The following is a 57,671-nucleotide window of genomic DNA, read 5'->3' on the forward strand; positions in this document are numbered from 1 at the left end:
CATTGGCGAATTCATTAATCAGATGTTTTTCAACTCTTCTGGTGCATGACCAAATATAGTATTAATTTAATAAAATTTACTATATGCCTTATAAATGTTAATAAAAACTACAATGAGTTTAAAAAAGAAAATTTCAGATCTTTAGCTTATGCCACAAGAAAAGCAATACTGAAAATAAAAGGTAAGAATTATATGGACTTATATAGAAGTTACGATGACAATAATTTTCCATATATAGAAAAATAATATACTAGTATTCAAGTAATGCTAATAATTACCTAGGCAAAAATTATCAGGGGTAGAAATTCTGTTAAACTATAACCATATCCACTGCTCCCCTGAAGCTGATCCCTTCCACGAATAGTAGACAGAGAGAAAAACGAGTCTCTTTAAAGAAACCGTAGAGATACACGCATGAAAAAGAAAGACCCCAGCATCAACACCGAAAACAACGCCATCGGCTTACACACATCACAGCAGTGACTTCGATTAAAGACTCAAAAAAGCTAATAATTTACTTAAATTATTTTTTACGGTTAGCAACTAATTATACAGGAACTACCCCAAACCCCGTATACTTCCGCTTATACGGAGCATGAAATGCCAACACAATATCTTCCTTGGGCACGCCTAAAGCAACTAACTCATTAGCAATCCCTGTTTCTGTTCCATCATACTGAATCCAAATTTGCTCACCAATAATATCCACATGCAAAATAGAACCATGAAAACGCTCATGCCCCTTCCACCCAACAACCAGTAGCTGATAACGATCATGTTCAGTATCAAACAAAACTTCACGCTTAATCTGCTCATCACTCATAGGTAAACGGGCATACTCCTCAAAAATCTGACGAATATAACGCCTATATTGAGTTATTTTTTCCATAAAGAGACCTCTTCTACTTCAGGATTAAACACCAAAACACTCACTTGATACTGTGATAGAGCCAACTGGACAAAAGGTAGGGAAAAGAAAGTTTTATAAGTATCATCCGCTACAGCCAAATACAAATAACGATCCTGATGATCTGCTTTTAAAGCCAACCGATAATTCAAAAATTGACCTAGCGCTGTATGAAACTCTGAAACCAAAGAACCAGATAAAAAACTTTTGATTTCAACAGCAATCTGCTCTCCATTGCGTTCAGCAGCTAGCAATCGCTCAGCTCCCAAATCAATATAGAGATCAAAACCACCTGCGGCAATCGAAAGTGGGTCATGAGTAATAATCCAGCCATCTTTCTGTAAAGCAACTCTGACTGCATTATGAAAAATATCTCGTGCTGGCATCACTGACCTCTTTTTGATTTCTCACATCACCAACCACTTCGCCAAAGCGATCAAACCCAACATCCCCAAATAAAACGGCCATACCGCCCAAGACACTAAAGCCTCCAAAAAAGTAGTGGGTAATTTACCATCAGCTCGTACTTTATACAGCTCACTGGCCTGCAAAGTTCCCGCATGAAGTGCGTTGATAAATTGGTTATAGGCGGAACGGAACTGCTTCTCTAAGGCTAAATAATAGGCATCTAAAAAACAAAACAATACTGCTGGAATAATGGCTAAAGCCGCCGCGTGAACCATCCCCTTTTCCGCAACTAACACTAAAATCGCAGAAACCAAACCCACCGCCCATTGTTTACAAGCCGCACTATTAGCCGCCATCCGCATGATCAAGCTCTGATACATATCAATATGCTTTAAGACGGCACTAGATTCCGGTGTTAATGACTGATCCATACATAGACTCCATAAAATTCTCCAACCTAAACGACTATTGATAGAGCATCAAGGCTCACTCACTCATCTTAAACGTATTCTGAACCGTAAGTGTTCCAATTTGCTACCCATCTTACCTATCTTCATTCCATTGTAACTAAGCACTACTACCACTCATCGGAAAAAGCGAACAAAAAACGAATAATCACTAAGAAATTTTGATTGGCAAAGTTCGTCATTTGTTCGTATATTTAGTTCGTGTTTGGTTCGGTTTGCAATGAGAAGGACGGAATATGTCAAAGTTAACACGTAGGCAACAGGAGATTTTACAAACTATACGCTCGCTGTTTGAGCTGAATGGCTATGCCCCTACGCTAGATCAAATTGGTATCCAAGCAGGGATCAATACCCGTAGTACCGTTCACCAACATGTGCAAAGTTTAATTAGTTTGGGTTATCTCGATGAAGCTTCTGAGGGTAAACGTGCCTACAGCATTCCTACTCATTGGACTACAGAACCGGAATCTGTGCATAGTAGCCTACAATTATTAGGCAAAATTGCAGCGGGTAAACCGATTGAAGCTTTAGATAAAAACGAGATTAGCCTGAATGAATTATTTTTAGGCCCTAATCGCTATGCCTTAAAAGTCCAAGGCGAATCGATGCGTGATATTGGCGTGATGGATGGCGATTATGTGGTGATTCAACATGCTGAAACTGCTGCCAATAACGATATTGTCGTGGCCTATGTAGAAGGCGATGGCGCGACTTTAAAACGGATTTTTTATCTAACCGATGGGCGTATCGAGCTGCACCCAGAAAATAGCACTATGCAACCGATGGTTTATCCAGCGCATAGCGTACAGGTACAAGGCAAAATGGTCGGCTTATTTCGTAGCTACTAAACCTAAACCACCGAACTTAATTGGATGCCCTGATCCCTAGACCAACCACTAGGGTGATTATAGGCAGCGTATACCGCTGCCTTTTTTTTAAGAATATATTAATAATAGGAGTTACAACATGGCTATTAAAGAGAATTTAAAACCTCCAAGAAATTGGAAAACTGCACTAAATAATTCAAGCAATGATTTAGTAATTAATGACAACACAGATGAAATTAAAAACCAACTGGATCTCAAAGAAGCTTGGGGAGTGATTCGCTGGGTCTTAGTCGCTTGGGCTTTAGGTGTTTGGTTATTATTGGTCATGCTACCTGGTATGGATAAGATTATAAATGCGACCACAGCCATGTTGCATTTGCCTAATATTTTTATCGGCTTAGGATTGATTGCTGCAATTTTTGCTTCCTACAGCATGCGCTCTGATAAGCATTTACTATGGTTTTTAGGCGTTTTGCTACTACTGGCAGGCTGGATGTAAACAAAGGGTGTGAAGAAAGCGGCAACTCTCTCCACACCTTATCCTGTGTCATTTGGGAAGATTCGACAGGAGAATTAATTATGACTGATTCAAAGGTAAAAACCAAATTTGATCGGCCCAGTTATATTGCACGCAGTAAGTCCCTACGAGATTTATTACGTGATTTGCGTAAAGCTGAATTATGGTTACTGATAGCCGCTGTGGCCGCTTTTTTAGCCTCTGCCTTTTTTGTGGTGAAATACTTTGTGGGTGGCGAGATGACGCCCGAAACTTGGACTTCAGAACAGTGGCTCAATGCTTGTTTAGGATTAGGTATTACTGCTGTAATCACAGCAGCTCAAGCCTTTTTATATGCCTCAGGTTATAAAGGTCCTGCTGCTATTATCGCCACCTTTATTGTGGTTTTCTTTGGTTTATTCTCTGAAATCTCACAGTCGATGGAGCGTGAGGATGCCACAGTACGGCATCGCTCTGAGAACTCTGTAGTATTCCAAGCCGCAGTGGGTAGTATCAATACCTTAGCGAGTAGCGCTGCCAGTATTTCTAATGAACAACGTGCTTTAGCTGATACTCGCGCCCAATTAGCTTATTGGCAAGATTTAAAAGCACAGAAAACCGCTCAGCACGAGTCTGTTAAATACTCGCATAAAACCTTGGATAGACGCATTGCCGATTATGAGCGCAAATTAGAATCTTATAATCATCAAGTGGTAATGCAAGATCAAACACGCTCAACTTTATTAAGCAGTGCGATTAATCAAGCAAAGCAACTGGAATATGATGAAGATAAACATTACGCCATGATTCGCTTAATTAAAGCCTTTTTGGGTGTAACCGGAATTTGGGCTTCATTTTTATTCTCAGTGATTATTATTGGGACTTTTGAGTATGCCTTCCATTTTGTAGGTGCTTATGTGGCTGATCATCGCGCCGCTTTGTTATCCTTAGGTCGCGATTCACATGGGAATATTATTAATACACCCGATGGTATTCTTTTAGCAGCACAATTAGCTAGTGGTGGAAATATTCCCAAAGATCATGCCAATCAATTACGTAATGAGTATTTAGATTGGGTTTCGCCTGATCGCAATGAACGCATGTCTGTCACGATGCCTACTGAAAATTCACAAAAATTAGCAGATATAGAAACTGAGGAAAACAAAATTGCGGATATGACTCAAAAGCGCTTCTTTAAGATTATTTATACCGATGTCCGTAATCGTATTTTAAATGGTGAGCTGAAACCAACCATCCGTCCCGTCACGGATGCAGTGGGTGAGATTATCCGTGAAAAGGGCGAGCGGATGGGGATTAAAGCCTCATTAATAGGCAAACCCCAGCGCCAAGAAATCGCCGAGACTATTTTGCGCACACTTGAGCAAGAAACGGTTGTTGAATTGAATGCTGAAGGTGGTGTAGGCAAACCTAAATATGTGTTAGCTCCACGTTATGCTGAAGCGATGCAATTCAATAAAGTCGCAATCTAAGCATCCCACCCGACTATCCGCCAGAACTTATTGCTATTTAGCAGTGTTCTGGCCGGAATTCCACCGAGCTTATCAAATATCAAGCTGCATTCCTTTGCATAATCAGCTATAAACCAAGGATACAGAATAGCTAATAATTGGACTTGTCGCGCTTATGTTGAAGCTTACCCTGCCGATAATGCTCTTAGGGCTAGCATTATCCGGTACTGTTGATGCCGCCCCGCGTTCTTATGGTCCCGTAAAAGATCAAGATACTCTTTGGACGATTGCTGATCGCTTGCGACCTGATAACCGTGCTACCGTGCAGCAAACTATGCTCGCGCTCTATTACAAAAACCCCCAAGCCTTTGCTAGTAATAATATTAACTCTTTAATGAAAGGTGCGGTGCTCAAAGCCCCCAGCTCTGCTGAAGCCCGGCGTTATCAGCGTTTAGCCGCTTTGCGGGAAGCCAGAAAACATAATCATTTTTGGAAGCGCGGCGTGGCTTTGCCTCGTACCGAGCCACCGCCAGTGCCGAAAATCAAAGAACGCTCTGTAATTAAACGCTCTAGACCGATAGGGTCAAAACTAAGGTCTAAAACGAGCGCTTACACAACGACTCCACACAATACCAGCCGCCGCTTGGCTCGCTTACAAGCTCAATTACAAGCTGTTGAAGCCAAAAATCAAGAGCTAACCCATGAACTCAAGTCTTTACAAGCTAAACAAGTACAGGGTAAGCCCAATCCACAATTAGATGCACAAGTCAAAAAATTGAAGCTTGAGCTGCAAGAACTAACTAGCGTGCTTGACCAAAAAGACAATCACATTAAGACACTGCAAGCCTCTTTAAAAAATGCGAGTGAAACTATCAAAGCGCAACATGCAGACAATATGCGCTTGTATGACAAACTAAAAGAAGTCAGCCCATCAAGTGTTCCTAGCTCGCCCAACTCCGAAGGCAAATCAGAATTAAAACTCACCACGGTAGAAGCCTCCACTGCTGCCGTTGCAGGTGCGGCTATCTCTGAGAATAAAGATAATGCAACTAAATCAGTTTGGGCCGATGAACATAGAGATTCGCCTACCGCAGCGACTAAACCCGATAATTCTGCTGAAAAATCAACCAATGAGACTGCTGAGCCTGACAGTAAAATAAGTACTGATACCGCTAAGCCCAGCGAGTCGACGGAAAAAACCACTAAATCTGCAGACCAGATAGCTGAAAGTAAAACCGAAAACGCTACCCAGCCTACTAATACTGCCAGCAAAACAGCCGAAGCTACAGGCAATACAGCTACTGGAACCACTGCTGCTAGTGAGTCACCAGTCATAGCCAGCAACGATTCTGATATTAAAGCACCTAGTCATACTCAGAGTGCTGCTCATTTAGTACCGACCAATGAGGTGAAAACCCCTAGTTCAGTGCCCGTTTCACAAATAATCTCCCAATCTAGTCAGCAAAGTAGCACCGGAACTAGTAATGCCTCCTTACCACTACGTGGTGTTTCACCCTTAGCTTTAGCAGTAGCTTTGATTTCCTTACTGTTTATTCTGGCGATGATCTGGCGTGCTTTTGTTCAGCAGCGGCAAATGCGCCGTTTAGAAGAGGAAGAGACGCAGGTAGCTGAACGTATGCGCCGACGTTTAGAGGGAAATCAGTCCTCATCAGCCAGCACGAGTACTGCTAGTGTTGTTGAGAAAAAAGACCCTGCCCTCGATTCGCCAGAAATAAAATTTTAATAATAGATGACTGAGAAAATTCTCTTACTGCATGGCCTTTGGTTACATCCTTGGGCGATGCGCTGGCTACAGCAACAATTTACTAGCGCTGGATATGCAGTCGTTACGCCTGTCTATCATTCGATTAGCTCGAATTCAGCCACTAATGTCGGCCTCATTTATCAAGCCGTTCAACACTACGCCCTCCCCACGAAGCGTTTGCATATTATCGCGCACAGTTTAGGTGGTATTGTAGCTTTGCAAATGCTGACTAGTTATACCGAATTACCGCCTGGACGCTTAGTGACTTTAGGTACGCCAGCCAAAGGCAGTTTAATCGCACAGCGCTTAGCTAAACATCATTGGTTTCGCCCATTGATGGGACGCAGCTTTGAAGGGGGTTTAGATGGACAAGGTTTACCCGAAACTTTATTACAACATGAGTGGGGCGCACTTGCAGGCAATAAACCGATAGGTGTCGGACGAATTTTAGGTGGTATTGCTGAAATCAATGATGGAGTGGTAGCACTTTCAGAAACTTATCATCCTGCCCAAACGGCGCATCGAGTCCTACCAGTCTCACATAGCAGTATGCTGTTTTCTGCACTTGTAGTAAAAGAATGCTTGCATTTTATTCGTACTGGTCAGTTTTCGCCTGAGCCTTAGATTAGTTATCCGAAAAGCTGTCAAGTATTTTTTGCTGTGGATAAGTCCTGAGCTTGCTCATTGTGGTCAAGCCTTTTTTAAACCACTACATGTGGTGTACTTAGCGAGTATCAAGATTACATGAGATTTTTGGTAGGTTTTTGCTGATAAATGGTAGTTTTAGGGCTTTAAACATCAATTTATCAGAAATTTCGCCAAGCTTATTCCACTTCTTATTAAAAAATTATTGCGCTAAGCAGTGAAGTATTGTGCATAAGCCTGTGGATAAGTCTGTCGATAACTAGTTGGTGGTGCGTTCACAGCCTCTCTAGTTTGTTTTGCCCTGCTTGCTCTTTACTTCTAAAATAAATTGATTAGTAGTCTTCTCTAGAAAATTAGTGATGAATACGGTAAAAGTGCCTCCCATCTTTTTAGCTTAAAGAAAAACCATGAAATATGACGTATACGGTATTGGCAATGCGCTAGTCGATAAAGAATTTGAAGTAACTGATGACTTTTTATCCGCTGAAGGTATCGAAAAAGGCTTGATGACGTTAATTGATGAAGCACGCCATAATCATTTATTAGCCAGTCTGAAACAAAGCTTTGGCTTAAAAAAACGCGCAGGCGGTGGTTCTGCTGCCAATAGTATTGTTGCGGTCAGCCAATTTGGTGGCAAAACTTTTTATGCCTGCAAAGTTGCTAATGATGAATTTGGCGAATTCTATATGCAGGATTTGCATGCTGCAGGTGTGGATACCCGTTTAGATCAAGTACGTTCGAGTTCTGAAGGCAAAACGGGTAAATGTATGGTCATGGTCACCCCAGATGCCGAGCGCACCATGAATACCTATCTGGGTATTACTAGTGATTTTTCTGCCGCTGAACTGCATTATGAGGAATTGAAGCAATCTAAATATTTATATGTGGAAGGTTATTTAGTCACTTCAGATACTTCGCGTGCAGCCGTATTAGAAGCACGTAAAGTAGCTCAAGAGCATGGCGTAAAAATGGCTATGACCTTTTCTGATCCTTCGATGGCTACTTATTTTAAAGCCGGTTTAGCGGAAATGCTCGGCGCAGGTGTAGACGTTTTATTCTGTAATCAAGAAGAAGCTTTTGCTTTTACCGGCCAGCAGACTTTGCAAGCAGCCATTCAATCTCTAAAACCTTTGGCACATAAACTAGTTATCACTTTAGGTAGTGAGGGTGCTTTAGTAGTCAATTCCGATAATGAAGTAAAAATCGCAGCACAGAAGATAAAGCCTTTAGACACCAATGGAGCTGGTGATATGTTTGCCGGGGCATTTTTATACGGACTCACACAAGGGTTGAGCGATGTCCAAGCAGGTACTTTAGCGAGTCGCGCTGCTGCTCAAATTATTCAAGTGTATGGAGCACGTTTAGATAAGCACGTGCATCAGGCAATCTTACAGTCCATTTAAAAGTATGCATCAAACGCTGTATGCTTAATCACTGCAGCGTTTAGTTTTACGCTTCAAATACCCCTATCCAGAAAACTTAAGGTGTTAAGCATTTAAGCATGCTTAGCTTAACCCTAGATAAATATATCCACTTCCTTACAAATATTACTAATTTTATCGGACATACCTTTGCACTTGTCCTCCCTAAGCTCCGCTTTTGGCAATGAATCTAAGATGATGAATCCTAAGAAGAACATTTCGGGATTTTATTGGGGTAAAGGGAAAGACCAAATGTTAACACCCATCCAAAACGGGCAAATCCGCGCTAATCATCTTAGTACGATTGAGCCAATAGAAGCTAATTCATACAACCAGCGCGATTTACGGCGACAAGCTGAGCGCTTTGTCAACTTTGACCTGCCAAAAACGTTATATCAACACATGGCACGTTTAGTGGGTAACTTCCTACAACAGATCGTCGGGCGCGAGGACGGTAATCAACATAAAAGCAGTAAGCCAGAGCAAGCTACACAACGCTTTTATAAACCGATTAGCACTGCAGGGCAACCTCGTGAAGTACGCGGTATTGCAGATCGTATGCCACGCCTCGTCGATCCAGAAAATCCTTTTCCTGATAAGGATCTTATTCTCTTGGGTGAAGCTAAAGACTATCCTTCGGCAGTAATTGCCATCCAATATGATGAGACAGTGAAGCCCGTCTTTTACGAAGGCAATCAAGTGGTTGCACGTCATCTCTATTTAGACAGCACGCGCGGTTCGATTAAAGGTCTACTGATTTTAGCGGATGGCACTCGTATGCCCGTTAACATACGAGTGATTACCGCAGTTTAGGGATTATAATTTCAGGGCAAACCATAAAGTAGCAGGAATAATAATTAGACTACCCAAATTGCCTAACATCACCAGCGAAGCAACACGTTCTGGTTCTTGCTGATATTGCTCAGCGACTAAAACATTGAGCACTGCGGGTGGTAAAGCGGCAAATACTAATAATATTCCTGTTTCCACCGCATCTAAATGTAAAAAGGGCAGCAAAACTAAAGCTGAAATCAAACCAGCGACTGGTCCAGCAATCGCACCAAACACGCCTAATTTCCAGTCATTCCATCTGACGTCTAACAAGCGTACACCTAAAGAAAAAAGTAACAACGGAATAGAAACTTGTCCAAGCAGTTTAAGTGTATTTGCTAAGGGCATCGGTAAAGTAATGTGCAGGGAACTGAGCGTCAAACCGGCAATCGCGGCAATAATCATCGGCATTTTCAGTAGCTGTAAGGGATTGGTTTTATGATCAAGCAGGTACAAACCCAGCGTAAAATGCAGCAGCATCTCGATAATAAATAACACTACAGCCGCTTGTAACAGGTCTTCACCAAAGGCAAATAGAATCAACGGAATCCCCATATTGCCAGAGTTATTGAACATCATCGGCGGCAAAAAGGTTTTCAGATTGATTTTAAATGCTAAAGCAATCGGCAACAGTAATAACCCCGAACCGAGCACTACCGCCAAACCACCTAAAGCTAAGCCCCAATAGCCGCTAAAATCAAAAGGTTTATCCATCAGCGCCCAAAAAACTAAAAAGGGCGCGAAAATCTCCATATTTAGCTTATTCACCACTGACATATCAGGACGCAAGCGCCAACCGTAATAAGCGCCTAGACCAGCACAAGCAAATACTGGAAAAATAATACCGATAATACGTAAGACTGCTTCAAGCATAGAATAGACTTAGCGGACTGCAAGTTGATTACGTTTACGCGCTTGCTCGATATAAGCTTTGGCAAAGCGCTTGCCCAGCTCTAACTGCCCTTGTGCATTGTAATGCACATGATCATACATTTTGCCTAAGCCCTCGGTAGATACCAGTATCGTATTGCCACTCGCCTGCTGGGCTTGGCGTTGGCTGGCTTGTACTTGGGCAACTTTTGAAAAAGCTAAATCTTCCGGATTGATCTGCCCAAGAATAAACAAACTATTCGGTGAATTGAGGTCATTACGTAAAGCTTGAATTAAGCGATTCAAACGCCCGCCATATTGACCTGCTAAATCCGCATTGCGTGCATCACTTTCACCTTGCATCCAAACAATGGCATCAATCTTTTTATCGTGCTCTACAGGTAAGGAGAAGCCTACTTGGCGTAACAAACCTTTATATAAGGCCTGCCCGGGCAACCAGCGCTCAATCGTACTGCCGGTAGCGGCTTGTTTAATAATAATGTGGCGATCGTTGGGGAAAGCACGCGCGACTTCATGAGCAAAACCAATTTCTGGGCCAAAATAGGCAAATTGACCCAAGCCTTTTTCACGGCCTTGATAATAGAATTTTACATTCGTTGGTGTTTGCCGATAACTAGCAGGTAGCTCAGCAATTTTTCCTTTGCCCATCATGTTCGATTGCCCAGCCAGTAAATAAACTCGATCTTCGGCATGGCTCATACTGCTCAGACTAAAGAGTACCACTGCAACCAGCATCCCTGTTAAGCGCATTATTAATTCCTCAATCAAAATGCAAAATTTTACCGTGCCAAGCTTACACCAAAAAAAGGCGACCCGCAGGTCGCCAAGCTAGTAAAGATTGGAATTAATCTTGCTTAATTTGAGGGATCTGTGAGTAGCTTCTCGGCTGTCGGCTCAACCTGCTTAGCTTGAGGTAAAGCATTAGCGGTTAAGGCATACCAATCCAAATGCCGAGTAGCGAGCATTAAGGCCGCTAAAATGGCGAAGATCAGTAAGCTACCCATCAACAGCGCATTATCTTCAGCCTGCAAAATCACATAGAGCACTGCATATAAGCTTAATAAACCACCACCTAATAATAAGCCTAATTTTCGGCTATGTAAGATTGCTCCAAAATATAGAGTTAATAAACCCGTGCTTGCTACAGCCGCTATTACATAAGCCCAAGTAAAATCAAGATGTTCAGATAGAGAAATCAGCAGTAAATAAAATACGGTTAAAGCTAAGCCTACTAAGCAATATTGAATCGGGTGAATACGTAAGTTCTTCAATAATTCAAACATAATCAGTACGGTAAAAGTCAGTAGAATAAATAACACCGCATACTTAATACTGCGTTCAGATTGCTGATACATATCCACTGGCTGCAATAACTCAAAACCGACGGAGCGACTCAGCAAAGCATCGCATTGATTGGCTCGACATTGCTCTAAAACAGCATTCACATTGTAGGAAAAAGAAGAAGCACGCCAATGAGCAGTAAAACCTTGATCATTGATAGAGCGCTCCTCAGGCAGTAATTCACCACTAAATTTAGGATGTGCCCAATCTGCCACTAAGCGCACATCAGAATTTTCCGCCAGCATGGCAAAACTCATCGCACTCATACCGCGTAATTGCAGATCAAAATTAAACTGAAATTGCTGAGCTGGCACAGTACTGAAATCTGGGATTTTTGCATGCATACCGGCGGCGGCATTGGGTAGATTAGTACCCGGACTAAAGGCGAGTTTTTGTTGATTCCAGATTAACTCAGGGGGTGCAGCAATCCCTCGCTGATCACGCACTAATACCGACACATAGGGGCTGTATAATTGCAATTGATCATTTTTGTGCTCATTGATTAAATCGACCAAAGCTTGGGTTTCAAAGTGGCCTGAAACTTGTAAGTTACTATTGTAAATCGGTACTGCATAAATACCCCGATAGCGGATTTCACTGTCTAGTTTACTTTGAATTTCTAATTGCTTAGGCAGCATAATCAAGCGATTCTCAACCGTTTGTGCTTTCACCACCTCCCGCGTCGCTCCGTCTTTTTCAGTGATAGTTTCTTTTAGATTGACGGTGAGGGTATAAGGTATTACCAATACGGGGCCAGCTAGTACTTGTGAACCCGGCCAGCTTTGCTCAATGCTGCTATAAGCTTCAGCACGCCAACTCGCTCGCTCACTTACTAAACCCATTAAAGAAGCCTGTGGAATAAACAGCAAAATAATAAGTATAAAAATAATGAACAGTTTTAAGGCTAAGCGATAGTTTTGCATGATTAAACTCCTTATGCATTGCTAGCTAGACTAAGCAATGACCATGCAAAATTAGGGTGAAAGGATTTGGAATTTATGTGTAAGGGTTTGCAAAACCTGTGCAGTACAAGATCTGTCGTAGTTTTGCAACAGGTAGTTTCTTTTCCAGCAGATTTTCTGTTACTTTTGTAAAGTATCCAACAGGAGGAGGAATAACGATGATAAAGCTACCTGCTAGAACCTTTCTAGCCGTATCTATAACCTTTGCTCTCAGTACCACCGCTCATGCTGCTGGCTTTGCCCTCATTGAAAACTCAGCTTCAGGCATGGGGAATGCTTTTGCAGGGGCTGCTGCCGTTGCTGAAGACGCATCCACCACTTGGTTTAACCCTGCCGGTATGGCGGAATTGGGCGATGGCATTCAAGTTAGCTCAGCGGGCCATATTATTATCCCTAAAGCGAAATTCACCAATAAAGGTTCTTGGGTTAACCCCGCCTTGACTGGTGGAAATTTTGATCAGGCCAAAGCAGCCTTAATTGGGAAAAACGATGATGGCGGCAAAACGGCTTTTGTACCGAATGCCTATGCAGTGAAACGTCTTAACGAAAAAGTGACCGCAGGGATAGGGATTAATGCACCTTTCGGCTTAGAGACTGATTATGACGATGATTGGATTGGGCGTTATAACGCTTTAGATTCAGCGATGCAAACTGTCAATATTAATCCCTCGATTGCTTATGAAGTGAATGAGCAATTGACTTTTGGTGGGGGAATTAATCTGCAATATATTACTGTGGAATTAGGGAGTGCGATTGATTCAGCCGCTGCTTGTCGCAGTATTGCTAGTGCTGCCAATAGCGGCGATTTGTTGCTGAGCTGCTTAAACGCTATGCCCACGTTGTCCAACAAGGCTACCGACAGCAAAGTGGTCATTAGCGGTGACGATGTGTCTTTTGGCTATAACTTAGGTGCGATGTATAAGCCTAATCCTAACACTAAAGTCGGCATCAGTTATCGTAGTGCAGTGAATCATGAATTGGAGGGTAAGGCTGATTATAGCGTTAATGCTGCCTTACAACCGATACTAACTGCAACGGGTGTTACTCGCTTTAATGATGTTGATGTGACTGCTGAGGCGAATCTACCTGATACTTTGTCCTTATCAGTGGCGCATAAAGTGAATGATAAAGTCGAATTACTCGGTGATATTACTCAAACAGGTTGGAGTAGCTTCGAACGTTTACGCGTAGTGGATAAGAAAACTGGCGCGATCGTCACCAATGTGGATGAAAAATGGGAAGATGTGACCCGTTATTCGGTCGGGGCTAATTACCAATATAATGATCGCCTAAAATTACGGGGCGGGATAGCTTTAGATAAGACGCCAATCCCCAACGCTAAACTGCGTACACCACGTACCCCAGACAATGACCGCACTTGGTTAGCGGTGGGTGCAAATTATAAATTGAATAAGAACTCCAGCCTTGATGTTGGCTATGCCCATTTGTTTATGGATGAAACCCCCATTGATAATACGAGCGAAGATAATGGCTATGCGATACGTGGGGTTTACGATGCTAGCGTTGATATTATCAGCGCACAATTCAATATGTCATTTTAAGAGGGCCTAACCATGATTAAACGTAAAAGCTTAGCCTTCTGTTTAGTGGCAGCCTTAGGCCTAGCCAGTTACAGTGCACTAGCTTATGATTTTGATGCCAGCCAAACGGACGCACAAAATAATTACAGTGCGGCACTTTCACCTCTGTTTGATCCTGCAAATGGCATTATTCCTAGTACTAATGATTTACTCTTTCGTGGTAGCACGGATGGTACTTTGAATATTCCCACGACTAATCTGCCTACTACACAATTGCCATTGTACGATGCCATTAACTCCTTAGACGGCTTTGCCTTGACTGCACCGATTACAGCGGCTTTCAGCAATGTGATGGATGCCGCCAGCGTAAAAGTCGGTAGCAGTGTGTATGTATATGAAGTCAAAAAAGATCTGGCGACTGGTGCTGTGACCAGTGTTGAAAAACAACTCACTGCGGCAGATATTTACGCCACTCCTACTGCGGATGGCAAAACTTTAGTGCTAGTACCACTTAAACCCTTAAAAGAAAGTACCAGCTATATGGTCGTTTTGACCAATAGTATTAAAGATAAAGCTGGCAAAGCAGCCGCTAGTTCATCCACTTATCTACTGGCTAAAGCTAGCCAATCTTTAGCCAGCACGCCTTATGCAGCTTTAGAGCCTTTACGTCAACTGATTGGTACTCAGGAAGCAGCAGCGGTAGGAAAAGGGATAGCAAAAGCACGCATTATTCTAAGCTGGACTTTTACTACGCAATCTGTCACGCCCGTGCTACAAGCCGCCATCTCTCAAGCAAAAGCTAGCAAAATGCTGATGTCACCGGCCTTAGGCACTACCAAGACCTTCGCTAGTAGCTTACGTGGTAAAGCGAATGTGCATGTCGGTAGCTTAGATCTACCCTACTATTTGAATGCGAAAGCGCCCTTAACTAGTTATTGGCAAGGTGCTGGCGACAGCAATCTCACCCGCTATAACCCAGCACCAAAGTTAAAGAGTACGCAAACCATTCCAGTTTTAATGAGCGTGCCCAATGCCACATCCTTAGCAGGAGCAACCCCGCCTGCCTCGGGTTGGCCAGTGATCATTTTCCAGCATGGTATTACCCGTAGCCGCTTAGATATGCTAGCCATTGCCGACACTCTAGCGGATGCAGGCTTTGTAGTGGTAGCGATTGACCTGCCATTGCATGGGATTACTGATACCACTAATCCACTGAAAGCCGATCTCAACCCAATTTTCTCAGAGGATGTAGAGCGCACTTTCAATTTGGACTTACGCAATAACAATACAGGAGCTACAGGTGCAGATGGGGGCATTGACAGCTCTGGCTCTTACTTTATCAATTTGAGCAGTTTGCGTACTTCGCGGGATAATATGCGTCAAGGCATGTCTGATTTGACAGTATTACGCAAAAGCTTAGGCAACATGCAAAGTGCTAGTTCTATTCCTTTAGATACTGCGAAAGTTGGCTTTGTAGGCATTTCCTTAGGCTCTATCGTTGGCACGGGTTATTTGAGTCAAGAAGCTAAGTCTACACCTGCTACCCTTGCAGTCCCCGGAGGTGGCATTGCTCGCTTGCTGGATGGTTCTGAGACTTTTGGCCCGCCGATTCAACAAGGCTTAGCGGCTAGTGGTATCGTCAAAGGTACGAGTGCTTATGATACCTTCATGGCCGTTGCACAATGGGTCATTGACCCTGCCGATCCGATTGTTCTAGGCAAGAAAACTGCTGCCAAGCATCCCATTCATATGCTGGAAGTGGTCGGCATAAATGGGGGGGGTAGTGATAAAGTCATTCCTAATCGGGTGGGAGGTGCACCGTTGTCGGGTACTGAACCCTTGATCAGCATCATGGGCTTAAAATCGATTACCCAAACTGGTACACCGGATGGAGTCGTGCGTTTCACGGAAGGTGCGCATGGCTCACTGTTAGATCCAAGTAGTTCCTTAGCGGCAACCACAGAAATGCAAGCCGAAACAGCGGTGTTCCAAGCTAAGCGCGGAACTGTTATTCCGGTATTTAACCCAGTGGTGGTTAAGCAATAGGCCTAGTTATTCTGGTCTTGTTCAGCCCTTTTGCTTGATGTAAAAGGGCTTTTTTCTGCACAAAATACGTGGATGTGTTTTCAAGCTGCATTTGCTATCGTGTAGGGCTGACAGGCTCTTTGGAATAGAAAAATGTCTGAAAATAAGCGCATGATTTCGCCTACTAGCTCGCGTGAAGAAGAGTATGTGGATGAGCATATTCGCCCGCGTCGCCTCAAAGATTATATTGGGCAGCCCGTGGTGCGTGAGCAAATGGAGATTTTCATTGGAGCGGCTCGTGCACGAGGTGATGCACTGGATCACACCTTAATTTTTGGCCCACCCGGCTTAGGCAAAACCACCCTATCGAATATTATTGCGCAAGAAATGGGCGCGAACCTACGCCAAACCTCAGGCCCTGTCTTAGAAAAAGCCGGCGATTTAGCTGCACTACTGACTAATCTAGAGCCGCATGATGTCCTGTTTATTGATGAAATCCACCGCCTTAGCCCGATGGTCGAAGAAATTCTCTATCCCGCGATGGAAGATTTTCAGTTGGATATTATGATCGGCGAAGGTCCAGCAGCCCGTTCGATTAAACTGGATTTACCACCCTTCACTTTAGTCGGTGCGACGACTCGTGCTGGTCTATTAACCTCACCGCTACGCGACCGCTTTGGAATTGTGCAGCGCTTAGAATTCTATAATGTGGATGATCTCGCGTACATCGTGGGGCGTGCAGCCCATATCTTAAACGTGCCGATGGAAGCCGGTGGCGCTTATGAAGTCGCAAAGCGCTCACGCGGTACACCACGAATTGCTAACCGCTTACTCCGGCGCGTGCGCGATTATGCACAAGTCAAAGGTGATGGGCGTGTCACCCCTGAACTTGCAGATAAAGCACTCAATATGCTGAATGTTGATGATCAAGGTTTAGATCATATGGATCGGCGCTTATTACTAGCCATGCTAGAAAAATTTGACGGTGGTCCAGTGGGTGTGGATAGTTTAGCGGCTGCTATTGGCGAAGAACGTGGCACGATTGAAGATGTCTTGGAACCCTATTTGATTCAGCAGGGTTTTTTGATGCGCACCCCCCGTGGACGTGTAGCTACGCGTCATACTTGGCAATATTTTGGCATGTCGATGCCTAGTAATGCTGCCTTGCAAGAACAAGCTTCACTCGATCTATTCAATGATACTGACCACTAAACTAAGGATCGTGCATGCGCTTTAATCCTGTCGATGAAGTTCCTTCCACTTGGGTCGTAGGGAGTTTTTTCTTTGTACTTTATTTTTTGATTGGCTCGATTTACGCCTTCGTACAACAAGTGCAGGAGAATCAAAATCTCTTCACAACCGGCGGCTTCTTCACGATTGAAAGCTTCGTATTTGCCATGACCTACCCAATATTGGCAGGGCTATTGTGGTGGATGAGTTTCAAGCATCGGGAGGAAATTGCCGAACTACTACTCAATGTGCCCGCACCGGCAGAAATTCCCCAGTATCTTTGGCTAGCGGTCGGTATGATTATTTCCTCGATGGGGTTGGCTTATTTAATGTATTACCCCTTGTCTTTTGTTGCGCCCGATTTAGTGCAGAAATGGTTTTTAGAAAGCCCCCCGTTATTATATTGGGATGAGCAAGGCTATTATTGGCTCGGCAATTTTGTGGCAGTAGTGGCAGCCGTGATCTTTGCCCCGATGGTGGAAGAATTTATTTTTCGCGGTTATTTACTCAATCGCTGGACACTTAAACTAGGCCCGCTGCCTGCCATTTTGCTCTCTTCGGGTTTATTCGCTTTTCTGCACGTTGATATGCTGGGGGCTTTTGTGTTTGGCGTGTTCCTCTGCTTGCTATCTATGAAAACACGCTCATTAGTTGGCCCCATCATTGTGCATTTTGCGAACAACCTGATCGCTGTCAGTATCGAATGGATGGATCATCTCTGGTGGAGTGGCTTTGCACCCATGACTATGCAAGATTTTTATGACCAAGCCGCTTGGGGCGTTTTTGGCTTAGTAGTCGGTCTGCCGTGGTTGTGGTGGTATGCACGTAAACATTTTCTGCCCTTAGCACCCTTATTATTGGCGCATCAAAATGGTGGGCAGACGCCAGATTCTCAAGCGATAGGCTAATTTCACTATCGCTTGCTTAGCCTTTGCTACACCGCCTCTACCAGCAAAATAATACCTTCAACACCCACAACCTCGACTTTAGTTCCTGCGGGTAGATCCTTACCACGCACCCGCCAAGTACTATCACCAATTTTTAGGGAGCCACTGCCTTGGATGATGGCTTCGTTGAGGACATAACGCTTACCAATATGACTGAGTAGGCGATTATTTAGCTCTGGCTCCATCGGGGGTGGATCGCGAAAAAACTTAGATTGGCGCCAAGCATAAAGGCTTAAAATAGAAGTTGCGCCAAACAACAAAAGTTGCCAGCCTAAGCTTAACTCAGGAAAAATCCATAGCACTACACCGGTTAGCACAGCACCAAAGCCAAACCACATTAGAACGACACCGGGCGCGAGCATTTCTAAAGTGAGCAGCACTGCGCCTAAAATCAGCCAGTACCAAAATTCAAAACTCATCATGTTTAGGCCTTCTCCCGCATGACTTTCCACAGCTCATTGATACTGCCAATCGACCCCATTAAACCGCTGGTATCTAAAGGCATAAAGATGGTTTTTTGTTGGTTGGAATCCGCAAACTTACCCAAAGCTTCGACATATTTCTGCGCTACGAAATAATTAAGCGCTTGTACATCACCTTTGGAAACCGCCTCTGAAACCATTTGTGTTGCTTTGGCTTCAGCTAAGGCTTCACGCTCACGGGCTTCTGCTCGCAAAAAGGCTGCTGATTTCGCACCTTCAGCTTCAAGAATCTGCGATTGCTTTTTACCCTCTGCTTCCGTGATTTGGGCGCGCTTTTGGCGTTCAGCGGTCATTTGTAGATTCATGGCTCGTACTAACTCGGCAGGCGGCTCAATGTCTTTAATCTCAACCCGTAAAACCTTGACACCCCAAGCACTAGTGGCTTCATCCACAATGGTTAACACCCGTGCACCGATTTCATCGCGCTTACTCAGCAAATGATCCAGCTCCATCGAACCACAGACAGAACGTAAATTGGTCATAGTAAGATTCAAAATAGCATTTTCTAAATGAGCCACTTCATAAGTAGCTTTGGCCGGATCGAAAACTTGGTAGAACACCACACCATCAATACTCACGTTCGCATTATCGGCAGTGATCACTTGTTGCGGCAAAATATCTAAGACTTGCTCCATCATATTAACCTTGCGACCAATCCGGTAAACAAAGGGAACAATCACCCCCAAACCGGGTTGCAGGGTATACACATAACGACCAAAGCGCTCCACGGTATAGGCAAAGCCTTGTGGAACCGTCTTCACCCCCATGAAAAATAAAGTGACCACCAACACCATGATGGCAATAGCAAAGTATAAGAACATGATTCTCTCCTTAGTTTATTGGTTTTTATATGGCAAACTTATTTCTAGAGTATACCATTGCAAAGCCAATAAACGATTAACCTTGTTAGGCACTGTGGAGATGTGCTTACAGTTCATCGGAAAAACTTTGTGGCCAGCCTAAAAACAGAAAAGCTTCTGCTATAACTGTGGCTTGCTAGTAATGGATCGGGGTATATGGGCAAACATAAGCTGTCGACGGATAATTTCTTGGTACTACCAACCGCTGTTATGCATGAACAACTCGCTTGTTTAGCAAGTTACGGCGCCGTTCTATTTTGGCTACATACTCTAGCGGCTTTATTTTTGTGTCTATTAATTTGGGCACATCCGCCTTTTAGCGCGGGTTTACTCATAGCTTGGCTACTGATTATTAGCTTATTGACGGCCAGTTGTTGGTGGACTAGTAGCCATTTCCATATTGATAAAATTTCAGAAGATAATTTATTAACTCGCACACAACGTTATGTATTGCTCAGCACGCTCTTGCATGCCTTATGGGGTGCATCCGGGATTTTACTATTTGCAAATCAAATAGAGGTCTCAGCAGTACACAGTGCTTTATTGCTCTTAATTAGTTTGGGCGCTTTACCTATGCTATTGCTATCGTGGCCTATTGCCTCAATACAAATCGCTGCTGTCTTGCTCCCAATGGCTTTAATGCTGCTTTGGCCAAGTGAGCCTATTTTTCGCTTATTGAGCTTAGTACTCATCGCGGCAGCCATTGTGACTATGCTCGCGAGTCGACCTTTAGCGCAACTAATGAGTAATTTTCAACTTGCTCAGCGCAAACTGCTAGAGCAAATGAATACCGATGTGCTTACCCAATTAGCCAACCGCCGCCAATTTGAACAATTATTTAAATTAGAATGGCGCCGTTCGGCTCGTACTCGTGAACCTTTAGCACTGTTGATGTTAGGCATTGATCAAGCGATTCATGTCAATACTAACGAACAATGTTTGATTGCTTTAGCGGACTATTTAAAGGGAGCCGTACAACGAGCTGGTGATTTAGTCGCACGTTATGATGATCAGCGCTTTATTGTACTTTTACCCACTACTGATCCTGAAGAAGCCGCACAACTCGCTGAAAAATTCCGTAGCGAAATTGAACGCAAGCAACTAACTTGCGCCCAGTTAGCTGGATTAAAAGTCAGCATCGGTGCAGCCAGCTGCCAACCGCAAGTAACACGTGAACAAGCACAGATTGAGCAGGATCAACACGATGTCACTTATCCTGCTCACCTATTAGCTGCGGCAGAACAAGCCCTGTATAAGGCTCAACATGGTGGTGGTAATCAAGTTATTCTTGAAAATGTCTAAGAGACATCACTCTGTTTTAAACTTGGCTAATCATGCAACACTCTTAGTTGCAAACCGAACGCCTGCTGATAAAAATTTAAACTTGCAGCTGCCTCATTCGCCTATATTGAAAATACAAATGACGTGTCTTAAAAAGCAAAAGGCCCTGTAAACTATTAATTTACAAGGCTTTAAAGGTGGTGGGTCGTATGCGATTCGAACGCATGACCACCTGATTAAAAGTCAGATGCTCTACCGGCTGAGCTAACGACCCGTCGAGGCGTGCATTCTACACAATCAGAGATAGGTTTCAAGCATTTTTTTACCTGAACGCCTAATTAACTTAAATTTTCCTCCAAATGCTTAATTTATCCGTCTAGAACCTAAACATCTAACACCGACTCGTTCTGCAGGCAATGAATAGTTTTTGCCACTTGTACATCTTTAGGCATTTCCTGCATGGTCACCCAAGCTTGCTTCAAATGCCCTAGGGTAGCCTCTTGTAAGCTCTGTAAAGCTGCTGAAGTACGCTCAACATCAAAGAACGCAAATGGTTCATCCAAGAAAATAAACTGGCTCTCCATGTCATTACTTTCGACGAGCGAATTCCCTAAAGCCATCCGCATCGCTAGGCTGATTTGCCGTTGAGTCCCCGAAGAAATTTCATCGAAATCGAGATAATCACCTTTCTCATCTGACAACACCCGTAGCGCAAAATCATTATTGATTTCTAAACTGTTATAGTGACTATGAGTGAAATCCGATAGCAAACCTTGGCAACGTTGCTGCACGATTTGATTAAAGCGGACAATCGAGAACTGCGAAGACTGACGAAGCAACTCCGAAGCTTTAGTCTTCACTTTAAGCTCTTGTTGATAAGCTGTCATTTGTGCCGTTTGCTCCGTATCTTCACGATTCAACGACATTAATTGATCAACCAAACTACGCTCTTTACTCACATCCTCATCAAGGCTAGCCATACACTGCCCGAAAAAGCGTCCACGCTGTTTTAAGTCCTCACTAATCGCATTGCTGGTGTAACGCACTTGATCTGGTAAGACCGCATACTCTCGAACTTGTTTAGGCAGATCGGCGGATAAGGATAAATCGTTAGATAATTTACCCACTTTAGGTGCTTGTGAAAAAAGATGCTGCTCCTGCAGATAGCTTGTAGACCTAGTACCTAGCATGGTGTCGATTGCAGTATTAGCTTGTTCCCAGCCAGTTTGTAAAGTATGGCTAAACTGATTAGCCTGCTCAAGCAGCGGTTGCAAACGATAACGCTCCACATACCAACCTCTGAAGAGGACAAAGCTAGTAACAATTGCTATACCCACTCCAATCCATAGCAGTAAGCGCGCAAAAAAAGCCTCGCGAGTAAAATCAGGCCGACTAACCCCATCTAGCCATTGGGGAAATAAAGTCAAAACAGCCCAAGCTGCTAATACCAGCAGCAGGCCAATAATCCCCAACAGGCTCCAATGTCCTAGCCAGCGACTTTTACGTTGATAGCGTTGATAAGAACCGTGCCCTTCTAAATACAACTCGCTGCCCGTTGGGATTGCACTGACTAAGGCTTGGCCTTGCTTTTGCTGATCCTCTAAAGTTTCCCGAACTTCTAATAAATCTGGTAAACGTTGGGCATCTACGCTAATCGCTGCTTGAGCCGCTTGGGTGGTTTTATGGTCAGCTTCGAGCTTATCCAAAGCCTCTTGAGCACTCTGCAACTCTTGCTGTAGCTCCTCGTCAAGCTGCGCATAGGCTTTAATACCCGCCATTTTTTGTAAATTGGTAATATCAGGTTCGCGCTCAGTCCCTAGCTGCTTGCTCCAATAAAAAGTACGACTAAACGTTGAGTAGTTAAATCCGACTAAGCGCGTTAAGAATTGCTCTACTGCCGCAGAGGTAGAAGCAAGCACTTGTTCTTGAGCATCTAATAAAGAAGCCTGCTGATTTCCAGTTTTATTGACACTGCGCTTTAAATGATAAGTTTCGCTGGCATGGACAAAGCTCACTGTGACGCTAGCTTGCTCAGCGCCCCAATGAATTAATTTATTAGTACGATCAGTTGTTAAATTATCAGTCCGTCCAAATAAGCCGAAACTTAAAGCTTCACCAAGACTACTTTTCCCAGACTCATTCCCACCCGTAATTAGAATCAAACCCAGTTGGGGTAACTCTTTTAAATGCAGTCGTTTGTATTTACGGAAGTTCTCCGCAAGCAGTTCCGTAATAATCATCCCTGATCTCCTATAGCAGCCTGCTCTAAACGCTCAATCACTAATTTCGCTGCTGCTCGATAAAGATGGGCATCAAAATTTTCTTGATTAGCTGCCATCGTAAGATTTTGCTGACAAAACTCAGCAAAGCGGCGAGCAGCCGTACTTTTTAGCTGTGTAGTATTAAGCCATTCGGCCTGTACGGGTTCAGATGACACTCTTTACCTCCGTTCTAAGATAGGTTTGTTTAACTATAATGTAAAACCACAAAAAAAGGTGGACTCCTCCCTGTTACTTACTGTGTCAGTACCTTAAATGACAGCTCATCGCTTAGATAAGTCGCTTCAGCAGTGAGAAACGTTTAAAACAGGACAGCTTTGCCTAAATCACTAAGATACCAGCGCTTCCATGGACAAAAGGACGTGTCATGATGGCTAGAATCTTAATTCTTGATCTTAATCCCAAGCTCACTTACCCAGACTTATCCATTGCTTATTTAGTCACACCCTTACGTGCTGCGGGTTTGCAAGTGGTCGTCGAAACCTTTGTAGCTGAAGAAAAGAAGCAAAACCCTAGTCAAACTAACTTGAATTTGACCAATATCCCAAAATATTTAGAGAGTACTCAGCCTGCCCTAATTTTGATTCCCAGTTATTTAAATCATTATGTAGCTATTCAAAAACTAGCCCATTGTGTGGCTGATTTAGGACTACCGTTGATTTTAGGGGGAGGTTGTTTAACAACATGTAGTACTGAAGATTTGCCTTTATGGTTAAGTTTAAAAGGGGTCACCGCCGTTTTTGTGGGTGAAGCCGATTGGGTCATTGCTGAGTTAGTAGCCACCGTCCTAGGTAAACAAGATTTATCCGTATGGCCGGGAGTTTGTCAACGAGGGCTAGAGATGGAAACGCTCAGTGCACCACCTTTACAAGAATTAGAATTACTGCCCCTACCTGATCTATCGGATTTTGCTTGGCAACTGCATCGTTCCGCTTTAATTCCTATCCTTACAAGTCGTACCACTCGATTAGAAAATAAACAAAATATTTACAGTAGCCGTCCGGTACAAGCAGTCTTAAGCGAATTATATATTCAGGCAAAACGTTACCCATGCAAAGAGTTTATCTTTTTGGATCCCAGTCTTAATGCCAACTTAGCAATGTGGTATGGCTTAATCGATAATATTCAAGCAGTTGTACCGGGTTGCCGTTGGTTAGCCACGATTTTTTTAGATGGTAAAAATGACTTAGGCCTTGATTTGAATACTTTTGTTGCAGCCCGTACGGCTGGCTTAAGACACTTAAATATCAGCTTAGATGCGACGCAAACACTTAAACAAGGTAAGCTACTTAATACCGCGATGGAGCGCAATCGTGAGCTAGTTGCCTATGCTTATCAAGCGGGTTTAAGTGTACGCTGCTTGGTGCAGAATCATACGCTATTCAATAGTCTTGCGGATCTACCCAACACGAATGATTTTCTACTGCAAAAACTAGTAGAAACTACGCAAGCTAGGCAAACTGCTAGCAGCGCAGCTAAACAAACTAGTTCAGACAAACCAACTACTGCACCTCACCATCAACCAAAACAAACTCCAACACTAAGAACTGATCAGACCGTCATTAAATCGGGTGGTATCAAATCAGACAGCCTAAAAACCAAAGTCAGTTTTTGGCAGCGACTCAAAAAAACCTTAGTTTCCCAGAAATCGCATAAAACATCTGAAGCAAATCAGCTAGTTTAGGGCAAGTTTTATAAATCATTTTAATTAATCAGTCACCGTTCAGGCAAAGACTGCGAGGATGCGTATGGAGCGGCGGGCAGCTCGTCGGGTAAATTTAAGCAGCTTTGTGAATGATTTTATATTTGGATGGCAAATCCTAATAATAAAAACAACGAACGGCAACGACTAATGAAAAAACAAAATCTATTTGCACTGGCTGCAATTGCAGGTATGGGGCTGTCTGCTTGTAGTCAAAATCCCCAAGCGATTCCTGAAGCGGATGCATTAGTAAGTACGCCTGTGGTACGTCCACCGTATGCGCAACAAGCTGTACGTGTTCCTAAATCTCAGCAATTAGGCTATCAGCGTCCTATTCCACATGCTTACCCAAAACCTAATATGAATTACCATAATCCCCCAAACAGTTATGGTATTCCTTCGATTCCACCACACATGGTTAGCAATAACCAAATGCCACGTTTATCTAGAGTGGAATTGCGCGCCATCGGTGATCAGATTTTCAATAACGAAGGCGGTGGAAATCTGAATAATCTCGTGCATTGGAATGATGGCGAAGACTTTGCTTCTATGGGAATTGGTCACTTTACTTGGTATCCAGCCGGTCGCCGCCAAAGCTTTGGCAATACCTTCCCCGGTTTACTGGACTATATGGCACAAAATGGGGTGCAATTACCGGGTTGGTTGCAACAGGCACGTGTACAAGGCGCACCTTGGTCAACTCGTGAAGAACTGATGGCACAGAAAAACTCACCCCAAGTTCAGCAACTACAAAATCTGCTCTACAACACCCGTGAACTACAAGCACAATATATTGTAGATCGTACCCGTACAGCGATGCCTAAGTTGGTGAAAGCCTCTCATCAACAATCCATAGTGGCGCACAATTTGAATGCCGTTGCAAATACACCGGGTGGTTGGTATGCACTGATTGATTATGTGAATTTCAAGGGTGAGGGCTTAGGAAACGGTGGTTATCGTGGCCAAAACTGGGGTTTACGCCAAGTATTGGAAGAAATGCGTCCCACTGCACAAGGCCAACAGGCACTACATGAGTTTGCTGATGCTGCGATGCGCGTCTTACAACGCCGCGTACAAAACTCCGACCCATCGCGTAATGAAGCCCGTTGGTTGCGTGGCTGGCAAAATCGAGTCGATACTTATCGTAATCCAATTGTGTAAGGCTTCAATACATAGCTAGCAGTAGTAGGCTGTTAGCTATGATCCAAGGTATGCCGAACTTGGCGTTGTTTGCGTGTATCTGTACCTGCTTGTTGTACGGCTCGTTGGCGCAAACCGGGCACAAAGGGAATCTCACCTTTTTGCCCACTACGCGCATAGTCCGCTAATAATTGCTCAGTAAAAGTTTCGCTTAGCTCCAAGTCACTTAATGCAATATCATGCACTAACTTAAATAAGCGCGGCAAAGCAATTTGATGAGTTTGTCCAGAGCGTTGCTGTAACTGCTCACTCACCACCCAAAAGCGTGCAAACGGGGTTTCACCTAGCAGCAAATCCAAACTATGCTCAAACCGCCCTGAATTCCCAATGAGATCCCAATAGCGCGCAAACCGATTCATTTGCTGCATCGTGAACGGATCAATACGATCAGTCGCTAAAATGTTATAAGGTGGGTAGGGATTAAAAATTAAGCCGAAGGCTTCGGTATGGCGAATAATAGGCGCACCTCTCAGACGCTTGAGAATACCTACTTGAATCTCGTGCGGATGTAGTGCGACTAACTGATCAAAGCCTTGCGCGAAACTCACTAGATCCTCACCCGGCAGCCCAAAAATTAAATCCGTGTGTAAATGTGCAGCACTATGCTGACGCAGCCAACGCAGGTTTTCAATCGATTTGTCATTATCTTGTTTACGACTAATTAAAGCTTGTACTTCAGGATTGAAAGTTTGGATGCCAATCTCAAACTGTAAACTACCTGCAGGAAAACGCTGAATACACTCTTTTAAAACATCTGGCAAATGATCAGGCACTAGTTCAAAGTGGAGGAAAGTATCAGCATCCAGCCGCTCAAGAAAAAACTCTAAAATGAGTTGGGTAGTAGCTATTTTTAAATTAAAAGTACGATCAACAAATTTAAAATGACGCAAACCACGCTGCCACAATTGCTCCATTTCAGTTAAAAATTTATTTAATTCAAAAGGATAAGCGGTTTTATCCAAAGCTGACAAACAAAATTCACATTTAAAAGGACAACCCCGCGAAGCTTCTACATACACGAAACGTTGTTTGATATCCGTATCGGTGTAGTGCTCATAAGGTAAATTTAATTGGGCTAAGGCTAGCAGTGGGCTTTGAATAAATTTTTCTTTTGGAGTTTGCCCAGTTAAAAGCTGAATACATAACTCGCGCAAACTTTGCTCAGCAGTACCGCTGACCACATAATCCGCTTGTTGGCTGATAGTTTGCCCTTCAGCTTCATAGCTCACTTCTGGACCACCTATTATAATAATTAATTGAGGCTGCAGCATTTTTAGCAGGCTTACAACTGCGGTAGTTTCCGTGACATTCCAAATATACACGCCGAAACCGACAATTTTAGGCTTTTTGGCCAGAATTTGCTCAACTATGTCCAAAGGGCGCATTGAGATCGTAAATTCTACTAACTCACTCTGAACTTGCAAAACGCCCAAATTCGCAAATAAATATCTTAGCCCTAGGGATGCATGGGTATAGCGTGCATTAAGCGTAGAAAGCAAAATTTCGGGCATATAGGTTAATAATGAAAGAAGCGAAGCGCAGTCTAGCACAAAATGTGCAATGAATCTGATTTTCAGCCTGTTGTAAAGAGATTAGATGTAGTTTTAATGCGACATTTATAGGAACATTTAGTTCGATCAATCTATTTTTTAGATGACTTATTTTTTGATTAATCATAGTTTCATTATTTTGTCAAGAGAGGTTGCAAGCCTTATTTTAACTGGCTTCAGAGTTTTTTTATTAATATATAAAAAAAATAAATAAACATAAAAATCATCTATTTATCACCTAGACTACCATCCAAAAAATGGCGGCTAAGCCTATTCATCCTTAGGGAAGCACGTGTTACAGTTCGCCCCGATTCATAGTTAATCCTCAAGGTTAGTTATGAATTTCTTTTATAAACAAACTGTTAGGTTATTGTTATATGACTTTGTTTAACCATTTTCTAGCCTTACTAGTAATGGCGCTTGTTTGCTCAAGTCCAGTGCTAGCAGCCGGAAAGAAGGAGAAGACAATCAGTCTTCGCGTAACTGCAACTGCTTATAACTCTCTACCGAGTCAAACGGACGCAAGTCCAGACCTCGCTGCTTGGGGTGATCGTTTACGCCCAGGTATGAAAGCCATCGCTGTATCTCGTGACCTGCTTTATAAATATGGATTAAAACGCAAAGCTAAGGTACGGATCAGTGGGTTTGATGGTGAATTCCTAGTGCTCGATAAAATGCATGAGCGGTGGGAAAAAAAGATTGATATTTACATGGGGAAGGATCACCGCAAGGCACGGCGCTTTGGGCGCAAAAATGTGACGATTAAGTGGTAATTCGTTAGTTCCAAGGATGGACACAAGCCCGCTTTATGCGGGCTTTTTCTTATCGACTCACACTAAAGTTTGTTCGCTTACAACGACTGACTATTAAGAAAACTAATTAACTTAGACCAAATCTATTCATTCCAAGACCAGTGGTGCACTGCTTATTAGTCAATTAGTAAGCTTCAAGAGTTAGAGAAACATAACACCACTTATCACCCTAAACCCACCATTAACTATCTTTACTGATTATTTCAACTTATCAAATAAATATTATTTGAATATAAATTCAAATAACTAATTGATCAGTAATGATCTAAAGAAGTCCAAAATGAACAATAAATATGCTTTATCAGTGGGTTTAGCAATTGCCTTAGCAACTTGTACGAACTCTATTCATGCAGCTTATAGCTTAGATACTGAACTGCGTTCTCTAATTAAGCAGAATGGCCTAAGCGGAGACCCTAGCAAAGGGCGTACTATCCCTACTATTAGTAGCCCGAAAGCCCAGTTAGGCATGCGTTTATTCTTTAATAAAGCATTGGGTGGCAATAAAGATACGGCCTGTGTCACTTGTCATCATCCTTTATTGGGTGGTGGTGACGATTTGGCTCTCTCAATTGGCGTGGGGGCAGTCAATCCTGATTTATTAGGCCCTGGACGTTTACAGGTATTAGGGCATCCAAATGTTCCACGCAATGCACCTACCACCTTTAATATGTCTTTATGGGACGTCTCTGTTTTCTGGGATGGACGCATTGAAAGTCTAACGAAACAAACGGGTATGAATGGGAGCATAGGAGGTATCCGAACTCCAAGTACGCCTTTAGGTATAGCTGATCTACAAGCAGGTACTAATTTAGTCGCTGCTCAAGCCAAATTTCCAGTCACCTCCCATGATGAAATGCGTGGTGATTTAGCAGCTAATAGGGAAAATCCTTATGTATGGACACATTTAGCGGGCCGCTTAGGTGGTTTTGGTGAAGGTATTGGTGAATTACCTCAACCTGAATATTGGCTAAGTCTATTTAGAAAAGTGTACGGTACGCCAACTAGCTCACCCGAGCAGGTGATAACGACCCAAAATATTTTCGATGCTATTGGTGAATATGAGCGCTCACAAACCTTCACCCACAATCCTTGGCAAACTTATATCCAAGGGAATAACCAAGCCTTAAGTGAAAGTGCTAAACGAGGAGCAGTGCTATTTTACAAGCCCTATCAACAAGGCGGTGGTAACTGTGTTGCTTGTCATAAAGGAGACAAACTTACCGACGAGAAGTTCTATAATTTAGCTATGCCACAGTTGGGCAAAGGTGGGCGTGGTGGAGCAGATAATACTCACGACTACGGACGTGGTAATGAAACGCAACTATATACTGATCGCTTCACATTCCGTACACCTTCCTTACTAAATGTGGAAGGGACTAAACCTTATTCACATGCAGGTGCCTACTATACTCTAGAAGCGGTGATCCAACACCATTTAGACCCCTCTTGGGCAGTCGCTAATTATCAGCTTAACCGAGTAAAAAATGAAAATCCGGGCATTCAAACCGAAAATGCACAGAAGAATACCTTTGAAGCCCTGAATAAATTACGTGAAGATCAACAAAAAGGCATAACCCCGCTACGGCCTGCACGTTTAAGCAAAACTGCTATCGAGGATTTAGCAAACTTTTTACGCTCTTTAACAGATCCCTGCATTAAAAGTGCAGCCTGCTTAGCACCTTGGATGCCGCCCTCGAATGAAGACCCTAATGGCTTACAGCTTGAAGCACAATTTAAATTTTAGGTAAAAGCTATACTAATCAAGAATTTTCAAATCGCTTAGATTACAGGCATCTAAATTTAGATGCCTTTTTTCTTAGTGAGCTTCATCCCAATTAGCACCTACACCCATTTCTACTAATAAAGGCACCGATAAACTCACTGCATGGGTCATAAGCTCAGCGATTTTTGGTTGCACCAAACTTAACTCCCCCTCAGGGACTTCAAACACTAACTCATCATGCACCTGCAGGATCATTTTGGTCTGCACTTGGCTAGCGCTTAACCAATGATCCACGGCAATCATCGCTTTTTTAATAATATCAGCAGCACTACCCTGCATAGGTGCATTGATGGCAGTGCGCTCAGCATATTGGCGAGTTGCAGCATTACGCGATTTAATATCCGGTAAGAACAAGTGCCGTCCAAATAAGGTTTCGACATAGCCTTGAGCACGTGCTTGCTCACGGGTAGTTTCCATATAGGCTTTTACACCCGGATAGCGGGCAAAATATAAATCGACATAGGCTTGAGCTTCACGCCGATCCACATTTAATTGCCGTGCCAAACCAAACGCCGACATCCCATAAATCAGACCAAAATTGATGGCTTTGGCTGCACGGCGCTGTTCAGTAGTGACCGTTTCTAAACTCATGCCAAACACTTCAGCCGCTGTCGCACGATGCACATCCAAACCGTGCGCAAAGGCATCCAGTAAACTCTGATCACCCGATAAATGCGCCATAATGCGTAATTCAATTTGTGAATAATCCGCTGCTAGCAATTTACAACCGGACTCTGCGATAAAGGCTTGGCGAATCCGCCGTCCGGCGGCAGTACGAATCGGAATATTTTGTAAGTTCGGCTCAGTGGATGAAAGCCGCCCTGTTGCGGCAACCGCTTGATGATAGGAGGTATGTACCCGTCCTGTGCGGGCATTAATCTGTTCAGGTAAACGATCTGTATAAGTTGATTTGAGTTTACTTAAACCGCGATGCTCCAAAATTAACGCGGGTAATTGATGACCTAAATCCGCCAATTCCTCTAATACATCTTCAGCAGTTGAGGGTTGCCCTTTCGGTGTTTTACGCAAAATCGGTAAACCCAGCTTTTCAAAGAAAATTTCTTGAATTTGTTTGGGCGAAGCTAGATTGAACTCTCGTCCAGCAACTTTATAAGACTCCTCCACCAATGCTTGCATACGTTGCTCAAGCTCAAGGCTTTGCTTATTCAGCATCAGAGCATCGACTTTCACCCCATTGCGTTCCATCGTAGACAAGATGGGAACTAGAGGAATTTCGACTTGTTCATACAACTCGCGTTGCCCATCTAAGGCTTGTAGTTGTGGCCAAAAATACTGATGTAAGCGCAAGGTATAATCTGCATCTTCTGCGGCATACGGAGTCGCTTGCTCCAGAGCAACTTGATTAAAAGTGAGCTGACTTTTGCCTTTACCTGCAATATCCTCGAAGTGAATCGTCGTATGCTGTAAATGCTGTTCACAGAGGGTATCAAAATCATGGCGGCTCGCGGTTGAATCCAGCACATAGGATTCCAACATCGTGTCCTGCTTAATCCCATTTAAAGTAATGCCATGATTGAGTAACACATTACGATCATATTTAAGATTTTGCCCAATCTTACCCACGCTTGGGTTTTCTAATAAAGGTTTGAGTTGAGCTAAGGTGGCTTCGCGATTTAACTGTACCGGTGCACCTAAATAATCATGCGCTAAGGGTAAATAAGCCGCCTCACCCGCTTGCAGAGCAAAGGATACACCCACAATCTGTGCATCCATATAACTCAAACTTGTGGTTTCGGTATCAAAGGCAAACTCACCGGACGCTTGCAGACGAGTCAGCCATTGCTCTAGCTCAGCTTGGGTGAGAATGGTCTGATACTGCGTAGTGCTAGGATTCTGAACAGAGGGTAAATTTAAGGGTAAAGAAGAGGGCACTGAACTTGGATTGACCGCACTAGTGTTAGTCAACTTAGACTTCGGTAACTCTAATTTATCTAAAGCATTCAAGCGCGAGCGGAATTCGTAACGGGTATAGAACTCGCGTAAAGTTTCTATATCAGGCGAACTAAACGCTAAGTCTTCTGGATTGATTTTTAAGGGCACGTTGCATTTAATTGTGACCAACTCATAGGACAAAGGCAAATGTACCAAAGCCGACCGTAGATTCTCGCCCACCTTGCCTTTAAAGACTTCAGCATGCTGGATAATCTGTGCGAGCGAGTCATATTCTTGTAACCATTTAACCGCCGTTTTTGGCCCAACTTTATCCACACCCGGCACATTGTCCACAGCGTCCCCCATCAGCGCTAAATAATCACGAATACGCTCAGGAAGTACACCAAATTTTGCCACCACGCCTGCTGGATCAAGATAGGTGTTGCTCATGGTATTGATGAGATGTACACGCTCATCCACCAGTTGTGCCATATCTTTATCGCTGGTGGAGATCACCACACGCCCCTCATACGCCTTAGCCAGCGTGCCAATCACATCATCGGCCTCAACCCCTTCAACAATGATTAGGGGATAACCTAAGGCCTTCACCATGTCTAAGAGTGGTTGAATTTGCTGACGTAAGTCCTCTGGCATCGGTGGGCGGTTGGCTTTATAAGCAGGGTAGAGTTCATCACGAAAGGTTTTACCCGAAGCATCGAAGACCACTGCCATATGCTCAGGTTCATAATCTTTGCGAAGCTTATCCAGCATATTTAAGACCCCATGCATAGCACCGGTTGCTTCACCTTTGGAGTTAGTTAAAGATGGTAAAGCGTGAAAAGCGCGAAATAGATAGGATGACCCATCGACTAGAATGAGGGGCTTGCTAGGGGAACTCATGGTTTAGGCTCGTGAAAACTTAAGAGCCTTAAGGTTAGCGTGCTTTCAGAATGGGAGCGAGGAGAATTAAGCAGCACTAAAAACAAAGCCCCTAATAAGGGGCTTTGCGAAGTATAATTAGAAGTCCTGCTTATAAGTCAGCCATAATATTGGCGCGACCGACAATCAAAGGATCAATAGATTGAATATTACGCAGATCCTTACCATTGTAGTGAACTTTATGCAGAACATAACGCATAGCATTTAAACGGGCGCGTTTTTTGCAGTCCGACTTCACGACTGTCCACGGTGCTTCTGCAGTATCAGTGTGGAAGAACATGGCTTCTTTAGCAGTGGTATAAGAGTCCCATTTATCCAAAGAAGCTAAGTCGATTGGACTGAGTTTCCATTGTTTTAATGGGTGTAGCTTGCGCTCTTCAAAACGTCGGCGTTGCTCCGCACGACTCACCGAGAACCAGAACTTAATTAAATGAATCCCACTACTCGCTAAATGGCGTTCAAACTCTGGGACTTGACGTAAAAAATCATCGTATTCTCGATCAGAACAAAAACCCATCACTCGTTCAACCCCAGCACGGTTGTACCAAGAGCGGTCAAACAACACAATTTCACCCGCTGTTGGCAAATGCTGGATATAACGTTGAAAATACCATTGACCACGTTCTGCTTCAGTCGGCTTTTCCAAAGCAACGACACGTGCACCCCGTGGGTTGATATGTTCCATAAAACGCTTGATCGTCCCCCCTTTACCCGCCGCATCACGTCCTTCAAACAGGATGACGATGCGTTGACCCGTCTCTCTCACCCACATTTGCAGCTTTAATAATTCAACCTGCAAACGGAATTTTTCTTTTTCATAATTCTTCCGTGACATACGGTTTTTATAGGGATAAACCGCAGAACGCCAGTTATCGACTAACTCATCATCCTTATTCACCACCGCTTTTGGAGCATGCGTTTGCCAACGAACCAGCGCCGCCTCTAAAGCTTCTTTATCATCCGGTGAAGCCCCTTCCAGCATCACTTGTAAACGCTTGAGCATCTCTTCTGCATCCGCAGGACTCGCTCGCTTAGCCTCATCTAAAATTTCAGTCGCCGCGATAATCTGCGCATTTTGTGCAGCAGTTACTGCTTCCACTGCATTGAGAGCCTCAACTCCTGTTTCTGTTTCGTTTATTGAATGTTCTTCTTTCGTATCCATATGAACTCCAGCTTGCCTTAATCTGTCATAAGACAAGCGTATGTTATTTGTCAATTGAGTTGCGTTGATGAATGTCAAAGGACTTCGAGTGCTATAATGAAATCCTTACGCACTTATTATTATAGTGGAGACTAAACGATGAGTTTAAAATTCGGATCATTTGTTGCGCTAGCTGTGGTGACTTTACTAGTAGCAACTAATGCTAATGCCGCCAATGCAAAAACTGGGCAACGCTTCGGGGATTGGGGTGTTAAATGTGAAACCATTCCTGATAAATCCCAAGTCTGTTATGTCCAGCAAGTGCTATCTGAAAAAGGTAGCAAACAACCTTTAATGATTACCGTGTTAGGTTATGGCAAAGGTAAACCTTTCCCGACAGCAATTTTTGAATTGCCCAAAGGGGTGGATATGAAACAAGGCGTACAATTAAAGGTTGACAAAAACCAAGCTGTCGCTTTCCAAGGCAAGTGCGATCAACAAGGTTGTCGCGCTGGCTTTACTTTAGATAATGCTATGATGCAACAGATTGCTAAGGGTCAGCGTGCTTTACTGGCTTATCGCCCAGGTCCTAATAAAGAACCCGTAATTTTACCAATTTCCTTAAAAGGTTTAGCTCCCGGCTTAAAAGCCGTTAAATAAATTAAAGTGTAGAGAAACAGGCTTGCATATACCCCAATTCTTTAACCATCATTGGGGTATATAGGTAAAAGTTTATTTACCGATACAGAATGAACTAAAGATTTCGCCTAATAAATCATCAGAAGTAAACCTACCAGTGATTTGCCCTAAAGCATCTTGTGCTAAACGCAACTCTTCAGCCATTAACTCACCTGCATTAAAAACGAGTAATTGCTGCTCAGCGCGCTCCACAGCGGCTTGCGTAATCTCCAAAGCTTGCAAATGACGTCGCCTTGCTATAAAAGTATCTTCGCGCTCACCCTGATACCCCATTCGCGCTTTCAGCTCCGCTTTGAGTACATCTAAACCCAAACCTTGCTTAGCCGAAATATATAGATGTTGTCCTTGCTTACCAACCGCTTTGCCTGTTAGATCCACTTTATTATGCACCGTCAATACCGGAATACTGGACGGGAGTTTAGTGAGGATGGACATATGCTCGGCACTTTCTATCTGAGTATCATCGACTAGCATTAGAATTAAATCAGCTTGCTCAACTTCACGCCAAGCCCGCTCGATACCAATTTTTTCAACCGGATCATTACTCTCACGTAATCCTGCAGTATCTACAATATGTAAAGGCATGCCCTCTAAATTAATCCGCTCACGCAAAATATCACGAGTCGTACCTGCTATATCGGTGACAATCGCCGTTTCTTGCCCAGCGAGCGCATTCAATAAGCTTGACTTACCTGCATTCGGCCGCCCGACAATCACTAGATGCATACCGTCGCGTAATAAACTACCTTGTTGCGCCTTTTGAAAAATTTCAGTTAATTGCTGTTTGATCATTGCAAGACGCAGAGTGACAACTGAGTCTGCTAAAAAATCTATTTCTTCATCAGGAAAATCTAAGGCAGCTTCCACATAAACACGCAATTCGATTAAGGCTGTGAGTAAGTCATTCACAGCCTTGGAAAACTCACCTTGCAAAGAACGCAAAGCAGAACGAGCCGCTTGCTCAGAACTAGAATCGATTAAATCGGCAATCGCTTCGGCTTGGGCTAAATCTAATTTGTTATTTAAAAAAGCACGCTCAGAAAACTCTCCGGGACGGGCTAAACGCGCACCCAATTCTAAGCAGCGCTTCAGCACCATATCCAGCACCACTACCCCACCATGCCCTTGCAGTTCTAAAACCTCTTCGCCGGTAAAGGAATGGGGCGCAGGAAAAAACAGAGCTAAGCCATCATCTAAAACACTACCATCTTGAGCACGGAATGAACGGTGGCTAGCAATACGAGAAGGAGGGACTTGGCCAAGCAATTGCTCAGCCAAGGATCTTAGATTTGAACCAGAGAGACGAATAATACCGATACCCCCTCGTCCGGGTGGAGTTGCTATGGCAGCAATGGTATCGGTATTCATCAGTTACCTAAGCGTGACCTACAATCTTTTTATTAATAAACCATTGTTGAGCAATGGATAAGACGTTGTTCACTACCCAGTACAATACTAAACCTGCTGGGAACCAAAGAAACATGAAAGTAAAGATCAGGGGTAAGAATTGGAAAATCTTCTGCTGCACTGGATCCATTTGGGGTGGATTTAATTTCTGTTGTAGGAACATACTAGCCCCCATTAACAGTGGCAACACAAAATAGGGATCCATGATGGATAAATCTTTGTACCACAGAATCCACGGGGCTTGGCGTAACTCAACGCTTTCTAATAGCACCCAATACAAACCCATGAATACTGGAATTTGAATTAGAATTGGCAAGCAACCACCTAAAGGATTAATCTTTTCCTTCTTATACAGCTCCATCATGGCTTTTTGTTTAGCTTGCGGATCGCCTGAAAAGCGTTCATTAATCTCTTTCATCTTCGGTGAAACCGCTTTCATCTTTGCCATCGATTTATAGCTGGCTGCCGAAGGCCAGAAGAATAGAAGTTTAATAAATAGAGTCAACAAAATAATAGTCCAGCCCCAGTTACCCACAAAGGAGTGAATCGCTTGCATTACCCAGAAAATAGGTTTGGAAACAAAGGCAAAAATCCCATAGTCAACCGTTAAATCTAAGCCTTTAGCAATTTTTTCTAAATCATCTTGAAGTTTAGGGCCGATCCAAATCTGGCTTGTAAACGTATCAGTAGCACCAGGCGCAATTTCCTTAACTGGACTCCTTACTCCTAAAATATAGTTCGGTGTACCGTTTTGTTGCAGCTCCATACTGTAGTAAGTGTTCTGGTGATCTTGAGGGGGAATCCAAGCACTAATAAAATAGTGCTCCAACATACTTACCCAACCACCAGTAGCAGTCGCTGTCATTGGCTCCTTCATATCCTTGAAGTTCAGCTTTTTATATTTGTCATCCGCATAATAGGCGCCACCCACAAAGGCCTGCACGCCACTGGTGAGAATATTATTATTCACATGACTAGGACCATGCTTGAGCTGACGGTATTCTGAACCTATCCAAGCTTGACTAGAGTTATTCTTAACCTCTTCTTCTAAGGTAATATTGAAGTTACCTTTCTTCAAACGATACCGCTTGGTAACAATCACACCATTCGAGCCTTGCCATACTAAAGGCACTATCACCTCAGCTTGATCAGCACCTAAGACATATTCAGTCTTGTCAACGCTAAAATCAGCCAAGTGATTCGGTGCTAAGGCATCTGCAGCCTGATCATCAAGCGTTTTATGCTGCAAACCCGACTGGGCGACATAACTACGCCCGTTTAAATCAAGGATGCGTACTGGTTTATCTTTTTCTTCCAAGCTAATCGGATAAGTTAACAAATCCGCTGCGACAATATCGCCCCCCTTAGTACTAATCTGTAGATCTAGCACATCAGTTTTAACACGCACAATTTGCCCAGCTCCTGTCGTGATACCACCACTACCATTAGGAATAGCAGGTACAGCCTGAGAGGCACTGGTCGTAGCCGTTTGGTTAGGCACTGAGCTAACTTCCGGATTGGTTTGTGTCGTTGGGGTAGGTAAAGGCTTAGGAGCGTGATCTTGTTGCCAGCTAGTCCATAACAAAAACCCTAAAAAAATTAGGGTCAGGTATAGGAACGGGCGTTGGGAATCCATCATGATTCGGTCCAATTATTGGGGAGTTAAAGCTTTAAAGGGTCATTTTTGCTTGGGGAGTCGTTTTTAAACTAGGGTATAATCTCCCTAACTGCTCCCATAAGACTACAAGCTGCTGCAGTATAGCAGCGTTGTTAAGTTGTGCCACCTCAGACTGCGTGATGATCACAATATCTAATCTAGGTAGCTGCATTCGATGCAGACGAAAACTGTCTCGTACTAAACGCTTAATACGATTACGATCAACAGCATGTTTTAAAGAGCGTTTTGATAAAGCAAACCCTAACCGAGGCTCATTACTAGAGCTTTCGCGCACACGGGCAAATAAGCCTTGAACCTGAACTCGCCGATGCAAACCACGCTCAAAAACACGCTGGAACTCACTAGGCCGAGTCAGACGACAGGTGCGCGGATAGGTAGCCACGCTAATTCTAAAATTATGGAATTAGGTTTTTACGACCTTTTGCCCGACGTGCACTCAGCACTTTACGTCCATCAGCAGTGCTCATACGAGCGCGGAAACCTTGTTTACGTGCGTGACGTAAATTGCTAGGCTGGAAGGTTCTTTTCATTGCAATACACCAACAAAAATTGAATTAAACGCAGTTTTGCTGGGGTTAAATGCAAAATAACGCCTTAGCCCAGCCGCTAAAAGGTCAGGCAAATTACTTGATAAGCCTAGTTTTGTCAAGTGAAGAGCTTATCCACAAACAAAGTTCTTAGCTTGTGGATAACTTCCGGCAGGCACTATAATAACCTAATCCATCTTAATTATATTTTCCTGTTCACCACCACGGGACGCTAGTTTATGCTTTGGCAACAATGCCTAACTCAACTTGAACATGAATTTCCCAGCCAAGAGATCAATACTTGGTTGAGGAGCTTACATGCAGTTGAGAAGCCGAAAGCCTTATACCTGCTGGCGCCGAATCCCATTGTCTTACAACATATCCATGAAGTTTTTTTACCCCATATAGTTCGGCATGTACGCAATTTATCAGGGGATCATAGTTTTGATGTAATGTTGCAAATCGGCTCGCGCAGTGCGCCTAAGCCCTTGCCTAAAGCAGCACCTACCCCCGTAGTGGTGACGCCCCCCTCCGTAGTACCAGTTATAGTAGCGCCGCCCGCAACAGCGAATAGCGCTAACTCTATAGATTTTAGCATAATAACTCCTGCGCCTGTTTCAGAGCGTTTTGTCAATGCTTTAAATAGCAAAATGACCTTTGAAAATTTCGTGGAAGGTAAGTCTAATCAATTAGCCCGAGCTGCTGCTTTACAAGTCGGGGAGAATCCAGGGATCTCTTATAATCCTCTATTCCTCTATGGTGGAGTTGGTTTGGGGAAAACGCATTTAATGCATGCGATCGGAAATTGTATCTTAAAGGCAAATCCAGAAGCTCATGTTTTATATGTTTATGCTGAGCGTTTTGTAAACGATATGGTGAATGCTCTACGCACCTCTCGTATTGAAGAGTTCAAACAGCATTATCGGAGCGTTGATGCTTTACTCATTGATGATATTCAATTCTTTGCAAATAAAGATCGCTCTATGGAAGAGTTTTTCCATACCTTTAATGCTTTATTAGAGGGGCAAAAGCAGATTATTTTGACCAGTGATCGTTACCCACGAGATGTAGATGGTTTAGATGATCGTCTACGCTCACGTTTTAACTGGGGCTTAACTATGCAAATTGAGCCTCCTGATTTAGAAACGCGGGTAGCGATTTTGCGCAAAAAGGCTGAAGATCATGAACTATATTTACCCAAAGATATTGCTTTCTTTATTGCCAAGCACTTCCGTTCTAATATTCGTGATTTAGAAGGTGCTCTACAACGTGTGATTGCGAGTATGCGCTTACGTTGTATTCATGAAATTAATATGGACTTTGTGCATGATGTTTTGCGTGATCAACTAGCTAGCCAAGACAAAATGGTTTCGATTAGCAATATTAAGAAGCTCGTTGCTAAGCACTATAATGTACGTGCTACTGAAATGGACTCCAAGCGCCGCACGCGCTCTGTAGCACGTCCACGTCAAGTAGCAATGGCTTTGGCGAAAGAACTTACTAGCCACAGTTTGCCCGAAATTGGCACAGAATTTGGTGGGCGTGACCATACAACGGTATTACATGCTTGTCGGAAAATAGCTGAATTACGCGAATCTGATCCTCGCATGGAAGAGGACTATCGGATTCTAGTACGGAGTCTAACAAGTTAGGGATAAGTATAGGGATAGTTATGGGGAAAAGCTGTGGATAACTTAGAGTGTCAAAAACATCCACATTTTATCCACAGCTTGCTATGTAGCTCATCCACCTAGTTTTCAATCAGCTATAAGCTTTGAAATCAAATAGATAGAGCAGTTATACACAGATTTTGTTAGCTTTATTATTATAGTTAAGATATATATCTAAATGAAATTAATACAGACTCGTGAAACTTTACTCGAAGCCCTACAGGCAACTCTCGGTGCTATTGAGAAACGCAATACTTCAGCTATCTTAGAAAACGTACTACTGACCATTGCTAACAGTCGCAGTTATTGGCGTGGTACAGATCTTGAACTAGAGATTGCAACTTCAAGCTTCCTAGTAGATGCGACCGAAGGCTCTATTACTCTACCTGCACGCAAACTCGCTGATATTTGCAAGTCTTTACCTGCTGAAAGCTTAATCACGATTGAAGTGCTAGATAATCAGCGTGCTTTAGTGAGTTGTGGACGCAGTCGTTTTGAATTAACGACTTTACCTGCTGAGGATTTTCCTAGTCTTGAAGATATTGGTGAGAGTTATCAGTTAATGCTACCTGAAGCAAATTTAAAAGTCTTGCTTGATAGTACAGCCTTTGCAATGGCGAATCAGGATGTGCGTTATTATTTGAATGGCCTGTTGCTAGAGTTATCCCCAACTTATTTGCGTACAGTCTCAACCGATGGGCATCGTCTATCTTTGTATACTTATCCACAGGAATTAGACATTGTGGATAGTTCAGTGCAGTTTATTTTACCACGGAAGGGAGTTATTGAGTTAACTCGACTATTACGCAGTGATGCTAAAAACCTAGTGAGTCTGCAAATTAGCCAAAACCATTTAAGGGCACAGCTTGATAACTTGCAATTCACCACCAAATTAGTCGATGGGCGCTACCCAGATTATCAGGCTGCTGTACCGGCTAAAGGTCGGATTAGTATTGAAGTCGATCGTAAAGCATTTAAAGATATGCTGACACGAGTTGCGATTCTTTCTAATGAGAAGTTCCGAGGCGTGCGTCTAAACTTAAAACCTAATGTATTAACGGTTCAATCGAATAATCCCGAGCAAGAAACAGCTCAAGATGAATTAGATATTTATTACCAAGGTGAGGAGTTTAATATTGGCTTTAATGTCAATTATCTTTTAGATGCGATTAATCATATCAATAATGATACTATTGTCTTGCAATTGAATTCACCTGAAAGTAGCGCTCTGGTGACTGACCCTCAGGACGAAGCGATTCGCAATGTCATTATGCCTATCCGGTTGTAGGTAAGGCTTTTGTCTGTTTGGTTGCAACATATTGCTATTCAACATTGCCGGTTAATTCAGCAGGCTGCTGTCAATCTATCGCCGACAGTTAATTTTTTGACAGGGGCGAATGGTTCTGGGAAATCTAGCTTTCTAGAAGCTTTGTGTGTTTTGTCGCGTGGGCGTTCGTTTCGCACCCATCGAATAACTGATTTAATTAATCAGCAGGCCGAGACTATTACAGTGACAGGCAGGTTGCTTGACGATGTACTAGAAACTAGCTATCGCTTAGGTATTGCTAAGCAACGTAATGGGCAAACACGGATTCGCATTAATCATGTGGATGTTAGCCAACAGGCAGAGTTGAGCAGCCATTTACCTCTCACGCTGATCCATCCTGATAGTCTTGATCTAATTGCAGGATCACCCGTACAGCGCCGTAGTTTGCTGGACTGGTTAGCGTTTTATCGTGAAGCTGAGTTTCAGTTAGAGTGGAAAAATTACCAGCGTATTCTTAAGCAACGTAATGCTTGTCTGCGTGATTTGAAACAGCGCTATGCTTTGACTGATTGGACTAAACAACTGATTCAAGCTCAGCCTAAACTTTATCAGTTTAGATTGAGGGCGACGGAAGCTTTAATTGCAGCGCTGAATTCCGTAAGCTTACTGTATCAATCAATCGGTCAAATCCAGATAAAACTACACACCGGTTTTCCAGCTCAAGTGGATCCCACTAATCTCCAAGTTCTTCAGGGCTTTTACCAAGCGCGTCAAGAACAAGAACTGCGTTATGGCATGAGCTTGTATGGTGCTCACCGAGGCGACTTGCTGATTACAATCAATGGCGAGCCGGCTATGCGTCGAGCCTCACGTGGGCAACTGAAATTATTAGGCATTGCCCTATTACTGGCACAGAGTGAGGCTATCAGCACAAACGAAGCAAAACGTGGTATCATAGCGATTGATGATCTAGCTGCTGAACTGGATGTGGATAATCAATATCTACTGGCTCAAGTCTTACAAAAAACTCAGAAACAATTGATTATCACTGGTACACGTCAACCTTTACCCGAATTTCTACCTACAGATGCTCACTTGTTTCACGTGGAACAAGGTCAAATTCATCTGCTGAATACTTAGGATTAGTCATGAGCGAGAACCAATACGATTCCTCGAATATTAAAGTACTACGTGGCTTGGAAGCGGTACGTAAACGGCCTGGCATGTATATTGGTGACACGGATGATGGTACTGGTTTGCATCATATGGTGTTCGAGGTGGTGGATAACTCCATCGATGAAGCTCTAGCCGGACATTGCAAAGAAATTAAAGTAGAAATCTTTAGTGATGGTTCAGTAAAAGTCTCTGATGATGGTCGCGGAATTCCAGTAGATATCCATCCTGAAGAAGGTCGCTCTGCGGCTGAGGTGATCATGACCATCCTACATGCAGGTGGTAAATTTGATGATAATTCATACAAAGTGTCTGGCGGGCTTCATGGCGTCGGGGTATCGGTCGTTAATGCTTTGTCAGAGCAACTTGAATTAACTATTCGTCGCAACGGTAAATTGCATCAACAGATTTACAAACTGGGGGATCCTGTTGCACCTTTAGCAGTGATTGGTGATACTGAAGGTACTGGGACTTCAGTGCGTTTTTGGCCAAGCCATACCATTTTTACGCAAACTGAATTTCACTACGACATCCTAGCTAAGCGCTTACGTGAGCTTTCCTTCTTGAATTCTGGCGTGCGAATTCGTTTACTAGATCGCCGTGGTGAAGGTCGAGAAGAGATTTTTGCTTATGAGGGTGGAATTCAAGCCTTTGTGGCACATTTAAATAAAAACAAAACCCCTATTAATCCAAGTATTATTTATTTTTCTACTGAACAAGATGGGATTGGAGTTGAAGTTGCTTTGCAATGGAATGATTCCTATCAGGAAAATGTTTACTGCTTTACCAATAATATTCCTCAACGTGATGGCGGCACGCATCTTTCTGGTTTCCGCGCAGCCCTAACACGTACCTTGAATAACTATATCGAAACTGAAGGCTTATCAAAAAAAGAAAAAATTAGCCCCACCGGTGATGATGCGCGTGAAGGTTTAACGGCGGTACTTTCTGTAAAGGTACCTGATCCTAAGTTCTCTTCACAAACTAAGGATAAATTAGTCTCCTCGGAAGTAAAAAGCGTAGTCGAAGCGGTGATGAACGAACGCTTGGGTGCCTTTCTATTAGAGAGTCCTCAAGAAGCTAAACTTATTACGGGTAAAATGATTGAAGCCGCCCGTGCACGGGAAGCAGCGCGTAAAGCACGTGAAATGACTCGACGCAAAGGTGCTCTAGATATTGCTGGTTTGCCGGGCAAACTAGCGGACTGCCAAGAGAAAGATCCAGCATTATCAGAATTATTCTTAGTTGAAGGGGATTCTGCAGGTGGCTCTGCCAAGCAAGGTCGAGATCGCCGGACTCAAGCGATTCTTCCGTTAAAGGGCAAAATCCTTAATGTGGAAAAAGCCCGCTTTGATAAGATGCTTGCTTCCCAAGAAGTAGGAACTCTAATCACCGCTTTAGGCTGCGGCATTGGCCGTGAAGATTATAATCCTGATAAATTGCGTTATCATCGCGTCATTATCATGACGGATGCGGATGTTGATGGTTCACATATTCGTACTTTGCTTCTCACCTTCTTCTATCGGCAAATGCCGGAGTTGGTAGAGCGCGGACATATTTATATTGCTCAGCCGCCGCTTTACAAAGTGAAGCGGGGTAAGCAAGAGCAATATGTCAAAGATGAAAATGAAATGGAAAATCATCTCATTCAACTGGCTTTAGATGGAGCACAGTTACATCTGTCAGCCGATACGCCAGCTATCAGTGGCGAGGCCTTAGACTCTTTATTAAAGCAATATAATTCAGCTAGACAAATTATTGGGCGTTTAGCCCGCCGCTATGATCAGGATGTGTTAACTAGTCTGTTGTTTGAGCCGATGTTGGCTTCTAGTGATGAGTTAGTCGCTGACCAATATTTTACTTGGTTTAAAAATGCTATCGACCGCTTAAACACGATGATGAATGGCGAGCGTTTATATAAAGTTGCTTTCTGTAAAGAGGATGATAAGCAATGGTCGATTGAGGTGAGTCGCCGGCAGCATGGTTTAGATCACGCGTTAGTCTTGGATCAAGGCCTATTCGCCACCCCTGAATTAAAGCTACTCATGCGTGTTAATCAAGAACTGGATGGTTTATTAGCTGTTGGTGCCTATATTCAACGTGGTGAGCGCAAACTGGAGGTTCAGCGCTTTGATGCGGTTGCTAATTGGCTAATGCGTGAGGCGAATCGTGGTTTAACTATTAGCCGCTATAAAGGTTTGGGGGAAATGAACCCTGACCAGCTTTGGGAAACCACGATGAATCCTGCTGCCCGACGTCTGATGCAGGTCAAGATTGAAGATGTTATTGGTGCGGATCAAATTTTTACAACACTGATGGGTGATCAAGTAGAACCGCGCCGTGAGTTCATTGAGACGAATGCCCTAGCCGTGGAAAACTTAGATATTTAAGTTCCACGTGAAACATTGAATTGTTTAGCACAAGTAAACCGATAGGTATAGGTATGCATAATCCATTATTACAAACAGACGGGCTACCACAATTTAGTGCGATTCAAGCTGAACATGTAGAGCCAGCTTTGGAGCAAGTGCTTAAAGATAATCGGGAATGGTTAGCAAGTCGCCTTGCAGCACCTATGCAGGCCTCTTGGGATAATTTGATTTACCCTTTAGATGAGGCAGGTGATCGTTTAGAGCGTGTATGGTCGCCTGTGAGTCACTTAAATGCAGTGGCGAATACTGAGTCTTTACGTATAGCTTATAATGCCTGCTTGCCTAAATTAAGTGACTATCACACCGATATGGGGCAGAACCAAGCCTTATATGAGGCCGTTAAAGCGGTAGCGGATGCTGAGCCAAACTTGGAGTTGAGCCAAAAACATGCCTTAGCTAGAAGCTTACTCTCCTTTCGTTTAAGTGGTGTCGCTTTACCTGAGGATAAAAAGCAACGTTATCGTGAAATAAGTCAGCAGCTTTCCAGCTTAAGCTCAAAATTTTCTGACAATATTTTGGATGCAACCAATGCTTGGTTTAAGCAGGTTTCTGATTTAGCGCTGCTAAAAGGAATTCCTGAATCAGGGCTAGATATGGCTCAGCAAGCAGCACAGCAGCGTCACCTAGACGGTTGGGTCTTTACCTTAGATTTTCCGAGCTATTATTCTGTTGTAGCCTATGCGGACAATCGAGAGCTGAGAGCAGAGCTTTATCGTGCTTACACGACGCGCGCTTCGGATTTAGGTACTAATTCTGCTTGGGATAATACCCAAACGATGCGTGATATCTTAAGACTGCGCCAAGAAGAAGCCGAGTTATTGGGTTTTGCGAATTATGCAGAAGTGTCTTTAGCGATGAAAATGGCCGACACTACCCAAGAAGTCGTCGATTTCCTAGAGGACTTAGCTAAGCGTTGTAAACCGTTTGCAGAACTGGAGTTTGCTGAACTAAAGGTTTTTGCACAAGAGCAGCTAGGCATTAATGATGTACAGGCTTGGGATGTAACCTATATCAGTGAAAAAATGAAGGAAGCACGCTTTGACTTCACGGATGAGGATTTAAAACCTTATTTCCCAGTGAATAAGGTGATTCAGGGACTATTTGGTCTAGTAGAGCGTTTATATAGTGTGCGCATTCAGCAATCGACTGCAGTAGATGTTTGGCATCCTGATGTAACTTTCTATCAAGTTTATGAGCTGGATGGGAGTTTACGTGCAGAGTTCTATTTAGATCTTTATGCTCGCCAACATAAACGCGGTGGAGCATGGATGAGTGATTATTGTGGTCGGTTTAAACGCAAAGATGGCGTACAAATTCCGGTCGCTTTTATGACCTGCAATGGGACTCCCCCAGTAGGTGATAAGCCAGCGCTCTTTACCCATGATGAGGTGGTGACCTTATTTCATGAGTTTGGCCATGGTTTGCACCACATGCTCACTAAGGTTGATTATCCGGATATTGCAGGGATCAATGGTGTGGAGTGGGATGCTGTCGAGCTACCTAGCCAGTTTATGGAAAATTGGTGCTGGGAGCCTGAAGTGCTCAATATGATTTCTGGGCATTGGCAAACTGATGCACCGCTACCCAAAGACTTATTCAATAAAATGCAAACTGCACGCCACTTCCAAACTGCTATGGCGATGGTACGGCAGTTAGAATTTGCCTTATTTGATATGCGCTTACACATGGATCCACAAGCAGCCGAACCTAGGCGTTTGGAGCAAATACAATCAGAAGTACGAAAACAAGTAGCTGTGGTTCAGCCCCCTGTTTTTAATCGGATGGCTCATAGTTTCTCGCATATTTTTTCAGGTGGTTATGCAGCAGGTTATTACAGCTATAAATGGGCAGAAGTACTTTCAGCAGATGCCTATGCACGTTTTGAAGAAGAAGGTTTGTTTGCTGCTGAGGTGGGGCAAGCTTTCTTAGAGGAGATTTTACAAACAGGTGGTTCACGTCCGGCGATGGAGTCTTTCATCGCTTTTCGTGGGCGCAAGCCACACATTGATGCGCTGCTACGGCATAGTGGTTTGGTGCAAGCGGCTTGAAGTCTTTTGCTCTGTTCTTAGTTATTTTTCTCTTAGGTGTGTGCGGGTATCTTGCTTTACAAGGCAGGTTACCTTCTCAAGCAAACCTATCAACTCCGATTTATCTCGTCTCTCCCGAAACTTGCTTACTGAATAAAGGTATCTGTACTGCAGGCAAAGCGCCGTTTCAACTCAGTTTAGAGCTAACTCCACAACCAGTACCTTTAATGAAGCCAGTACAGGTGAGGATGCAGCTACAGGGCTTAAATAATCTGGCAAGTGCTAATCTTAAAATTGAAGGCGAAAATATGTATATGGGCTTTCAAACTGTGCAGCTAGCCAAGCTAAATGAAAGTGACTGGCAAGGAAACTTTAGCCTGCCCATTTGTAGCACATCTGAAATGCACTGGCGTGTAACTGCTAATTTAACTGCGCCACAGCAAGCTTATCAAGCCAGCTTTAAGTTGGTCACTCAGCGCTAATTCAGCTTAATCTGAATCCTACCTGAGCCGTTTTCAAGGCTTAAACCATCAAGCCTATAAACCTGATTCCCCATCGGTTTTTGGTAGCTATTTGCCTGAAAATTCGCTTAGATAAGCTATACCAACAAACCCCACACAACTAATGATTACAAAAATAATGGCCGCAGGCGGGTTTTGCCATGCTCTCAATTTAACTAAATTTTCTAGAGTTATTTTCTATGTGGGTGTAAGTTGCAGCACATTAGCTAGTTATGCTGCAATGGATTTAATTATCTTTGATGCAGGATCTACTTCAACTAAGGTAGTTGTTTCTACGCTTACCTCTTCATTAAATAAAAAAAACTTGCTCTTAAAAGCTCACATTCCAGCAGGTATGGAGTTAACTACACAAGCTATTGAGTGGCGGATTCATGACCGCAAAGGCGTACCGGTACGGCAACTACAAGGGCAAGAGCAAGTTGTGCAACTAGATCAAGGTGACTATCAAGTACAGCTTAGTATTGGTCAATTCACTGCCACTAAACTATTAACAGTGAAAGCAGATACACGGACTAAATCTTATTTTAAGGCCAATATTGGACGTCTAGTCATTACGGCCAATCACTTAGCAGATTGGTCGATCACCAATGTAAGTTATCCCGATATTAGTTTTAACTTTAAAGCAAGTCAGCAAGTAGATACTTGGGTTCCAAATGGATTTTATGAGATTACTCTTACGCAGAGTGGTGTGAAGCGTCGTCAAGTAGTGAACGTGCTAGCAGGCGAAATCAATGTACTAAATATGGATATTCCCTTAGTAGAAGTTAACCTAATCGCTGTGGAGAACAAGCAACCTTTATTTAGGCCAGTGGAATGGTTAGTCTTTCGCCTAGAGAGAGGTGAGCGCCATTATGTAGGTAGCTATCACCAGCACTCACAAGGTATTACTATACCTGTTGGTTACTATGAAGTGGTAGCAACCCATGCTTCAAGGGTGCGCAGCCGACAATTTTGGGTAAAAGAAAATACAAGTAATCGAGTTGTTTTGGCAATGGATTAAAGAGAAAACAGCAGCTTTAGGAAGCTGCTGTGCGTTGAGCTAATTTGACGTAGTAAGCAGAAGAATAAGTAAAAAAGGCTCGCTCTTTATCAGTAATGGGTCTGAACTGTTTGACGGGGCTACCTGCGTATAAATAACCACTTTCAAGTTGCTTGCCAGGTGGTACTAGGCTACCAGCGGCAATAATAGTTTCATCGGGCACAACAGCCCCATCCATCACAATCGCACCCATCCCGATCAGACAACGATTGCCAATCGTACAGGCATGCAGAATGGCTTTATGCCCAACAATCACATCATCACCAATAGTTAAAGCAAGGCCTTCGGGTGTGGTAAATGGTCCACCATGAGTGACATGCAAGATGGAACCATCCTGAATATTGGTGCGCTCACCAATGTTAATCGGGTTAATATCCGCCCGAATCACTACCATCGGCCAAACAGAGCAGCCTGCACCTAAACTTGCACGGCCACTAACATAAGCTGATTCATCGATCCAAGCTGTGGGATCAATTTGGGGGTAATGGCCTTCAAAGGCTTTAATCGTCATTTTAGCAAGCCTTTTCTTCACCCGGAGGTAGCTGCAAGTAAAAGCCATTTTCTTGAATATTGCGTTTTACTTCACTGGCTTCCGCTAAGACCATTTTGCGTTCAGACGAAAGCTCAAATTCAAATGAGAACTCAGCCTCTCCAAACAACTTTAATAAGGAAACAGGTACTTGGGAAAAATCGTCACGTTGCGGTAGGAATAGATAAGTCTGCTGTTTACGCCGACTCCGGTAAACATAACATTGCATTAGGCTGTCCTTTTATTCGCGGGTCATTACTTCGCTAGAGATTATATCTGCAAAGCTAACCTTATGCTCTACCAAGCCACCATTTACTCGCCGCTCGATGCGTAAAGCATCGGCTTCAGAACCCAATAATTTACCTTCATATTGCCGACGATCTTTTTGTGTAAGGCGAACATATTGTCCCTGATAATCTATTAACTCCCTAGGTTCTACCGATTTGTAAGACATGCTAAATAAAGCCGTTTTAGGTAATTCTTTGCCAGTAGGTAAAGGAGCCGCTGGTTTGCTTGGGTCGTTGTTAGCGGTATAGCTAGTAGTCGTTGCTTGAGGATTAACGTTAGGTAATTTAACAGTGACCGTTTCTTGGTGAAAAGGTAGCTCGCCAGTAGCAACAGGCTCAGCTACTTGTTTAGAAGGAAGTTGAATACCAGCTTGTTTCGCATATTGATAAACTTGGTTGTCAGCTCCAGCAAACCAAGTCGTAATAGCAAGTAATAAACCAATAAAACCTGCCATGACCCAACCGTAGACTTGATGCCACACACTAGGTAAGACTAGGATATTGGCGATAGGCATAACCGCGACAACACCGGTCAAAAAGTGGTGTGCAAAGCCGGCAATAATTACCCTTAACCAGCTTATTAAAAATAACAATAGCCCTATTGCGAACGCAATAATTAATAGATACTCCACAGCAAATCCTCTGAGTACTTTTAATCTTCTAAGTAAGTATAACCGATTAAACCTGCTTCAATTTCGCGCAGCAGCATTTTCTGACGATCGGTATTATCGACGGCAGACGCTAATTTCTTACGGCATTGTGCTAATAAATCTTTCGGTTCAAAATGGATTGAACGTAAGAGTTCATCAATCGTATCGCCGCGTTCTGGCTCACTGATTTGATAGCTACCATCAGGAAACAGTTCCACATTGATGGAATCAGTATCACCGAATAAATTGTGCAAATCGCCCAAGATTTCTTGGTAAGCTCCCACCATAAAGATGCCAAGTAAGTAGGTGTCTTCTGGTTTCAGAGCATGCAGAGGTAAAGTGGTTTCTAGGCGTCCATTTTCGACATAACGCTCAATGGTGCCATCTGAGTCACAGGTTAAATCTTGCAAAGTGACGCGGCGCGTTGGTGCTTCATTCAGACAATGCAAAGGCATAATTGGAAAGATTTGATCAATCGCCCAAGCATCTGGCATGGATTGGAAAAGTGAGAAGTTACAGAAGTATTTATCCGCTAAACGCTCACGTAGATTGGCTTGAATTTCGCTTTCAAGTGAATTAAAAATTTCAGGGTTGGCAATCAATTTTTGACTAATCGCCCGATGCAAGCTTTCGGCTTGGGCACGTTGTTGTAGGTTAATTGCCCCATGTGCATACAAACCATGAGCCTCTCCTAGCCAATAAGCTGCATCATGATAAATCTCAGAAGGTGGTAAGGTATTTAAGTTTTGGAGTAAACGATATAGATTATGCAGAATGGTAGGGTCTGCTTCTTGTGGCTTTTGAATAACTGGGACTGGCTCAGGTTGTTCTGGATCAGTATCAATTACATTTGTAATCAGCACAGCATGATGGGCTGTCATACCACGTCCGGATTCGGTAATAAAATCAGGCATGGGCACATTATAATCTTCACAGGCATCTAGAACACTGCGTACTACCGTGTTTGCGTATTCCTGTAAGGTATAATTGATGGAGCATTCACTACGCGAGCGTGAGCCTTCGTAATCGACACCCAAACCACCACCTACATCGACAACACGAATATTCGCACCGAGTTGGTGTAACTCTGCAAAATAGCGGCTCGCCTCACGCATGCCGCGTTGAATATCTTGAATATTTGCAATCTGTGAACCCATATGAAAATGCAAGAGTTGTAAGCAATCGAGTTTACCAGCTTGCTTGAGGGTATCGAGCATATGCAGTGCTTGTGCTGCGGATAGTCCAAATTTGGATTTCTCCCCACCTGTGTTTTGCCATTTACCTTTGCCTAATGAATACAAGCGTACCCGAATCCCTAGCAAGGGTTCGATTTGTAGCTTTTCGGCTTCTTCTAGAGTCTCTACAAGTTCAGAAGGTTTTTCGACCACAATATAAATCTTATGCCCCATTTGCCGACCGATCAGGGCAAGGCGTAAATATTCGCGATCTTTGTAACCATTACAGACAATGGTACAGCCTTCTGGTGCTGAGCCAAGTACGGCCATGAGCTCAGGTTTACTACCAGCCTCTAAACCCACTTGCTGTTTGCCTCCAGCTAGAATCTGCTGTACAACGCTGCGCTGTTGATTGACCTTGATGGGGTAAATAGCAGTATAGCGGCTAGAGCGGCCTGATTCGGCAATCGCTTTATTGAAGGCAATTTGTAGGCGTTGTACGCGATCATGTAAAACATTCACAAAGCGTACTAATAGGGGAAAGCGCATCCCATTTTCTTGGTTAACACGCTGAGCGAATGCATACAAATCCACTTGTTGCTGACTGTGCGGCAAGCACATGGCCACATGACCTTGGTCATTAATATCAAAATAACCATTGCCCCAATTACGAATTCGATAAAGCTGGCGGGCAGAATCCAGATTCCAAGTGCTGTCTGTACGCATATTAATCCTGCTAAGTTTGAAATTATTTGCTGCAATTTGCGCAGAATACTCGCAAAGCCTCTTAGAGGCTATCTTCGTTATTTGCTCTAAGGTTTCCAAAGCAAAACTTGTTACCAAGCCCCCGGTATTTTTGCAGAAAAACATCTTGTGCTAAGCATCAAAATGCTTATGATGCTGGCTTATCCTGTGCAACAGACGCACAAACCTCACCTCCTCTGCTGCTTTTCAGGGCCAAGCTAACGGATAGGACGATACTTATGGGCAAACCCTTCGATGTTGAAACCACCGATCAATTTGATCCTCTAGAACTACAAACTAATCTCAATAAAGCTTTTGGACTTTGGCAGCAGTTTTTACTGCGCGCTACGGGGGCTGCTCTAAAAGCTAAACCACGCATTTCTGCGGGGGATATGGCTTTCCAAAATTCAGCGCTGCGTTGGGCCGCTAATTTAGTCTGGCATCCTTTTGCGATTGCGCAAGCCAATTACCAGTTTTTGCAAGATCAGTCACAGCTCGGACAAAGAATGGGTATGCGTATGCTGGGTTTTTCCGGTGTAAGTATTAGTGATGAAACAAGTGTGAAAGATCGTCGCTTCAAAGATCCTGCTTGGCGTGAAAATCCAGTCGGCGAAACTTTAATGCAGTCTTATTTGAATCTGGCTGATTATTGCAAAAGTTTAATTAATCTCACGGAGGGATTGCCAGAGCACGAAGCTAAAAAAGCCGTGTTTTTTTTAAATAGCTTAGTTGATGCACTCTCACCTAATAATTATGCCGCTACCAATCCACAAGTATGGAAGATGGTATATGACACCCAAGGTGCTAATTTAGTGAAGGGTATGGAAAATCTGTTAAATGATTTCCAAGACGGCGAATTACGGATCCGTATGACGGATATGAAAGCCTTTGAGTTAGGCAAAGATATTGCCACTACTCCCGGTAAAGTAGTGTTCCGCAATGATTTGATGGAGTTGATTCAATACAGTCCTAGTACCGAGAAAGTCCGTAAACGCCCACTCTTAGTGGTTCCACCATGGATCAACAAGTTTTATATTCTCGACCTGCGTGAGCAAAACTCCTTTGTAAAATGGGCAGTTGATCAGGGTCATACCGTGTTTATTATTTCTTGGGCAAATCCGGGTTCGGCACAACGCAATTTAAGTTTTGATGATTATTTGAAATCTGGCACCTTAGCCGCTCTAGATGCGATTGAAGCTGCGACTGGCGAACGTGAAGTGAATGTAGCAGGTTATTGCTTAGGTGGAACTTTAACAGGGGCAACTTTAGCTTGGTTGACAGCGAATAATGATGATCGTGTCAAAAGTGCTACTTTCTTTACGACCTTACTAGATTTCTCTGAGCCGGGTGAGATTGGTGTGTTCCTCGATGAGCCACAAGTCACGGCTTTAGAACAGCGCATGGAGGAAAATGGTGGTTATTTAGACGGTAAGAATATGGGCTCTGCCTTCAATATGTTGCGGGCTAATGATCTGATTTGGTCTTTTTTTGTGAATCTGTATTTATTGGGTAAAGACCCGATGCCCTTTGATTTATTATTCTGGAACTCGGATAGTACTCGCATGCCAGCGGCGATGCATAGCTTCTATCTACGTAATATGTACCTGGAAAATAAACTTTGCCAACCCAATGGGATTAAGCTGCTCAACACGCCCTTGGATTTAACAAAGGTGAAAGCGCCAGTATATTTTGTGTCTGCTTATGATGATCATATTGCGCCTTGGCGGAGTACTTATGATGGTGCTCAGCTTTTTGCTGGCCCAGTACGCTTTGTCTTGGGTCAATCGGGGCATATTGCGGGAATTATTAATCCAGCTTCAACCGATAAATACGGCCATTGGGTGAACGAACAACTGCCAGCCTCTTCTGAAGAGTGGTTCAAAGAAGCGCTGCTAGTGAAAAAATCTTGGTGGCATGATTGGGATCAGTGGATCTCACAATATGCGGGTGGGGAGAACGAGGCGCGTATCCCCGGCTCTGGCAAGTTGGCTATCCTTAGTGATGCCCCCGGCAATTATGTGCGTGTTAAGGCTAGCTAAGATGGGTGACACTACTGATCGTCGTTTAGTCTATAGCTGTACCTTACCCGTGCGTTGGGGGGATATGGATGCTTTTGGGCATGTGAATAATGCTATGTATCTGCGCTATCTTGAGGAAGCGCGGGTACAAATGCTGGTTGCGATGCTGGGTAATCAAATCACTGAGGGGGATTTTGCCACTGTAGTCATCAATGTAGGTTGCACTTTCCTCAAACCCATTACTTATCCAGATAGTGTGCGTATTGACTGCTATGCGGGTGAAATGGGGCGCTCTAGTTTTATGACTTGGTATGAGGTCTTTGCTTTATCTGAGCCAGAGCAAATAGCCAGTGAAGGTTATGCCAAAGTGGTATGGATGGATCGGCGAAGTGGTAAATCAGCGCCCCTGCCTGAACATATTGTTAAAGCAGTGATTGGCTAAACTAAATCTAGCGCTTAAGCCAGCTTATTTACTGGTTTAAGCGCAACCCCTCTTCTTTTGAGAGGCTTGACCCTCAGAACTAATTAGTGATCATATTCCTCTTTTAACCTAAGTCTCTGGGGTTGTATGGATATTCACGCGCAGCATCATTATCTCCAACAGCAAATTGATGCCTTGGCGACAGTCCTACCGATTCAAGCCCCCTTACCTGATTTTGTGCATTTTAATCCGCTTATGCACTATGAACAGTTACCCTTTGCGACTGCGCTTAAACAGGTCTATCAGCGTACCGGTGCACTAGGTTATCTGAGCCAAAACGAATATAAGCGCTTTTATGAACAAGGGCGGATTACGGATGATGATCTACAAGCTGTTCTGAGTACCGAGACAGATTTAAGCGCTAATAAAGGGTTAGTAGCGGGCTGGACAACACGCGAGCTTAGTCAACTGATGCTTCTACACCCGATTAAGAAACTGAGTTATCGCCAAGTGCGCTGGAAGATTGAAGAGGAGCAAGCCCTCGAACAATTCCAAACAGAGGTGTCACAACAAAGCCAGCAACGCTTATTAAAGTCTGCTGGTTTAGACGTAAGTCAAACGCACCAAGCGTTAAACGATTTATGGCAAGCCACCTTAGATATTTTAGACGTGCACGAGGATTTTACCCATCCTGAAGCGGTTACTTATTTAAGTGTGAGTAACTTAAGTCATCTTTGGCAGGAAATTAAGGAAATCGCCCATCTGGATGAAGCGGACATGGAGCAGCAGGTACAGCATGCAGGGCATGAACGCTTGCAGCGTTTAATTAATCAAGTAGGGTCAGTGACTACCTTGCGCGGGTTTTTAAAAAGCCTGACCGGTGAGGACGTATTGCATGAGCTTTGCCCTTTATTGTTTCGCCAATTAGGGCAATGGTTAGACCTAGAATTATCAGGCTTGACGGAGAAACCGCAGAGCTTTTTGAGCTATTGGAAGCAATTAGCATTAAATGATCATTTTCCCGGATTTAGTGAGCTAGATCCTTGGCATGATTACATTATTTCTTTAGACGATAATCCTCTAGTGATCATTCGTACAGAGCTGATGCGTATTGGTATAGCACGCGAAAATTGGGGCGCTTATTTACGCAGCTTAGCCTTAGAAATTCCGGGTTGGTCAGGGATGGTGAATTGGCGAGCACAGCATCCTAATTATGGAGAGCAAACTAATTCCATCGTGATGGCTGATTATTTAGCGGTACGCTTAGTTCTAGAGCATCTGCATTGCCGTAAGGTTACGCGTGAGCATTGGAATATTGAAGCCTCTTTGCCAGAGTTGCGTGGTTACTTTAATCACAATCTGTCTGAATTATTAGTGCGTTTCTATGCATGGCAAGCTCGCCTCCCTGAACATCTACAAATGCTCGCTTCAGGGGTCTTGAATGGGATTGGGGATGAAGTATCAAGTACCGAATGGCATCAACTCGCGCATATGATTATGACTTGGAAGTTGGCAGCAGGTACTACCCTACCGGTACGCATGGACATGTACCAAGTCGTATGGCGCATGTTTGTATTGTCTCAATATTTAGGTCTTAGCGCCCAGCAACTGTCACAAGTAACGCGCGAACAAATTGGGCATGTAGGCCTGTTAATGCAAGCCCTAGATGATCCAACTCGGCGTGGTCATTTGTGGTTACGGGCTTATGAGCGGCATTATCGCTTGCAAGTTTTTAATGCTTTGATGAGTCCGCTCCAACTCAATTTACCGAAAAAAACTCTAGCACACATCCTATTTTGTATGGATGATCGTGAAGAAGCCATGCGTCGTCATCTAGAGGAAATTGAGCCACGTTTTGTCACGGTGGGAGTCGCTGGTGTATTTGGCCTGCCAAATAATTGGCGAAGTTTCAATAATCCAAAAACACTTAAATTAGCACAGCCAGTAGTAACAGCAGTGCATGAGTTTCGGGAAGTGCCTGATGTAAATGAAGCATCAGCTGCGATTGAAAACTATCGCAAAAAAATGAGTTGGTTAGCGTGGATAAAATTATTTAAAAGTCATGCGTTGCGTCAAGATGGCTTGAAAACTTTTTTTAGCTTGCCGCTGATGAGTAGTTTTGCACTCAGCGAATTGATAGGGCGTAACTTAGCCGCAGGGCGCTATCAACAATTCACTCAAAAGCTGAGCCAGCAAGTGTTAAAACCGGTTCAGTTGCGTGTGCAATATACAGCCCCTGAATCTAAAGCAATCAATCCTGCTTCGATGCAACTCGGCTTGAGTTTGGCAGAAAAGATTGAAAAGATTGCTGCTTTTATTAAAGCAGCTGGCTTTACACAAGATTTTTCGCGCTTAGTTTGTTTGTTGGCACATCGCGCGCAGCATCTAAATAATCCCCACTTGTTAGCCTATGGATGTGGTGCTTGTAGTGGACGTTTTGGCGGGCCTAACGCACGAGCGTTCGTCGGCAGTATTAATGATCCAGAAGTAAGAACTGCTTTAGCTCTTAGGCATCAAATACATATTCCACCCGAATGCTGGTTTGTCGCGGCTGAGCATGATACTACCAGTGATGAAATTAGTTGGTTTGACACCGATTTAATTCCTGCTAGCCATCAAGCTGAATTTGCTTATCTGCAAGCACAACTTACTAAAGCCTCACAAGCCTTTGCCCATGAACGTTGTCGTAAGTTTGCAACCGCCCCTTTAACCCTCACCCCAGCGCAAGCATTCCAGCATGTGCAAGCTCGTGCTGCCTCCCCTGACCAAGCACGGGCAGAGCTGGGTCATCAAGGTTGTGCAGTTGCGTTTATTGCTAAGCGTAGTATGAGCCAACAACGTTTTTGGGATCGACGCTCCTTCTTGATCTCTTATGATTATGCTCAAGATCCAGAGGGGCATTTATTAGAGGGGCAATTGCTAGGGAATGGTGTAGTCGGAGTCGGTATCGCGCTCGATTACTATTTTTCGCGGATTCAAAATGGCTATTTGGGTTCAGGGAGTAAGGTACTGCATAATTTGGTCGGGGGCTTTGGGGTCATGGAGGGTACTGCCAGTGATTTACGTACCGGCCTCGCCCAGCAGATGACTGAATTGCATGAGCCCATGCGCTTATTAGTGGTGGTGGAAGCTCTGGTGGAAACAGTCAGCGCTATTTATCAGCGCCAAGCTTATTTAAGGCAGCTCTTGGACAATGAATGGTTGCAGTTGGCGGTAAAAGACCCTAAAACTAATCTACTCTATGAATTTATTCCCCATAAAGGTCTGATAAAATGGGAGGATATTCCTCTGCCTTTACCAGTGACGCACAGT

48 protein-coding genes and 1 tRNA gene (1 of these 49 running past the window's edge) are annotated in these 57,671 nt (G+C 43.6%); 27 read left to right on the forward strand and 22 right to left on the reverse strand.

The window, feature by feature from the left end:
• Positions 1 to 547 precede the first annotated feature (547 nt).
• From Q0307_RS16005 to Q0307_RS16015, 3 genes are read right to left on the reverse strand one after another with little or no spacing between them, the layout of a single operon-like run.
• A complete protein-coding gene (locus tag Q0307_RS16005; protein WP_298661917.1) occupies positions 548 to 889 on the reverse strand; it encodes a XisI protein in 342 nt (113 codons plus the stop codon).
• The gene (locus Q0307_RS16010) at positions 877 to 1,293 is read right to left on the reverse strand and encodes a XisH family protein (RefSeq protein ID WP_298661918.1); all 417 of its coding nucleotides are present in this window, start codon (positions 1,291 to 1,293) and stop codon (positions 877 to 879) included. Before Q0307_RS16010 ends, Q0307_RS16005 begins: the two co-directional genes overlap by 13 nt.
• Before the next feature lie 21 nt (positions 1,294 to 1,314).
• Entirely contained in the window at positions 1,315 to 1,746 is a 432-nt protein-coding gene (locus tag Q0307_RS16015; protein ID WP_298661921.1) for a hypothetical protein, read from the reverse strand.
• A gap of 272 nt (positions 1,747 to 2,018) precedes the next feature.
• Here Q0307_RS16015 and lexA point away from each other — a divergent pair, with 272 nt between their 5' ends.
• The 7 genes from lexA to Q0307_RS16050 all read left to right on the forward strand — a co-directional run bounded on the left by lexA (position 2,019) and on the right by Q0307_RS16050 (position 9,218).
• A complete protein-coding gene (gene lexA, locus Q0307_RS16020) occupies positions 2,019 to 2,630 on the forward strand; it encodes a transcriptional repressor LexA (protein WP_298661923.1) in 612 nt (203 codons plus the stop codon).
• Between the two features lie 118 nt (positions 2,631 to 2,748).
• Entirely contained in the window at positions 2,749 to 3,108 is a 360-nt protein-coding gene (locus Q0307_RS16025) for a hypothetical protein (RefSeq protein ID WP_298661924.1), read from the forward strand.
• An 80-nt stretch (positions 3,109 to 3,188) separates the two neighbouring features.
• A complete protein-coding gene (locus Q0307_RS16030) occupies positions 3,189 to 4,595 on the forward strand; it encodes a hypothetical protein (protein ID WP_298661925.1) in 1,407 nt (468 codons plus the stop codon).
• 154 nt (positions 4,596 to 4,749) lie between these two features.
• Positions 4,750 to 6,318, forward strand: a complete 1,569-nt coding sequence (locus Q0307_RS16035) for a FimV/HubP family polar landmark protein (RefSeq protein WP_298661927.1) — start codon at positions 4,750 to 4,752, stop codon at positions 6,316 to 6,318.
• Between the two features lie 6 nt (positions 6,319 to 6,324).
• Positions 6,325 to 6,963 carry an alpha/beta hydrolase gene (locus Q0307_RS16040; RefSeq protein ID WP_298661929.1) on the forward strand — a complete coding sequence of 213 codons (639 nt, stop codon included), beginning with the start codon at positions 6,325 to 6,327 and terminating at the stop codon, positions 6,961 to 6,963.
• Between the two features lie 428 nt (positions 6,964 to 7,391).
• The gene (locus Q0307_RS16045) at positions 7,392 to 8,387 is read left to right on the forward strand and encodes an adenosine kinase (protein WP_298661931.1); all 996 of its coding nucleotides are present in this window, start codon (positions 7,392 to 7,394) and stop codon (positions 8,385 to 8,387) included.
• A 270-nt stretch (positions 8,388 to 8,657) separates the two neighbouring features.
• A complete protein-coding gene (locus tag Q0307_RS16050; RefSeq protein ID WP_298661933.1) occupies positions 8,658 to 9,218 on the forward strand; it encodes a hypothetical protein in 561 nt (186 codons plus the stop codon).
• Positions 9,219 to 9,221: 3 nt separating this feature from the next.
• Here the strand turns inward: Q0307_RS16050 and Q0307_RS16055 are convergent, their stop codons facing one another.
• The 3 genes from Q0307_RS16055 to creD all read right to left on the reverse strand — a co-directional run bounded on the left by Q0307_RS16055 (position 9,222) and on the right by creD (position 12,391).
• The gene (locus Q0307_RS16055) at positions 9,222 to 10,109 is read right to left on the reverse strand and encodes an AEC family transporter (protein ID WP_298661935.1); all 888 of its coding nucleotides are present in this window, start codon (positions 10,107 to 10,109) and stop codon (positions 9,222 to 9,224) included.
• Between the two features lie 9 nt (positions 10,110 to 10,118).
• The gene (locus tag Q0307_RS16060) at positions 10,119 to 10,877 is read right to left on the reverse strand and encodes a sialate O-acetylesterase (protein WP_298661936.1); all 759 of its coding nucleotides are present in this window, start codon (positions 10,875 to 10,877) and stop codon (positions 10,119 to 10,121) included.
• 104 nt (positions 10,878 to 10,981) lie between these two features.
• Positions 10,982 to 12,391, reverse strand: coding sequence for a cell envelope integrity protein CreD (creD, locus tag Q0307_RS16065; RefSeq protein WP_298661938.1), 1,410 nt, complete (start codon positions 12,389 to 12,391; stop codon positions 10,982 to 10,984).
• Positions 12,392 to 12,588: 197 nt separating this feature from the next.
• On the opposite strand from creD, the gene Q0307_RS16070 reads away from it, so the two are divergent.
• From Q0307_RS16070 to Q0307_RS16085, 4 genes are all read left to right on the forward strand, one after another.
• A complete protein-coding gene (locus Q0307_RS16070; protein ID WP_298661939.1) occupies positions 12,589 to 13,992 on the forward strand; it encodes an OmpP1/FadL family transporter in 1,404 nt (467 codons plus the stop codon).
• A gap of 12 nt (positions 13,993 to 14,004) precedes the next feature.
• Entirely contained in the window at positions 14,005 to 16,017 is a 2,013-nt protein-coding gene (locus tag Q0307_RS16075) for an Ig-like domain-containing protein (protein ID WP_298661940.1), read from the forward strand.
• A gap of 132 nt (positions 16,018 to 16,149) precedes the next feature.
• On the forward strand, positions 16,150 to 17,208 hold the full coding sequence (gene ruvB, locus Q0307_RS16080; RefSeq protein ID WP_298661942.1) for a Holliday junction branch migration DNA helicase RuvB: 1,059 nt from the start codon (positions 16,150 to 16,152) through the stop codon (positions 17,206 to 17,208).
• A gap of 14 nt (positions 17,209 to 17,222) precedes the next feature.
• Positions 17,223 to 18,134: a CPBP family intramembrane glutamic endopeptidase gene (locus Q0307_RS16085; protein ID WP_298661944.1), complete on the forward strand. Its 912-nt coding sequence runs from the start codon at positions 17,223 to 17,225 to the stop codon at positions 18,132 to 18,134.
• 26 nt (positions 18,135 to 18,160) lie between these two features.
• Here Q0307_RS16085 and Q0307_RS16090 read toward each other — a convergent pair whose 3' ends face one another.
• A complete protein-coding gene (locus tag Q0307_RS16090; RefSeq protein WP_298661946.1) occupies positions 18,161 to 18,595 on the reverse strand; it encodes an NfeD family protein in 435 nt (144 codons plus the stop codon).
• Positions 18,596 to 18,597: 2 nt separating this feature from the next.
• Positions 18,598 to 19,476, reverse strand: coding sequence for an SPFH domain-containing protein (locus Q0307_RS16095; protein WP_298661948.1), 879 nt, complete (start codon positions 19,474 to 19,476; stop codon positions 18,598 to 18,600).
• 195 nt (positions 19,477 to 19,671) lie between these two features.
• On the opposite strand from Q0307_RS16095, the gene Q0307_RS16100 reads away from it, so the two are divergent.
• Positions 19,672 to 20,817 carry a GGDEF domain-containing protein gene (locus Q0307_RS16100; protein WP_298661949.1) on the forward strand — a complete coding sequence of 382 codons (1,146 nt, stop codon included), beginning with the start codon at positions 19,672 to 19,674 and terminating at the stop codon, positions 20,815 to 20,817.
• Between the two features lie 177 nt (positions 20,818 to 20,994).
• Here Q0307_RS16100 and Q0307_RS16105 read toward each other — a convergent pair.
• From Q0307_RS16105 to Q0307_RS16115, 3 genes are all read right to left on the reverse strand, one after another.
• A tRNA-Lys gene (locus tag Q0307_RS16105) sits at positions 20,995 to 21,070 on the reverse strand.
• A 109-nt stretch (positions 21,071 to 21,179) separates the two neighbouring features.
• Entirely contained in the window at positions 21,180 to 23,036 is a 1,857-nt protein-coding gene (locus Q0307_RS16110; RefSeq protein WP_298661951.1) for an AAA family ATPase, read from the reverse strand.
• Positions 23,033 to 23,233, reverse strand: a complete 201-nt coding sequence (locus Q0307_RS16115) for a hypothetical protein (protein WP_298661952.1) — start codon at positions 23,231 to 23,233, stop codon at positions 23,033 to 23,035. Before Q0307_RS16115 ends, Q0307_RS16110 begins: the two co-directional genes overlap by 4 nt.
• Positions 23,234 to 23,442: 209 nt before the next feature.
• Between Q0307_RS16115 and Q0307_RS16120 the strand changes: the two genes are divergently transcribed.
• Together Q0307_RS16120 and Q0307_RS16125 are read left to right on the forward strand one after the other, a co-directional pair.
• Positions 23,443 to 24,759, forward strand: coding sequence for a hypothetical protein (locus Q0307_RS16120; protein WP_298661954.1), 1,317 nt, complete (start codon positions 23,443 to 23,445; stop codon positions 24,757 to 24,759).
• Positions 24,760 to 24,927: 168 nt separating this feature from the next.
• Positions 24,928 to 25,938: a hypothetical protein gene (locus tag Q0307_RS16125; RefSeq protein WP_298661955.1), complete on the forward strand. Its 1,011-nt coding sequence runs from the start codon at positions 24,928 to 24,930 to the stop codon at positions 25,936 to 25,938.
• Between the two features lie 32 nt (positions 25,939 to 25,970).
• On the opposite strand, the gene Q0307_RS16130 is transcribed toward Q0307_RS16125, so the two are convergent.
• Positions 25,971 to 27,488 carry a DUF4080 domain-containing protein gene (locus Q0307_RS16130; RefSeq protein ID WP_298661958.1) on the reverse strand — a complete coding sequence of 506 codons (1,518 nt, stop codon included), beginning with the start codon at positions 27,486 to 27,488 and terminating at the stop codon, positions 25,971 to 25,973.
• A 416-nt stretch (positions 27,489 to 27,904) separates the two neighbouring features.
• Between Q0307_RS16130 and Q0307_RS16135 the strand changes: the two genes are divergently transcribed.
• The gene (locus Q0307_RS16135; RefSeq protein WP_298661960.1) at positions 27,905 to 28,300 is read left to right on the forward strand and encodes a hypothetical protein; all 396 of its coding nucleotides are present in this window, start codon (positions 27,905 to 27,907) and stop codon (positions 28,298 to 28,300) included.
• Between the two features lie 319 nt (positions 28,301 to 28,619).
• Entirely contained in the window at positions 28,620 to 30,083 is a 1,464-nt protein-coding gene (locus Q0307_RS16140; RefSeq protein ID WP_298661962.1) for a cytochrome c peroxidase, read from the forward strand.
• Positions 30,084 to 30,155: 72 nt separating this feature from the next.
• Here the strand turns inward: Q0307_RS16140 and polA are convergent, their stop codons facing one another.
• Both polA and ppk2 read right to left on the reverse strand, forming a co-directional pair.
• On the reverse strand, positions 30,156 to 32,915 hold the full coding sequence (polA, locus tag Q0307_RS16145) for a DNA polymerase I (protein ID WP_298661963.1): 2,760 nt from the start codon (positions 32,913 to 32,915) through the stop codon (positions 30,156 to 30,158).
• A gap of 130 nt (positions 32,916 to 33,045) precedes the next feature.
• On the reverse strand, positions 33,046 to 33,789 hold the full coding sequence (gene ppk2 / locus Q0307_RS16150; protein ID WP_298662080.1) for a polyphosphate kinase 2: 744 nt from the start codon (positions 33,787 to 33,789) through the stop codon (positions 33,046 to 33,048).
• A 465-nt stretch (positions 33,790 to 34,254) separates the two neighbouring features.
• Here ppk2 and Q0307_RS16155 point away from each other — a divergent pair, with 465 nt between their 5' ends.
• Complete coding sequence (locus Q0307_RS16155; protein WP_298661965.1) at positions 34,255 to 34,755, forward strand: invasion associated locus B family protein; 501 nt, start codon at positions 34,255 to 34,257, stop codon at positions 34,753 to 34,755.
• Positions 34,756 to 34,827: 72 nt separating this feature from the next.
• Here the strand turns inward: Q0307_RS16155 and mnmE are convergent, their stop codons facing one another.
• The 4 genes from mnmE to rpmH are packed head-to-tail and all read right to left on the reverse strand — an operon-like array spanning position 34,828 to position 38,409.
• Positions 34,828 to 36,162, reverse strand: a complete 1,335-nt coding sequence (gene mnmE / locus Q0307_RS16160) for a tRNA uridine-5-carboxymethylaminomethyl(34) synthesis GTPase MnmE (protein ID WP_298661966.1) — start codon at positions 36,160 to 36,162, stop codon at positions 34,828 to 34,830.
• A 7-nt stretch (positions 36,163 to 36,169) separates the two neighbouring features.
• Positions 36,170 to 37,840 carry a membrane protein insertase YidC gene (yidC, locus tag Q0307_RS16165; RefSeq protein WP_298661969.1) on the reverse strand — a complete coding sequence of 557 codons (1,671 nt, stop codon included), beginning with the start codon at positions 37,838 to 37,840 and terminating at the stop codon, positions 36,170 to 36,172.
• A gap of 31 nt (positions 37,841 to 37,871) precedes the next feature.
• Positions 37,872 to 38,261, reverse strand: a complete 390-nt coding sequence (rnpA, locus tag Q0307_RS16170; RefSeq protein ID WP_298661971.1) for a ribonuclease P protein component — start codon at positions 38,259 to 38,261, stop codon at positions 37,872 to 37,874.
• Positions 38,262 to 38,274: 13 nt separating this feature from the next.
• Entirely contained in the window at positions 38,275 to 38,409 is a 135-nt protein-coding gene (rpmH, locus tag Q0307_RS16175) for a 50S ribosomal protein L34 (RefSeq protein WP_298609835.1), read from the reverse strand.
• Positions 38,410 to 38,645: 236 nt separating this feature from the next.
• Here rpmH and dnaA point away from each other — a divergent pair, with 236 nt between their 5' ends.
• From dnaA to Q0307_RS16210, 7 genes are all read left to right on the forward strand, one after another.
• Positions 38,646 to 40,058: a chromosomal replication initiator protein DnaA gene (gene dnaA, locus Q0307_RS16180; protein WP_298661973.1), complete on the forward strand. Its 1,413-nt coding sequence runs from the start codon at positions 38,646 to 38,648 to the stop codon at positions 40,056 to 40,058.
• A 196-nt stretch (positions 40,059 to 40,254) separates the two neighbouring features.
• A complete protein-coding gene (gene dnaN, locus Q0307_RS16185) occupies positions 40,255 to 41,364 on the forward strand; it encodes a DNA polymerase III subunit beta (RefSeq protein WP_298661975.1) in 1,110 nt (369 codons plus the stop codon).
• 9 nt (positions 41,365 to 41,373) lie between these two features.
• The gene (recF, locus tag Q0307_RS16190) at positions 41,374 to 42,483 is read left to right on the forward strand and encodes a DNA replication/repair protein RecF (RefSeq protein ID WP_298661977.1); all 1,110 of its coding nucleotides are present in this window, start codon (positions 41,374 to 41,376) and stop codon (positions 42,481 to 42,483) included.
• An 8-nt stretch (positions 42,484 to 42,491) separates the two neighbouring features.
• A complete protein-coding gene (gene gyrB, locus Q0307_RS16195; RefSeq protein WP_298661979.1) occupies positions 42,492 to 44,906 on the forward strand; it encodes a DNA topoisomerase (ATP-hydrolyzing) subunit B in 2,415 nt (804 codons plus the stop codon).
• A gap of 53 nt (positions 44,907 to 44,959) precedes the next feature.
• Positions 44,960 to 46,996: a M3 family metallopeptidase gene (locus Q0307_RS16200; protein ID WP_298661982.1), complete on the forward strand. Its 2,037-nt coding sequence runs from the start codon at positions 44,960 to 44,962 to the stop codon at positions 46,994 to 46,996.
• Entirely contained in the window at positions 46,993 to 47,457 is a 465-nt protein-coding gene (locus tag Q0307_RS16205) for a hypothetical protein (protein WP_298661983.1), read from the forward strand. Before Q0307_RS16200 ends, Q0307_RS16205 begins: the two co-directional genes overlap by 4 nt.
• Before the next feature lie 259 nt (positions 47,458 to 47,716).
• On the forward strand, positions 47,717 to 48,496 hold the full coding sequence (locus Q0307_RS16210) for a hypothetical protein (protein WP_298661984.1): 780 nt from the start codon (positions 47,717 to 47,719) through the stop codon (positions 48,494 to 48,496).
• Between the two features lie 16 nt (positions 48,497 to 48,512).
• Here Q0307_RS16210 and Q0307_RS16215 read toward each other — a convergent pair whose 3' ends face one another.
• Genes Q0307_RS16215 through speA form a run of 4 tightly spaced genes read right to left on the reverse strand, consistent with a single transcriptional unit; the run spans position 48,513 to position 51,902 of the window.
• The gene (locus Q0307_RS16215) at positions 48,513 to 49,046 is read right to left on the reverse strand and encodes a gamma carbonic anhydrase family protein (protein WP_298661985.1); all 534 of its coding nucleotides are present in this window, start codon (positions 49,044 to 49,046) and stop codon (positions 48,513 to 48,515) included.
• Between the two features lies 1 nt (position 49,047).
• Positions 49,048 to 49,293: a YcgL domain-containing protein gene (locus Q0307_RS16220; protein WP_298661987.1), complete on the reverse strand. Its 246-nt coding sequence runs from the start codon at positions 49,291 to 49,293 to the stop codon at positions 49,048 to 49,050.
• Positions 49,294 to 49,305: 12 nt separating this feature from the next.
• Complete coding sequence (locus Q0307_RS16225) at positions 49,306 to 49,983, reverse strand: hypothetical protein (protein WP_298661989.1); 678 nt, start codon at positions 49,981 to 49,983, stop codon at positions 49,306 to 49,308.
• Positions 49,984 to 50,003: 20 nt separating this feature from the next.
• Positions 50,004 to 51,902, reverse strand: coding sequence for a biosynthetic arginine decarboxylase (gene speA, locus Q0307_RS16230; RefSeq protein WP_298661990.1), 1,899 nt, complete (start codon positions 51,900 to 51,902; stop codon positions 50,004 to 50,006).
• Positions 51,903 to 52,159: 257 nt separating this feature from the next.
• On the opposite strand from speA, the gene phaC reads away from it, so the two are divergent.
• The 3 genes from phaC to Q0307_RS16245 all read left to right on the forward strand — a co-directional run.
• Positions 52,160 to 53,959 (forward strand): class I poly(R)-hydroxyalkanoic acid synthase, encoded by a 1,800-nt coding sequence (gene phaC / locus Q0307_RS16235; protein ID WP_298661992.1) that lies wholly within the window; start codon positions 52,160 to 52,162, stop codon positions 53,957 to 53,959.
• Between the two features lies 1 nt (position 53,960).
• Positions 53,961 to 54,380, forward strand: coding sequence for a thioesterase family protein (locus tag Q0307_RS16240; RefSeq protein WP_298661994.1), 420 nt, complete (start codon positions 53,961 to 53,963; stop codon positions 54,378 to 54,380).
• A 126-nt stretch (positions 54,381 to 54,506) separates the two neighbouring features.
• Positions 54,507 to 57,671: the 5' portion of a putative inorganic carbon transporter subunit DabA gene (locus Q0307_RS16245; RefSeq protein WP_298661996.1), read on the forward strand. The gene runs 69 nt beyond the window's last position; the window shows 3,165 of its 3,234 coding nt (coding positions 1–3,165); it begins with the start codon at positions 54,507 to 54,509; its stop codon lies off the right edge, out of view.

Origin of the sequence: uncultured Thiothrix sp., from assembly GCF_937873765.1 — a bacterium.
In the GTDB taxonomy this organism is placed as follows: Bacteria; Pseudomonadota; Gammaproteobacteria; order Thiotrichales; family Thiotrichaceae; genus Thiolinea.

Bases quoted from the DNA above. Each gene is read 5' to 3' on its own strand.
- Q0307_RS16005 (WP_298661917.1), bottom strand. From the start codon at position 889: ATGGAAAAAATAACTCAATATAGGCGTTATATTCGTCAGATTTTTGAG.
- Q0307_RS16010 (WP_298661918.1), bottom strand. From the start codon at position 1,293: ATGCCAGCACGAGATATTTTTCATAATGCAGTCAGAGTTGCTTTACAG.
- Q0307_RS16015 (WP_298661921.1), bottom strand. From the start codon at position 1,746: ATGGATCAGTCATTAACACCGGAATCTAGTGCCGTCTTAAAGCATATT.
- lexA (WP_298661923.1), top strand. From the start codon at position 2,019: ATGTCAAAGTTAACACGTAGGCAACAGGAGATTTTACAAACTATACGC.
- Q0307_RS16025 (WP_298661924.1), top strand. From the start codon at position 2,749: ATGGCTATTAAAGAGAATTTAAAACCTCCAAGAAATTGGAAAACTGCA.
- Q0307_RS16030 (WP_298661925.1), top strand. From the start codon at position 3,189: ATGACTGATTCAAAGGTAAAAACCAAATTTGATCGGCCCAGTTATATT.
- Q0307_RS16035 (WP_298661927.1), top strand. From the start codon at position 4,750: ATGTTGAAGCTTACCCTGCCGATAATGCTCTTAGGGCTAGCATTATCC.
- Q0307_RS16040 (WP_298661929.1), top strand. From the start codon at position 6,325: ATGACTGAGAAAATTCTCTTACTGCATGGCCTTTGGTTACATCCTTGG.
- Q0307_RS16045 (WP_298661931.1), top strand. From the start codon at position 7,392: ATGAAATATGACGTATACGGTATTGGCAATGCGCTAGTCGATAAAGAA.
- Q0307_RS16050 (WP_298661933.1), top strand. From the start codon at position 8,658: ATGTTAACACCCATCCAAAACGGGCAAATCCGCGCTAATCATCTTAGT.
- Q0307_RS16055 (WP_298661935.1), bottom strand. From the start codon at position 10,109: ATGCTTGAAGCAGTCTTACGTATTATCGGTATTATTTTTCCAGTATTT.
- Q0307_RS16060 (WP_298661936.1), bottom strand. From the start codon at position 10,877: ATGCGCTTAACAGGGATGCTGGTTGCAGTGGTACTCTTTAGTCTGAGC.
- creD (WP_298661938.1), bottom strand. From the start codon at position 12,391: ATGCAAAACTATCGCTTAGCCTTAAAACTGTTCATTATTTTTATACTT.
- Q0307_RS16070 (WP_298661939.1), top strand. From the start codon at position 12,589: ATGATAAAGCTACCTGCTAGAACCTTTCTAGCCGTATCTATAACCTTT.
- Q0307_RS16075 (WP_298661940.1), top strand. From the start codon at position 14,005: ATGATTAAACGTAAAAGCTTAGCCTTCTGTTTAGTGGCAGCCTTAGGC.
- ruvB (WP_298661942.1), top strand. From the start codon at position 16,150: ATGTCTGAAAATAAGCGCATGATTTCGCCTACTAGCTCGCGTGAAGAA.
- Q0307_RS16085 (WP_298661944.1), top strand. From the start codon at position 17,223: ATGCGCTTTAATCCTGTCGATGAAGTTCCTTCCACTTGGGTCGTAGGG.
- Q0307_RS16090 (WP_298661946.1), bottom strand. From the start codon at position 18,595: ATGATGAGTTTTGAATTTTGGTACTGGCTGATTTTAGGCGCAGTGCTG.
- Q0307_RS16095 (WP_298661948.1), bottom strand. From the start codon at position 19,476: ATGTTCTTATACTTTGCTATTGCCATCATGGTGTTGGTGGTCACTTTA.
- Q0307_RS16100 (WP_298661949.1), top strand. From the start codon at position 19,672: ATGGGCAAACATAAGCTGTCGACGGATAATTTCTTGGTACTACCAACC.
- Q0307_RS16110 (WP_298661951.1), bottom strand. From the start codon at position 23,036: ATGATTATTACGGAACTGCTTGCGGAGAACTTCCGTAAATACAAACGA.
- Q0307_RS16120 (WP_298661954.1), top strand. From the start codon at position 23,443: ATGATGGCTAGAATCTTAATTCTTGATCTTAATCCCAAGCTCACTTAC.
- Q0307_RS16125 (WP_298661955.1), top strand. From the start codon at position 24,928: ATGAAAAAACAAAATCTATTTGCACTGGCTGCAATTGCAGGTATGGGG.
- Q0307_RS16130 (WP_298661958.1), bottom strand. From the start codon at position 27,488: ATGCCCGAAATTTTGCTTTCTACGCTTAATGCACGCTATACCCATGCA.
- Q0307_RS16135 (WP_298661960.1), top strand. From the start codon at position 27,905: ATGACTTTGTTTAACCATTTTCTAGCCTTACTAGTAATGGCGCTTGTT.
- Q0307_RS16140 (WP_298661962.1), top strand. From the start codon at position 28,620: ATGAACAATAAATATGCTTTATCAGTGGGTTTAGCAATTGCCTTAGCA.
- polA (WP_298661963.1), bottom strand. From the start codon at position 32,915: ATGAGTTCCCCTAGCAAGCCCCTCATTCTAGTCGATGGGTCATCCTAT.
- ppk2 (WP_298662080.1), bottom strand. From the start codon at position 33,789: ATGTCACGGAAGAATTATGAAAAAGAAAAATTCCGTTTGCAGGTTGAA.
- Q0307_RS16155 (WP_298661965.1), top strand. From the start codon at position 34,255: ATGAGTTTAAAATTCGGATCATTTGTTGCGCTAGCTGTGGTGACTTTA.
- mnmE (WP_298661966.1), bottom strand. From the start codon at position 36,162: ATGAATACCGATACCATTGCTGCCATAGCAACTCCACCCGGACGAGGG.
- yidC (WP_298661969.1), bottom strand. From the start codon at position 37,840: ATGATGGATTCCCAACGCCCGTTCCTATACCTGACCCTAATTTTTTTA.
- rpmH (WP_298609835.1), bottom strand. From the start codon at position 38,409: ATGAAAAGAACCTTCCAGCCTAGCAATTTACGTCACGCACGTAAACAA.
- dnaA (WP_298661973.1), top strand. From the start codon at position 38,646: ATGCTTTGGCAACAATGCCTAACTCAACTTGAACATGAATTTCCCAGC.
- dnaN (WP_298661975.1), top strand. From the start codon at position 40,255: ATGAAATTAATACAGACTCGTGAAACTTTACTCGAAGCCCTACAGGCA.
- gyrB (WP_298661979.1), top strand. From the start codon at position 42,492: ATGAGCGAGAACCAATACGATTCCTCGAATATTAAAGTACTACGTGGC.
- Q0307_RS16200 (WP_298661982.1), top strand. From the start codon at position 44,960: ATGCATAATCCATTATTACAAACAGACGGGCTACCACAATTTAGTGCG.
- Q0307_RS16210 (WP_298661984.1), top strand. From the start codon at position 47,717: ATGGATTTAATTATCTTTGATGCAGGATCTACTTCAACTAAGGTAGTT.
- Q0307_RS16215 (WP_298661985.1), bottom strand. From the start codon at position 49,046: ATGACGATTAAAGCCTTTGAAGGCCATTACCCCCAAATTGATCCCACA.
- Q0307_RS16220 (WP_298661987.1), bottom strand. From the start codon at position 49,293: ATGCAATGTTATGTTTACCGGAGTCGGCGTAAACAGCAGACTTATCTA.
- speA (WP_298661990.1), bottom strand. From the start codon at position 51,902: ATGCGTACAGACAGCACTTGGAATCTGGATTCTGCCCGCCAGCTTTAT.
- phaC (WP_298661992.1), top strand. From the start codon at position 52,160: ATGGGCAAACCCTTCGATGTTGAAACCACCGATCAATTTGATCCTCTA.
- Q0307_RS16240 (WP_298661994.1), top strand. From the start codon at position 53,961: ATGGGTGACACTACTGATCGTCGTTTAGTCTATAGCTGTACCTTACCC.